The organism is Gottfriedia sp. NPDC057991 (assembly GCF_042886615.1).
Taxonomy (GTDB): Bacteria; Bacillota; Bacilli; order Bacillales; family Bacillaceae_G; genus Gottfriedia.
This window is the reverse complement of sequence record NZ_JBHVQN010000003.1, coordinates 489557-547227: the sequence shown is the minus strand read 5'-3', so window position 1 is coordinate 547227 and position 57671 is coordinate 489557. Positions and strand designations below refer to the sequence as shown.

The 57671-nt window shown below is 33.2% G+C and carries 52 protein-coding genes (2 of these 52 running past the window's edge); 34 read left to right on the top strand and 18 right to left on the bottom strand.

From position 1 onward, the window contains the following. The 4 genes from ACFVR2_RS14040 to treR all read left to right on the top strand — a co-directional run. Positions 1-1180: the 3' portion of an ROK family protein gene (locus ACFVR2_RS14040; protein ID WP_387362626.1), read on the top strand. The gene continues 35 nt to the left of window position 1, outside the view; 1180 of the gene's 1215 nt are visible here — the last part of the coding sequence; the start codon falls outside the window, past its left edge; its stop codon occupies positions 1178-1180. Positions 1181-1442: 262 nt separating this feature from the next. Next, on the top strand, positions 1443-2861 hold the full coding sequence (gene treP / locus ACFVR2_RS14035) for a PTS system trehalose-specific EIIBC component (protein WP_387362623.1): 1419 nt from the start codon (positions 1443-1445) through the stop codon (positions 2859-2861). Between the two features lie 69 nt (positions 2862-2930). Further along, complete coding sequence (treC, locus tag ACFVR2_RS14030) at positions 2931-4607, top strand: alpha,alpha-phosphotrehalase (RefSeq protein WP_387362621.1); 1677 nt, start codon at positions 2931-2933, stop codon at positions 4605-4607. A 23-nt stretch (positions 4608-4630) separates the two neighbouring features. Then, the gene (treR, locus tag ACFVR2_RS14025; protein WP_387362619.1) at positions 4631-5356 is read left to right on the top strand and encodes a trehalose operon repressor; all 726 of its coding nucleotides are present in this window, start codon (positions 4631-4633) and stop codon (positions 5354-5356) included. Positions 5357-5675: 319 nt separating this feature from the next. Here treR and ACFVR2_RS14020 read toward each other — a convergent pair whose 3' ends face one another. After that, a complete protein-coding gene (locus ACFVR2_RS14020) occupies positions 5676-6545 on the bottom strand; it encodes an acyltransferase (RefSeq protein ID WP_387362617.1) in 870 nt (289 codons plus the stop codon). A gap of 392 nt (positions 6546-6937) precedes the next feature. Between ACFVR2_RS14020 and ACFVR2_RS14015 the strand changes: the two genes are divergently transcribed. After that, the gene (locus ACFVR2_RS14015) at positions 6938-8134 is read left to right on the top strand and encodes a class I SAM-dependent rRNA methyltransferase (RefSeq protein WP_387362615.1); all 1197 of its coding nucleotides are present in this window, start codon (positions 6938-6940) and stop codon (positions 8132-8134) included. A gap of 35 nt (positions 8135-8169) precedes the next feature. On the opposite strand, the gene pepT is transcribed toward ACFVR2_RS14015, so the two are convergent. The 3 genes from pepT to ACFVR2_RS14000 all read right to left on the bottom strand — a co-directional run bounded on the left by pepT (position 8170) and on the right by ACFVR2_RS14000 (position 11848). After that, positions 8170-9408: a peptidase T gene (pepT, locus tag ACFVR2_RS14010; RefSeq protein ID WP_387362613.1), complete on the bottom strand. Its 1239-nt coding sequence runs from the start codon at positions 9406-9408 to the stop codon at positions 8170-8172. Positions 9409-9497: 89 nt separating this feature from the next. Then, entirely contained in the window at positions 9498-10133 is a 636-nt protein-coding gene (locus ACFVR2_RS14005) for a lysoplasmalogenase (protein WP_387362611.1), read from the bottom strand. Positions 10134-10264: 131 nt separating this feature from the next. After that, positions 10265-11848 (bottom strand): L,D-transpeptidase, encoded by a 1584-nt coding sequence (locus tag ACFVR2_RS14000; RefSeq protein WP_387362609.1) that lies wholly within the window; start codon positions 11846-11848, stop codon positions 10265-10267. 345 nt (positions 11849-12193) lie between these two features. Between ACFVR2_RS14000 and ACFVR2_RS13995 the strand changes: the two genes are divergently transcribed. Beyond that, positions 12194-14374 carry a DNA topoisomerase III gene (locus ACFVR2_RS13995; RefSeq protein ID WP_387362606.1) on the top strand — a complete coding sequence of 727 codons (2181 nt, stop codon included), beginning with the start codon at positions 12194-12196 and terminating at the stop codon, positions 14372-14374. A 37-nt stretch (positions 14375-14411) separates the two neighbouring features. Here the strand turns inward: ACFVR2_RS13995 and ACFVR2_RS13990 are convergent, their stop codons facing one another. After that, a complete protein-coding gene (locus tag ACFVR2_RS13990) occupies positions 14412-14909 on the bottom strand; it encodes a precorrin-2 dehydrogenase/sirohydrochlorin ferrochelatase family protein (protein ID WP_387362604.1) in 498 nt (165 codons plus the stop codon). A gap of 274 nt (positions 14910-15183) precedes the next feature. On the opposite strand from ACFVR2_RS13990, the gene ACFVR2_RS13985 reads away from it, so the two are divergent. Continuing rightward, positions 15184-15723: a PTS sugar transporter subunit IIA gene (locus tag ACFVR2_RS13985; protein ID WP_387362602.1), complete on the top strand. Its 540-nt coding sequence runs from the start codon at positions 15184-15186 to the stop codon at positions 15721-15723. 26 nt (positions 15724-15749) lie between these two features. Here the strand turns inward: ACFVR2_RS13985 and ACFVR2_RS13980 are convergent, their stop codons facing one another. Further along, positions 15750-16799 (bottom strand): acyltransferase family protein, encoded by a 1050-nt coding sequence (locus ACFVR2_RS13980; protein WP_387362600.1) that lies wholly within the window; start codon positions 16797-16799, stop codon positions 15750-15752. Positions 16800-17158: 359 nt separating this feature from the next. Between ACFVR2_RS13980 and ACFVR2_RS13975 the strand changes: the two genes are divergently transcribed. From ACFVR2_RS13975 to ACFVR2_RS13950, 6 genes are all read left to right on the top strand, one after another. After that, positions 17159-18079, top strand: a complete 921-nt coding sequence (locus tag ACFVR2_RS13975; RefSeq protein ID WP_056469135.1) for an ABC transporter ATP-binding protein — start codon at positions 17159-17161, stop codon at positions 18077-18079. Further along, a complete protein-coding gene (locus ACFVR2_RS13970; protein WP_387362597.1) occupies positions 18076-19173 on the top strand; it encodes an ABC transporter permease in 1098 nt (365 codons plus the stop codon). Before ACFVR2_RS13975 ends, ACFVR2_RS13970 begins: the two co-directional genes overlap by 4 nt. Before the next feature lie 198 nt (positions 19174-19371). Continuing rightward, positions 19372-21519, top strand: a complete 2148-nt coding sequence (locus tag ACFVR2_RS13965; RefSeq protein WP_387362595.1) for a YhgE/Pip family protein — start codon at positions 19372-19374, stop codon at positions 21517-21519. A gap of 110 nt (positions 21520-21629) precedes the next feature. Beyond that, positions 21630-22556, top strand: coding sequence for a glycosyltransferase family 2 protein (locus ACFVR2_RS13960; RefSeq protein ID WP_387362593.1), 927 nt, complete (start codon positions 21630-21632; stop codon positions 22554-22556). A 112-nt stretch (positions 22557-22668) separates the two neighbouring features. Next, the gene (locus ACFVR2_RS13955; protein ID WP_387362591.1) at positions 22669-23652 is read left to right on the top strand and encodes a YeiH family protein; all 984 of its coding nucleotides are present in this window, start codon (positions 22669-22671) and stop codon (positions 23650-23652) included. 76 nt (positions 23653-23728) lie between these two features. Beyond that, positions 23729-24397 (top strand): uracil-DNA glycosylase, encoded by a 669-nt coding sequence (locus ACFVR2_RS13950; protein WP_387362589.1) that lies wholly within the window; start codon positions 23729-23731, stop codon positions 24395-24397. A gap of 208 nt (positions 24398-24605) precedes the next feature. Here the strand turns inward: ACFVR2_RS13950 and ACFVR2_RS13945 are convergent, their stop codons facing one another. Continuing rightward, positions 24606-25418, bottom strand: a complete 813-nt coding sequence (locus tag ACFVR2_RS13945; RefSeq protein WP_387362587.1) for a Cof-type HAD-IIB family hydrolase — start codon at positions 25416-25418, stop codon at positions 24606-24608. A gap of 139 nt (positions 25419-25557) precedes the next feature. On the opposite strand from ACFVR2_RS13945, the gene ACFVR2_RS13940 reads away from it, so the two are divergent. Continuing rightward, entirely contained in the window at positions 25558-25845 is a 288-nt protein-coding gene (locus ACFVR2_RS13940; protein ID WP_387362585.1) for a YwdI family protein, read from the top strand. A gap of 18 nt (positions 25846-25863) precedes the next feature. Then, complete coding sequence (locus ACFVR2_RS13935; protein WP_387362583.1) at positions 25864-26229, top strand: DUF423 domain-containing protein; 366 nt, start codon at positions 25864-25866, stop codon at positions 26227-26229. A gap of 51 nt (positions 26230-26280) precedes the next feature. Here the strand turns inward: ACFVR2_RS13935 and gerQ are convergent, their stop codons facing one another. The 3 genes from gerQ to hemQ form a co-directional block, all read right to left on the bottom strand. Then, entirely contained in the window at positions 26281-26673 is a 393-nt protein-coding gene (gerQ, locus tag ACFVR2_RS13930; protein WP_387362581.1) for a spore coat protein GerQ, read from the bottom strand. A 28-nt stretch (positions 26674-26701) separates the two neighbouring features. Beyond that, a complete protein-coding gene (locus ACFVR2_RS13925; protein ID WP_387362579.1) occupies positions 26702-27130 on the bottom strand; it encodes a cell wall hydrolase in 429 nt (142 codons plus the stop codon). Positions 27131-27351: 221 nt separating this feature from the next. Then, positions 27352-28098, bottom strand: a complete 747-nt coding sequence (gene hemQ, locus ACFVR2_RS13920) for a hydrogen peroxide-dependent heme synthase (protein WP_387362577.1) — start codon at positions 28096-28098, stop codon at positions 27352-27354. Between the two features lie 235 nt (positions 28099-28333). Here hemQ and pta point away from each other — a divergent pair, with 235 nt between their 5' ends. Beyond that, positions 28334-29305, top strand: a complete 972-nt coding sequence (gene pta, locus ACFVR2_RS13915) for a phosphate acetyltransferase (RefSeq protein WP_387362575.1) — start codon at positions 28334-28336, stop codon at positions 29303-29305. A gap of 156 nt (positions 29306-29461) precedes the next feature. Here the strand turns inward: pta and lipL are convergent, their stop codons facing one another. Continuing rightward, a complete protein-coding gene (gene lipL / locus ACFVR2_RS13910; RefSeq protein WP_387362573.1) occupies positions 29462-30310 on the bottom strand; it encodes an octanoyl-[GcvH]:protein N-octanoyltransferase in 849 nt (282 codons plus the stop codon). Between the two features lie 197 nt (positions 30311-30507). Here lipL and ACFVR2_RS13905 point away from each other — a divergent pair, with 197 nt between their 5' ends. Then, positions 30508-31431 carry an iron-hydroxamate ABC transporter substrate-binding protein gene (locus ACFVR2_RS13905; protein ID WP_387362571.1) on the top strand — a complete coding sequence of 308 codons (924 nt, stop codon included), beginning with the start codon at positions 30508-30510 and terminating at the stop codon, positions 31429-31431. A 95-nt stretch (positions 31432-31526) separates the two neighbouring features. Here the strand turns inward: ACFVR2_RS13905 and ACFVR2_RS13900 are convergent, their stop codons facing one another. Next, positions 31527-32369 carry an RsfA family transcriptional regulator gene (locus ACFVR2_RS13900; protein WP_387362811.1) on the bottom strand — a complete coding sequence of 281 codons (843 nt, stop codon included), beginning with the start codon at positions 32367-32369 and terminating at the stop codon, positions 31527-31529. A gap of 221 nt (positions 32370-32590) precedes the next feature. Here ACFVR2_RS13900 and ACFVR2_RS13895 point away from each other — a divergent pair, with 221 nt between their 5' ends. Together ACFVR2_RS13895 and ACFVR2_RS13890 are read left to right on the top strand one after the other, a co-directional pair. Beyond that, positions 32591-32818 carry a YuzB family protein gene (locus ACFVR2_RS13895; RefSeq protein ID WP_025671004.1) on the top strand — a complete coding sequence of 76 codons (228 nt, stop codon included), beginning with the start codon at positions 32591-32593 and terminating at the stop codon, positions 32816-32818. Positions 32819-33200: 382 nt separating this feature from the next. Then, positions 33201-34514, top strand: a complete 1314-nt coding sequence (locus ACFVR2_RS13890; RefSeq protein ID WP_387362569.1) for an HD domain-containing protein — start codon at positions 33201-33203, stop codon at positions 34512-34514. 50 nt (positions 34515-34564) lie between these two features. On the opposite strand, the gene ACFVR2_RS13885 is transcribed toward ACFVR2_RS13890, so the two are convergent. Next, the gene (locus ACFVR2_RS13885; protein WP_056469182.1) at positions 34565-34750 is read right to left on the bottom strand and encodes a 2-hydroxymuconate tautomerase; all 186 of its coding nucleotides are present in this window, start codon (positions 34748-34750) and stop codon (positions 34565-34567) included. 162 nt (positions 34751-34912) lie between these two features. On the opposite strand from ACFVR2_RS13885, the gene ACFVR2_RS13880 reads away from it, so the two are divergent. Further along, on the top strand, positions 34913-35581 hold the full coding sequence (locus ACFVR2_RS13880; protein ID WP_387362566.1) for a site-2 protease family protein: 669 nt from the start codon (positions 34913-34915) through the stop codon (positions 35579-35581). Positions 35582-35591: 10 nt separating this feature from the next. After that, positions 35592-36104 carry a YwhD family protein gene (locus tag ACFVR2_RS13875; RefSeq protein ID WP_387362564.1) on the top strand — a complete coding sequence of 171 codons (513 nt, stop codon included), beginning with the start codon at positions 35592-35594 and terminating at the stop codon, positions 36102-36104. A 285-nt stretch (positions 36105-36389) separates the two neighbouring features. On the opposite strand, the gene ACFVR2_RS13870 is transcribed toward ACFVR2_RS13875, so the two are convergent. After that, positions 36390-38408 (bottom strand): transglycosylase domain-containing protein, encoded by a 2019-nt coding sequence (locus tag ACFVR2_RS13870; RefSeq protein ID WP_387362562.1) that lies wholly within the window; start codon positions 38406-38408, stop codon positions 36390-36392. 294 nt (positions 38409-38702) lie between these two features. Between ACFVR2_RS13870 and speE the strand changes: the two genes are divergently transcribed. The 5 genes from speE (at position 38703) to ACFVR2_RS13845 (ending at position 43672) form a co-directional block, all read left to right on the top strand. Next, entirely contained in the window at positions 38703-39530 is an 828-nt protein-coding gene (gene speE / locus ACFVR2_RS13865; protein WP_025671010.1) for a spermidine synthase, read from the top strand. A 12-nt stretch (positions 39531-39542) separates the two neighbouring features. Continuing rightward, the gene (gene speB / locus ACFVR2_RS13860) at positions 39543-40415 is read left to right on the top strand and encodes an agmatinase (protein ID WP_069033703.1); all 873 of its coding nucleotides are present in this window, start codon (positions 39543-39545) and stop codon (positions 40413-40415) included. Positions 40416-40605: 190 nt separating this feature from the next. Further along, positions 40606-41721, top strand: coding sequence for a PepSY-associated TM helix domain-containing protein (locus ACFVR2_RS13855; RefSeq protein ID WP_387362560.1), 1116 nt, complete (start codon positions 40606-40608; stop codon positions 41719-41721). A 278-nt stretch (positions 41722-41999) separates the two neighbouring features. Further along, positions 42000-42422: a MerR family transcriptional regulator gene (locus ACFVR2_RS13850; RefSeq protein WP_387362558.1), complete on the top strand. Its 423-nt coding sequence runs from the start codon at positions 42000-42002 to the stop codon at positions 42420-42422. A 23-nt stretch (positions 42423-42445) separates the two neighbouring features. Continuing rightward, positions 42446-43672 carry an MFS transporter gene (locus ACFVR2_RS13845; protein ID WP_387362556.1) on the top strand — a complete coding sequence of 409 codons (1227 nt, stop codon included), beginning with the start codon at positions 42446-42448 and terminating at the stop codon, positions 43670-43672. A gap of 110 nt (positions 43673-43782) precedes the next feature. Here the strand turns inward: ACFVR2_RS13845 and ACFVR2_RS13840 are convergent, their stop codons facing one another. Continuing rightward, on the bottom strand, positions 43783-44037 hold the full coding sequence (locus ACFVR2_RS13840; protein ID WP_387362554.1) for a hypothetical protein: 255 nt from the start codon (positions 44035-44037) through the stop codon (positions 43783-43785). 485 nt (positions 44038-44522) lie between these two features. Here ACFVR2_RS13840 and ACFVR2_RS13835 point away from each other — a divergent pair, with 485 nt between their 5' ends. From ACFVR2_RS13835 to ACFVR2_RS13815, 5 genes are all read left to right on the top strand, one after another. Beyond that, complete coding sequence (locus ACFVR2_RS13835; protein WP_335484384.1) at positions 44523-44960, top strand: YwiB family protein; 438 nt, start codon at positions 44523-44525, stop codon at positions 44958-44960. Further along, entirely contained in the window at positions 44957-46627 is a 1671-nt protein-coding gene (gene argS, locus ACFVR2_RS13830) for an arginine--tRNA ligase (RefSeq protein WP_387362551.1), read from the top strand. Before ACFVR2_RS13835 ends, argS begins: the two co-directional genes overlap by 4 nt. A gap of 278 nt (positions 46628-46905) precedes the next feature. Continuing rightward, positions 46906-48216: a DUF5667 domain-containing protein gene (locus tag ACFVR2_RS13825; RefSeq protein ID WP_387362549.1), complete on the top strand. Its 1311-nt coding sequence runs from the start codon at positions 46906-46908 to the stop codon at positions 48214-48216. 183 nt (positions 48217-48399) lie between these two features. Then, positions 48400-49128 carry an RNA polymerase sigma-I factor gene (sigI, locus tag ACFVR2_RS13820; protein WP_387362547.1) on the top strand — a complete coding sequence of 243 codons (729 nt, stop codon included), beginning with the start codon at positions 48400-48402 and terminating at the stop codon, positions 49126-49128. Positions 49129-49130: 2 nt separating this feature from the next. Beyond that, positions 49131-50201, top strand: coding sequence for an anti-sigma factor domain-containing protein (locus ACFVR2_RS13815; RefSeq protein WP_387362545.1), 1071 nt, complete (start codon positions 49131-49133; stop codon positions 50199-50201). 57 nt (positions 50202-50258) lie between these two features. On the opposite strand, the gene ACFVR2_RS13810 is transcribed toward ACFVR2_RS13815, so the two are convergent. From ACFVR2_RS13810 to cls, 3 genes are all read right to left on the bottom strand, one after another. After that, a complete protein-coding gene (locus ACFVR2_RS13810; RefSeq protein WP_387362543.1) occupies positions 50259-50465 on the bottom strand; it encodes a Cif family virulence factor in 207 nt (68 codons plus the stop codon). Positions 50466-50792: 327 nt separating this feature from the next. Beyond that, positions 50793-51749: a UV DNA damage repair endonuclease UvsE gene (gene uvsE, locus ACFVR2_RS13805; protein WP_387362541.1), complete on the bottom strand. Its 957-nt coding sequence runs from the start codon at positions 51747-51749 to the stop codon at positions 50793-50795. A 42-nt stretch (positions 51750-51791) separates the two neighbouring features. Next, entirely contained in the window at positions 51792-52985 is a 1194-nt protein-coding gene (cls, locus tag ACFVR2_RS13800; RefSeq protein ID WP_387362539.1) for a cardiolipin synthase, read from the bottom strand. A gap of 213 nt (positions 52986-53198) precedes the next feature. Here cls and ACFVR2_RS13795 point away from each other — a divergent pair, with 213 nt between their 5' ends. The 3 genes from ACFVR2_RS13795 to ACFVR2_RS13785 form a co-directional block, all read left to right on the top strand. Continuing rightward, positions 53199-55307: a heterodisulfide reductase-related iron-sulfur binding cluster gene (locus ACFVR2_RS13795; RefSeq protein ID WP_387362537.1), complete on the top strand. Its 2109-nt coding sequence runs from the start codon at positions 53199-53201 to the stop codon at positions 55305-55307. A gap of 168 nt (positions 55308-55475) precedes the next feature. Further along, positions 55476-56657: an acetyl-CoA C-acetyltransferase gene (locus ACFVR2_RS13790; protein ID WP_387362535.1), complete on the top strand. Its 1182-nt coding sequence runs from the start codon at positions 55476-55478 to the stop codon at positions 56655-56657. A 403-nt stretch (positions 56658-57060) separates the two neighbouring features. Continuing rightward, positions 57061-57671, top strand: the 5' portion of a protein-coding gene (locus ACFVR2_RS13785) for an acyl-CoA dehydrogenase (RefSeq protein WP_387362533.1). The gene runs 520 nt beyond the window's last position; only the first 611 of its 1131 coding nucleotides appear in the window; it begins with the start codon at positions 57061-57063; its stop codon lies off the right edge, out of view.

Sequence of the window (57671 nt, the reverse complement as noted above, 5' to 3'; positions counted from 1 at the left end):
AATCAAAAGTTTAAAGCTTTTATATAGCTTAATACGAAAATTAGGGCCAATTAAAGTTAGTTCATTAACTGAAATGACAGGGTATAAACATACTACATGTGTCCGGTTATTAGATGAATTAGTACAGGAAGGACTTATATATGACAGTGGTTTAGGGGTTTCTAGCGGTGGAAGGAGACCAGCAATGTATGTGATTAACCCAACTGCATTCTACTTAATCGGTGTCGAAATCACGAATTTATTTACAACGGTACTACTGCTTGACTTAAATCTAACAATTGTCGATTCAAAAAAATTAAAAATGAGCAATGTGAGTACTGGAGAATATACTTTAAATTTTGTAACGAAAAGTGTAAGTGAATTATTAGATCAAAATAATATTAATAGAGAACAATTATTAGGTATTGGTATTGGGGTGTTAGACCCAATTGATCAAGAAAAAGGTGTAATGATTAAATCGGGATCATTTTTAGCAGATGGATGGGAGGAATTAAATATTGTTAAGCACTTAGAAGAAGCTAATCAGTGTCCGGTGCTACTAAATAACGGTACAAATTTAGCTGCCTTAGCAGAGTACAGGCTAAATTTCAGTAAAGAAAACGAAAATATTGTTTTTGTTTCGAGCGATATGGGAATACGTTGTGGAATTATTCAACAAGGTAAATTAATAAGCAATAAGAACGAGATGGACGATGCTTTTGGACATATGATTGTTGATGTTCATGGAAAACTTTGTTCATGTGGTTCATATGGGTGTCTACAAGCGTACAGTAGTTTACCTGCGATTCGAGAAGAGGTTATCAAACGTGTTAAGCGCGGTGAGATGACTTCTTTGATGGGTGAATTAAACGATGTCGAAAATATTAGCTATCATCAAATTCTTGAAGCTTTAGAGAAGGAAGACCCACTTTGTTTAGAAGTCATAAAAGAGGCTGCTAATTACTTTGGAATTGGACTGACTAATCTTATTTATATCGTACGCCCTGATATTGTAATTTGTGGAGGTACACTAGTTCCAAAGCCATTATTCTTTGATATAGCATGCGAAACAGCACAAGGAAGATTGAAAAATTACCCAAACAGTCCCGTTCAAATCATTAAATCATCAACAGCGTATAATATCGTTGCACAAGGTGCAGGCTGTATCGTATTTGATCACTTTACAGAGGAAACTATGTAATTAAAGCTAAAAACCGTTAATTCTCTACCTGGGAACAGATAGAGGTTAACGGTTTTTTTTATGACTTTTTTTGTTTCAATAAATGGTGATAAAAGAATTTATTAGTAAACTGATTTGCAATTTCCATGGAAATTAACAAGAAGTGAGAACGTTTACAAAAAACGCTTGCAATCCTGTACGTACAAGAATATACTAATCTTGTACGTACAGGGTGAATTTGAAATTATAAGATAAATAATAGATTGCTCAAGGAGGGGATATCATGAGCCGATTTAGTGATGAAGCAAAACAATTACTTAAGTATATTGGTGGTAAAGAAAACATCGCTACCGTAACTCATTGTGCAACACGAATGCGTTTTGTGCTGATAGATGTTAAAAAAGCTGATGAAAAAATGATACAAGAAATTAAAATAGTTAAAGGTACTTTTACGCAAGCTGGACAATTTCAAGTAATTATCGGTAATGAAGTATCTATTTTTTATAATGATTTTGTAAAATTAGCTGGGGTAGAGGAAACCTCAAAAGAAGAAGTTAAAATAGCTGCAAGGCAAAATATGACATGGATTCAAAGGATACTTGCTCACTTAGCGGAAATCTTTTCACCATTAATTCCAGCCATTGTTGTAGGGGGTCTGATCTTAGGATTCCGTAACATAATTGGGGATATTAAACTACTAGACCATGGTACAAAAACGCTTGTCGAAACCTCTCAATTTTGGGCAGGTACGCATTCTTTTTTATGGTTGATCGGTGAAGCTATTTTTCATTTCTTACCAGTCGGTATTACATGGTCAATTACAAAGAAAATGGGTACAACTCAAATTCTAGGGATTGTTTTAGGTATTACACTTGTTTCACCACAGCTACTAAATGCATACGCAGTAGCGGGTGGGGCTGTACCACCAGTTTGGGACTTTGGTTTTGCTAAAATCGATATGATTGGTTATCAAGCGCAAGTTATTCCAGCTATTTTAGCCGGTTTCACTTTAGCGTTTTTAGAGACAAATATTCGAAAAATCGTTCCAAGTGCAATTTCAATGATTGTAGTACCGTTCTTTGCACTAGTACCAACAGTTTTAATTGCACATGTAGTATTAGGTCCGATCGGTTGGAAAATCGGTTCAGCTATCTCACATTTAGTATATTCAGGATTAACGTCTTCATTTGGATGGCTATTTGCCTTAGTTTTTGGATTCTTTTATGCACCACTAGTTATAACTGGATTGCATCATATGACTAATGCAATCGATCTTCAACTAATGAGTCAGCTTAATGGAACAAATCTGTGGCCGATGATCGCTTTATCAAATATCGCACAAGGCTCAGCTGTTTTAGCAATCATTTATTTGAATAGAAAGAATGAAGAAGAAAAGCAAGTATCAATTCCTGCTGCGATCTCTTGTTTCTTAGGAGTAACAGAGCCAGCAATGTTTGGTATTAACTTAAAGTATGCTTATCCATTCTTAGCTGCTATGATCGGCTCTGGTATAGCTGCTATTGTTTCAGTTGGTTCAGGTGTAATGGCGAATTCAATTGGTGTTGGAGGCCTTCCAGCAATTTTATCTATTCAACCTAAACATATCGGAATGTTTTCAATCGCTATGCTAGTTGCTGTCGTTGTCCCATTCATTTTAACGATTATCTTTAACAAGAAAAAACTGCTAGTGAAAAACTCATAATTATTTAAGGGGAAGGAAAACTATTTTCCTTCCTTTCGAATTTATTTATAAATCAAGGAGATTATCAAAATGAAGGATTTTAAGAACAGTGTCGTATACCAAATTTATCCTAAGTCTTTTTATGATTCGAATGGAGATGGTTTTGGAGACTTAAGAGGAGTTACAAAAAAGCTTGATTATTTAAAAGAATTAGGTGTTGACTACATTTGGCTTACTCCATTTTATGTATCTCCTCAAAATGATAATGGTTATGATGTAGCAGATTATCGAAAAATTGACCCAGCATACGGAACAATGGAAGATTTTGATGAATTGGTGAAGGCTGCGAAACGTTGTGATATAGAAATAATGCTGGATATGGTTTTTAATCATACTTCATCAGAACATGAGTGGTTTAAGAAAGCTCTTGATGGAGATGAAAAATATAAAAATTACTATGTTTTTAGGAAAGAAAAGGACGGAAAAGAGCCAACGAATTGGATTTCCAAATTTGGTGGTTCAACTTGGGAAAAAATTGAGAATTCGAATGAATATTATTTACATCTCTTCGATAAAACCCAACCGGATTTAAACTGGGAAAATTATGAGGTACAAAACGAAATTTTTGATATCGTAAATTTCTGGATTGATAAAGGAGTAAAAGGATTTCGTTTGGATGTAATTAATCTGATTTCTAAGCCAGATGTTATGGTTGACGACGAAATAGGTGACGGCAGAAAATACTATACTGACGGACCTAGAATTCATGAGTATTTAAAGAGGTTAAACAATGAGACATTTGGTAAGAGTGAAGAAATCATTACTGTTGGTGAAATGTCTTCAACTTCAATCGACCATTGTATTCGATACTCAAATCCGTCTGAGAATGAGTTATCGATGGTTTTTAGCTTCCATCATTTAAAAATTGACTATAAGGATGGACAAAAGTGGTCATTAATGGATTTTGATTTTATGTCACTTAAGTCAATTCTGGATCAGTGGCAAAAAGGTATGCAAACTGGAAATGGATGGAACGCCTTATTTTGGTGTAACCATGACCAACCGCGTATTGTTTCACGAATTGGAAACGATCAAAAATATCATAAAGAATCAGCCAAAATGCTTGCTACTACCATGCATTTATTAAGGGGAACTCCATATATTTACCAAGGTGAAGAAATTGGAATGCCTAATCCTAAATTTGATGCAATTGAAGACTATCGAGATGTAGAAAGCTTAAATTATTATAAAATATTAAAGGGAAATGGGGTACCAAAAAGAGAAATATTAGCCATTTTAAAGAGCAAATCAAGGGACAATTCTCGTACGCCTATGCAATGGAATGATTCAATTCATGCAGGATTCACAACCGGAACACCTTGGATTTCAACAGGAAAAGATTACGAGCAAATAAATGTTGAAAAGTCTCTAGTTGATGAAGATTCAGTGTTTCATCATTATAAAAAACTAATTAATTTAAGAAAAGAATTCGACATTATTTCGACAGGTACGTATGATTCTTTATTACTAAATCATGAACAAATTTTTGCATACACTCGTAAGCTGGGTAATCAAATGTTGTTAGTCGTTAATAATTTTTATGGCGAGGATGCTCTTTTTAAATTACCAGAAGATATTGCTATTGGGGAGTATAACAAGCAGATATTAATTTCAAATTATAGTGATTCTAGTCAGGATTTAACCGAATTTACGTTGCGTCCATATGAGTCTATTTGTTACCTTCTTGAGAAAAATGTGAGAATATAATAAAATTTTTCTAGGTGATGAAAATGAACGCAAAGTATATTTCGATCTATCATAAGTTAATTGAACAGATTGAAAAAGGGGCTTTTACTGTTGGTAGTAAAATACCTTCTGAAAAGTCATTAATGGAGCAATTTGATGTTTCTAGAGATACAATTAGAAAATCATTACAAATGCTTGAGCAAAACGGTTATATAAATAAAGTCAAAGGTAAAGGTTCGTTTATTTTAGACACTGCAAAATTAAATTTCCCAGTAACAGGTTTAATTAGTTTTAAAGAATTATCAAATCAAATCGGTAGAGAAGCAGAAACGATTGTAGAAATTCTTGAAAAGAAGTGGCCTAGTAAGTTTATAAGAGAACAACTAGAAATAGATGACCAAACAGCGATTTGGAAAGTAGTTAGAGCTAGAAAAATCGACGGGAAAAAAATAATTTTAGACAAAGAGTACTATAATTGTGCATATGTCGAAAAACTTTCTAAGTCAATCTGCGAAGGGTCAATTTTCGACTATGTAGAAAATACTCTACATTTAAATATTGGCTTTGCGAAAAAAGAAATTGTCGTACAAGCTTGTACAGAAGATGACCAAAAATATTTAGATTTAGATGGCTATGATATGGTAGTAGTTGTAAATACTTTCGTCTATTTAGACGATGGTTCTCTATTACAATACGGTCAATCTAGACATAGACCTGATAAGTTCAAATTCGTTGATTTTGCTAGAAGAATAAAACAGGTTAATGAATGAATTTAAAACCTTATTCAATTTAGATATAGACTGCACCCCTTAAAGTAGATGTTGAAAAAACCATTTGTAGGTCAACATTTACTTTAAAGGGTGTTTTTTATGGCTAAAAAGTTCAAGTTCTTACGTGGTTGTCTATATAACTGTGTAAAAAAAAATACTTAAAAAACTGGTTAATGGCTCAACATGAATAAAAAAAGAGCTATTTCCAAGAAAATAACTCAGTTTTTTTACATTTCTATTTTGGGGGATCCTGACCAGTGTGATCTTTACTTTTCCTCTATTAAACTAAAGCATGCGGCATGTATTTACTTCTTTAACATTAAATACCCATAAATATTTTTTTAATTCTTTCTATAAAACTCTGCTTAACAATAGGCTTTCCAATGAAAAAGCGGTTTTTGTTTCGGTTCATCTGCAAATTCTCTTTTATAAAATCAAGTTTTTCTGAAACCAACTTTAATTCTGTTAATGATTGTTCAATTGAAGAAAATGGGAACACCTCAGTCTGATTATATGAATAAATATATTCGTCACTCTCAAAAAGTTCATGACTTCGTGTTTCTGATTCTGTAAACGCATGTACGCTGTCACTAGCATAAAAAATCGATTCACCAATTTTTCTTGCTGGATTTCCCGCATATGAAGAATTAGATTCAATTTTTTTCCCACTAACTAACGACATGCCTCCTATAATACTGCCTGAACCAATTTGTGTTCCTTTTAAAATAAAAGCATGTTGACCAATCCAAACATGATCGCCAATATAAATGCTTTTGCTTGGGTTAATCCTTTTTTTCGTAAAAGAATCATAAATTAGATGAGGGTCAGCTGTTCTAAACCAACAGTCAAATGAAAATAAACAACCTTCTCCTACAACTATATTTTTTTGTTCTGAAATAATTAGATTTAATTTATTGTTAAAATAATTATCTCTTCCAAAAAATAATACAGAATTATTGTAAACAATTGCATTGAGTATATAATTAAACCTGTTTTTACATAGAAAAATAATTGTATCATTTCCATTAAACTCAATAGTACTATCTACTAAATGAACATGATCATTATCACAATAAAGAATATTTCCTTTTCCTCTAAATATTATTTTTGAATTTGTTAATTTAGGGTTCCCTATTATGTTATTCTCTTTTAAGTCTTCTATTTGTTTTGTTTCATTAATAATCTCCATATTTTATTCCCTTTCACTTAGAACAAAAATGTGTTCTAGCCCAAATGTTTTGGCGTTTACTTTAGTATTACCACTTTTGCAATTACACTTAAAGGTATTTGTGATATTAATATTAAATGGACTAGCAATGAAAGAGATTATGTTATTCTTCCTATTTAAAAACTACGATCATTCTTGCTTAGAAAAAGATAGATTGTAATTAAGAGATTAAGTAACTTGCTTGTCATGTTATAATTAAGGACTTGACAGCGCTTTGTGTATGAAATGGCTTCAGCGGTTAGTCCAAATAAAAGATTAAATATTACCAAAATCAGCAGTTTTGTCTAACGGGTCACACTATAATAATAGATTATGGAAATAATGAGTAAAAAAGAGAATGAATGGATGGGCTTATGGATAAAGAAATGAATCTAAAAATTAAACAAAAATTTGTAAGAGATTATAAAAACGGGTTTCCACTAATTTCAAAAGATTCGATCGTGAATAGTAAAGATTTAAAAAATGAAGGTACGATAATTAATCTAGTAGATGAGCGTAATGGTTTTATCGGAAAGGGTTACTATGGAAAGCAAAATAAGGGTTTAGGTTGGATTCTTAGCCTAAAAGAGCATGAAAAGATTAGTCCTAGGTTCTTTGAAGATAAAATTAAACAAGCAATCGAAGACCGCCAACAATTTTATAATAGCTCTGATACGACAGCATTTAGAGTATTTAATGGAGAAGGCGATGGGATTGGTGGATTAACGATTGATTTTTTTGACGGATTTTATTTAATTAGTTGGTATAGCGAAGGAATTTATCAATTCAAAGATTGGGTTATTCAAGCATTAAAGAATATTGTCGAATTCAAAGGGATTTATCAGAAAAAGCGCTTCGATACAAAAGGTCATTATATTGAAGAAGATGACTTTGTGATGGGGGAAAGAGGTCAATTTCCTATTATCGTAAAGGAAAATGGAGTTAATTTTGCTATCTATTTAAATGATGGAGCAATGGTAGGCGTATTTTTGGATCAACGCGAAGTTAGAAAACTAATTCGAGATAAATATGCTTATGAGAAAACAGTTTTAAATACTTTCTCTTATACAGGCGCATTCTCTGTCTTTGCAGCAGTTGGAGGGGCAAGTAAGACTACTAGTGTTGACTTAGCTAATCGGAGCTTAGATAAAACAAAAGAACAATTTAAAATTAATGGAATCGATCCTGCTACCGAAAGCATTGTCGTTGAGGATGTATTTCATTACTTTAAATATGCAGTTAAAAAGAACCTTTTATTTGATATGGTTATTTTAGATCCACCAAGCTTTGCAAGATCTAAGAAACATACCTTTAGTGCCGAAAAGGACTATAAGAACCTGTTGAAAGAAGCGATTACGATTACAGAAAATGATGGTGTAATTGTTGCTTCAACGAATTGTAGTACTTTTGGAATGAATAAATTTAAAGGGTTTATTGACACAGCCTTTAAAGAATTAGGCGGGCAATATAAATTAATGGAAGAATTCAGCCTACCTAATGATTTTAAAACGAATAAACAGTTTAAAGAAGGTAACTATTTAAAAGTCGTATTTATTCGTAAAATTAAGTAAAAAAATGGACTGACAGATCTGTCAGTCCTACTTTTTTACTTTGAAGTTGCTTTTTGTTCATATAATTTGATCACTTCAATCATAACATTCGTTGCTTTAACCATATTGTCGATTGAAATGTATTCAAATTTACCGTGGTAGTTTTCTCCTCCTGTAAAGATATTTGGAGTAGGTAGTCCCATATATGAAAGCTGTGAACCATCTGTACCACCACGAATTGGTTCTACAATTGGTGTAATTTCTAAGTTTGTCATTGCTTCGTGAGCAATATCAACAACCTCTTTAACAGGTAAGATTTTCTCACCCATATTATAGTACTGGTCTTTTAACTCTAAAATTATGTTGTCACCATGTGTTTCTTTTAATTGATTTACAATATTCGACAATGTCTCTTTTCGATTAGCAAATTTTGTTTTATCATGATCTCTAATAATGTAGTGCATTTTTGTTAGCTCTACATCACCTTCAATTGATACTAGATGATAAAAGCCTTCGTAACCCTCAGTTGATTCTGGCGCTTCTTCAACAGGTAATAAATTATTTATTTCCATGGCAATTTTCATAGAATTTATCATTTTACCTTTAGCAGTACCTGGGTGCACATTTTTACCTTTTACCGTAATCATTGCACCTGCAGCATTAAAGCTCTCGTATTGAAGCTCCCCTAGTGGACCACCGTCCATTGTGTAAGCATATTTAGCATCAAATGCTTTTACATCAAATTTATGTGGGCCTCTACCGATCTCTTCATCTGGTGTGAAAGCGACTCTTATTTTGCCGTGTTTAATTTCAGGATGTTGAACTAAATACTCCATCGCAGTCATAATTTCAGCGATTCCAGCCTTATTATCTGCACCAAGTAATGTTGTCCCATCAGTTGTCATTAATGTATGACCTATATATTTAGTTAACTCTGGTGAATGACTTGGAGATAATACAACATTTAAACTCTCATTTAAAACGATGTCATTTCCATCATAGTTTTCAACTAGCTGAGGGTTAACATTTTTTCCTGTAAAGTCTGTCGCTGTGTCTAAATGTGCTAAAAAACCAATTGTCGGAATATCTTTGTCGGAATTTGCCGGAAGTGTAGCCATTACATAACCATTGTCATCCATTGTTATGTCGACTATTCCAATTTTGTTTAACTCTTCCACTAACATGCGCCCCAAAGTTAATTGGCCAGGTGTAGAAGGGCATGTTTCACTACTTGCATTTGATTGTGTATCAACTTTTGCATAACTAATTAAACGATTAATTAACTCATTTTTCATATGAAAATCTCCTTTTTTACATTTCATAATCCATGGGTAATACGCTTTCATTTTTTATTGTAGTTCTTTCTTTATTTGAAAGTAAAATATTACGCAACTCTCTTTCTATTTATAATGCTTTTAGCGATTAAAAACTGTGCTGAGTAGTAGGTGATCATGATTAATTCGTGACCATATTTAACGCTTTCTACAAATAAATCCCACGATAATATAGAATCTGAAATGATGAATAATAGACTCCCAAAAATAGCCCATTTGTTTCCAGTCATACTGGCTGTAAATACCATTAAAGAAATTGCTACTGAATATGCTATTACCGGAATAACTAAGCTTTCCTGTCCACTTTCGTTTAAAGACTTTACTAAATTAGAGCATAGAAAAAACGCATAAATTGCAATTGGAATGATCGCTAGTGCGCGATAAATTGAAAATTTCCATCCTGATATAAAACCGGCAGCGTAAAGCAAATGCCCAATTAGAAAAGCACTTAAACCGACAACAAACCAGATTAACGTTCCGTCACCAATCATACAAAAAATAAGACCTAAAAGTATAAGAACACGATATTTAGTTGATTGATAAGGAATTTGTGAATAGGCATAACTGATAATCAACACCATTGGAATTATCTTAAATAGTATTTTTATGCTTACAGGCTCTGAAGGAATAAAAAAGATATAGAGAATACTAAAAAATAAAATAAGTATAGGTAAATACCTCTTCAAAATAAAATTACCCCTTTCTAACTATTTCCTTTTTACTAAATATTATCAGTGAAAAGTGAAAAGAATGCTATTAGAAATAAGATAGCAGTCTATTAAACTATAAAAAAAAGCAAACCGGAAAGGTTTGCTTTTTACGCGATAGCTATTCCATATGAGTGAGCAATCTGCCCGTTTGTACTGGACGATTTTGCAATAATAACTGTCGTTCCAACATTTATTTGATCGAATAACCATTCAACCTCACTGTTATGCATTCGAATACAGCCGTGACTAACTGATTTACCAATTGAGCTTTCATTAGCATTTCCGTGTATTGCATATGAGTTTCCAGGAGAACTTCCCATACTTAAGCCCATCCATCTTTTACCAAGTGGATTATTTGGAGCTCCGCCAGGAATATTTTCCTTATACCAAGGTCTATTTTTAATCTTGTTTAAGATTTTAAACTTTCCAGTAGGTGTAGGAGAGGAGGCTTTTCCTGTTGCTACACTAAATGTTTTTATTAGTTTTCCCTTGTTGTAATATGAAAGTTTATTTGTTTTTGTATTAACAATAATTAGCTGCCCATTGGAAAGGGGTTGGGAGCTCTTTGCTTCGGTAAATGAAGGCTTACTTTGATTTCCAACAGCGTCAATTGATTGTACTTTTATAGTCGTAAATACTTTTAATTTACTGACCTTAAAAGTATAACTACCATTCATTGATGCAGGCGTTTTTGCGGTATATTTACCATTTAGATACAGTTTAACGGAAGCATTTGGTTCTGTTTTTCCACTAATGACAGTAGCATTTTCTTTAACTGTTTGGATTGTAGGTGCTACAGGTGCAGTACGATCTAATACACGAATTGAAATAGGTTTACTTTGATTTTTACTCTTATCAACTGCGACAACTTGAAGAACAGTGTTTGCCTTTTGCTTCGTCATTTTAATAGTAAACTTACCTGCCGTGTTAACTTTACCTTTTGCTAATACTTTCTTGTTTAAGTAAATGAGAACATCAGCATTCGGCTCCGACTTACCTGATATACTTTGAGATTGATCTGAAATTGAAGGTATTGAAGTGATAGAAGGTGCGATTACATCTGAAACATATGATGTAGCAATTTTACTTTTTAATCCAATTGAAACACCAACTGCATTTATTTTAGTGAATTCTTTTAGAGGTTTAGTATTAAATTGAAAATTGCCTTTTGCATCAGTTTGTACAGTACTTACCAGCTTATTATTGATGAGAATTTGGACATTGCTTTTTTCTAAAAATGCTCCTGTCACGGAGGTAGATTTATTAGTAATTAGATTGATTTTTGGGGTTGGTAAATCTTTAATCATAAATTTAATATTCTGGTCTGAAACTGTTAGAGTTTGATCACCTAGCGTAATTGAACTTAGTTGATAAGTACCTTTTGTAAAAGAAGCTGTAACGCCTATTTTTCCAGAATAGTAAAGATCTGATGACGATGGATTTTTTAGTAAAACTTCTGTCAAATTAGTTCCATTTTTAAACGTTAAAGATACATTGTCGAAATGTTCTTTAGTCGTTAAGCCAACTTCAATCGATTGTCCAAAAGTGGCTTCAGTAGTGTTTAAATTTAGATTATCTATATAGTTCGATAACTCACCATCACTAAAACCTTGAGAAAAAGAAGTTGCATTAGCTGTGGGTAAAAGGAATAAAAATACCCCTAAAAGTACAGATACAATCTTATTTATCATTGTCTCTCTCCTTATATATGGAATTAATTACTAAATTTGCTATATAGGGAGTGAATTCCTTTGTTTTCTTAGTAAAATAAAACGTCAATTTTCAGCAAAAAAAGAACATTTGTTGAAAAAACAGGAAGAGTCGGAAATATAGTAAAATTAGGTAGAATAAAAGAGAAGACGGATATTTTTGTAGAATTAATGTATTTTTTAAATCTTATATTGTCATAACTTACCCTCTTTCTTTAATCCTGTAATTTAGGTTTTCCCTATTATATTCCGTTCACTTCCCTTTCCCCTGTCCTTAGTGTTAAAGTTAGTTAATAAGAAAATTGTAAGTAAATTAAGGAGTATGATATGAGTAAAACTGTAGTATTAGCGGAAAAGCCTTCAGTTGCTAGAGATATAGCTAAAGTGCTGGGGTGCAATCAAAAGGGTAATGGTTTTTTAGAAGGTAAAAAGTATATTGTGACCTGGGCATTAGGGCATCTTGTGACTTTGGCTGATCCAGAGGGTTATGATAATAAGTATAAGTCATGGAATTTAGAAGATTTACCAATGATTCCAGATAAATTAAAGCTTGTTGTTATTAAAAAGACAGGCAAGCAATTTCAAGCTGTAAAAACTCAATTATTAAGAAAAGATGTTTCAGATATCGTGATCGCAACGGATGCAGGGCGAGAAGGTGAGCTTGTTGCAAGGTGGATTCTTCAATTGGCAAAGGTTAATAAACCAATTAAAAGGCTGTGGATTTCTTCTGCAACAGATCAGGCAGTAAAAAAAGGCTTTGAAAGTTTACGGAGTGGTAAGGAATATGAAAATCTATATCTTTCTGCTGTAGCAAGAGCTGAGGCAGATTGGATCGTGGGGATTAATGCAACAAGAGCACTTACTTGTAAGCATAATGCTCAACTTTCATGTGGTAGGGTTCAAACTCCGACACTTTCGATGATTTTAGAGCGTGAAAAGGAAATAAAAGAATTTAAGCAACAAACTTATTACGGGTTACAAGTATTAGCAAATAATGTAACTTTTACGTGGCAAAATCGTAAGTCGAATGACCAGAAAATTAAAACCTCCGATGAATTACAAAAAATTATTGGAGCGATAAAAGGAAAACAGCTAAAGGTTAAGGAAGTTTCGACTGCGGAAAAAAAATCTTTTGCTCCACAGCTTTACGATTTAACTGAGCTGCAAAGAGAAGCGAATAAAAGATTTAATTTTTCACCTAAAGAAACCTTATCCATCATGCAAAAGTTATATGAGCACCATAAAGTTGTCACGTATCCACGAACTGATTCAAGATACTTATCATCGGATTTAGTTGATACATTAAAGGAACGTTTATCAGCATGTAACATAAAACCTTATGGAAAAATCATTATGAAGTTAACGAATCAACCGATTAAAGTTAATAAGTCATTTGTAGATGATAATAAAGTTTCAGATCACCATGCGATTATTCCAACAGAGCAGGCACCTATATTGAGTGAACTTTCTTCAAAGGAATTTAAAATATATGAACTAATCGTAAGAAGATTTTTAGCAGTCCTATTACCTCCGTACGTATATGAACAGGAAAAGGTTATCGCAGAAGTTGATAATGAGGTATTTGTTGCAAAAGGTAAAAGGGTTATATCACTGGGCTGGAAAGAAGTCTTTAAAGACGAAGACGATCTTGACAGTACAGAAGATCAACGATTACCAGTTATTAATGAGAATGAGCGTCTTGAAGTCGCTAAAGTTATAGAAACAAAAGGGTATACGAAACCACCAGCATACTTTAATGAAGCTACACTTTTAAGTGCAATGGAAAATCCAGTACATTTTATGTCTGGTAATAGTAATGATTTAAAGAAGACGATTGGCGAAACAGGCGGATTGGGAACAGTTGCAACAAGAGCGGATATTATTGAAAAACTTTACAGTAGCTTTTTAATTGAAAAAAAGGGAAAAGATATTTTCATCACAAATAAAGGCAAACAATTATTAAACCTTGTTCCAGAAGCTTTGAAGTCACCAGCTCTAACGGCTGAGTGGGAGCAGAAGCTTCAAGCCATTTCCAAAGGTAAATTAGCTAAATCTAAATTTATGAGTGAAATGATTAGTTTCTCTTCAGATGCTGTGAACGAAATAAAACAAACTGAACAAAAATTTAAGCATGATAACATGACTAGTACTAAATGTCCTGACTGCGGAAAGCTTATGTTAGAAGTAAACGGTAAACGTGGAAAAATGTTAGTTTGCCAGGACAGGGAATGTGGTCATCGTAAAACCATTTCACAGTCAACTAACGCGAGATGTCCTAATTGCTTCAAACGTTTAGAGCTAAGAGGAGAAGGAGAAGGTCAAATTTTTGTATGTGCATGTGGGCATAGAGAAAAACTTTCTACTTTTAAAGATCGCCGTTCGAAAGAAAAAAATAGTAAAGTTTCAAAACGAGATGTTCAAAAATATTTAAAACAACAGATCAAACAAGATGATGAACCATTTAACAACCCATTTGCAGAAGCCTTAGCAAAGCTAAAAAAACAATAAAGGCAGAGACTCTGCCCCTCTAACCAGTCATATGAGTTTACTCTATGACTGGTTTTTTTCGTTCAATTGCATATTCATTTACGACTTCACTATAATGATCGTCAAAATAAGTGTCTAGTTCCTTTTTTATCTTTTTTGATAGGACTGGACTTTTACCTGAAGTTGAGACTGATACAATAAGGTCTCCTCTACGAACCACAGCCGGTGTATGGAAATCACTATTATTTTGATCACTTACATCATTAAACCATTGGAAATCTGATGTGCAATCTTTGACGAATTTATTTAAATTTTTATCATCTGTAGCTGCAATAACAATATGAGATCCAGTTAGATCAGCTTTCTCAAAATACTTATTTATCCATTTTATTGTAGGTAACTGTTTAAATTCATCACATAGTTGAGGGCTAATAATCGTAATTGTAGCACCACTTTTTATAAATGCTTTTGCTTTTCGAAAAGCGATTTTTCCTCCTCCGATGATCGCTATCTTTTTGTTTTGAAGTGAGAAAACTAATGGAACCATTTCAGTCATCTAATCGCTCCTATCTATTAATTATATGGACAAATAGTAATGCATCATTATTTTATCATATGTATTGCCAATTTTTAGAACTAGCTAATAAATGATTCATGAGAGGATTTTTCATGTCTTTTATTGTAGAAATGATACAGTTTAGTTAATAATTCAATAAAAGTTCATCTTTTCTTTAGCATTAAAGTATTTTTTCTGTTAGGATAATTAGTATTATTTATTATGAAAAGATAATGATAAGACTGGAATCTAATTTAAAGAAAAGGTGAGTATTATGTTTAACAAATTAAAAAAAATGTTCGGTTTAGAAGAAGAACAACAACAAGGATCTGCTCCTGTAACTAAAGAAACAGCTAAGGAAGTTGTCATTAAAGCGCCATTAACTGGAGAAATCCATCCACTATCTGAAGTGCCAGACCCTGTATTTGCAGAAAAAATGATGGGTGATGGTTTTGCTATTACACCTTCAGAAGGTGTTGTCGTAGCTCCTTTTGACGGAGAAATCGTACAAGTATTCCATACGAAACACGCTATTGGAATTCGTTCAAATGAGGGTGTTGAAATCTTAATTCATGTTGGACTAGAAACAGTTAAACTAAATGGTGAAGGTTTCGATGCTCATATAACAGAAGGACAAAAAGTTAATGCTGGAGATCATTTATTAACATTCAATATTGACTATATAAAAGAAAATGCAAAAAGCACAATTACTCCAGTTATTTTCACAAATGGAGATGCACTAGAAAACATTAAAGTTACAGCAACTGGCTCAATTCAAAGAGGTTCAGATGCAGCTGTTGCTACATTAAAATAAAAAAAATAGCCCTAGGGCTATTTTTTTTATGCAGTTCTTACTTTTAAATGTTGTTTTCGTTTTACATTTAAACCAATGAACAACGGTTTTATAGTAGGTTGTGTTTCAATAATAAATTTCTTCGCAACCATAGGTACGGCTAAACCAATCATTGTGTACAATAACGGCCCATAATCGAAAAACTGTGAAAAAACAGCATTTGCAAAAATGTGGATGTACATAATCGTTAATGATTCTTTACCAAATATTGTGCAAGGCTGAATAAATCGAAGCTTTGCAAGCTTTTGACATAAATAAAGTACGGCAATCGTCATTGTAATTGGAATTAATGCATCTAAAAAAAGATGGTTATATCTTAAATATTTAAGACTTAAATGGTAGTCTAATTTATTCAATTCATACAGGGTCATATAACCGATGCTTAGCGTAATACATGATAATCCCAGGAAGTTAGAAATGGACGCTAACAGTTTTTTTGTAAAGAATCCTAATCCTAAAAAGAAAATAGCTAGTAAAGCAACATCCATATTCCAAGGAATCGAAATTTGATTAAAGGTATTTTTACCAATTTGTGGAATTAATTTAATTGTTTCAAAATGTGCAAACAAATAGCATGCAATAACGATGAATAGACGGGTACTATTCTTTTTAAAGTATAAGCAGATTAACGCAAATAATATTTGAGTAATAAATAAACATGTCACATACCAAAATACGCCATGGACTCCAGTAATAAATCTACCACCAATTAACAAAGAAAGGACTTCTTTTGATAAATTTGATTGGTTAATAGTTCCGTTTAGTACCTCTATGGCGATGTTATATAAACTAAATAAAACTAAATACGTACAGTAAGGTACAAGCAATCTACATGTTAGTTTTTTTATAAAAAATTTAAGTTCATTAATCGAATTGACCGGTTTAAATAAATAGCCACTAATAATAAAAAACAGGGGCATATGGAACCAGTAAATAAATGTAATAGAATCCGGACCTTCTGTAGAATGACCATAAACAACCAAAAAGATGCCGATCATTTTGGCAACATCCAACCATTTTTCACGTTCTATTTTCATTTTATCACCTTGTTTTTATGGCTCGCTTAAAGCAAAAAACTTCAAATCATAGCCAATTTTTTTAAATAATGTCCAACATATTGTAACGGATGAGTATTACAAAGCGACAACATGGACGTTACAATCAAGTTATAAAATGTAAATAAATATTTCATAAATGCTCTAAATAAATTTTGGGATTAAGCGTAGCACCGAACAATGCCTGTTGGTAAAAAATGTAAATTTTTATTAAAAATTATTAATAATCAGTTCTTTCGACAAATAAATTATGTTTTGCAATATATACTTAGCAGGCTGAATTAAAAAAGATAGTGCACTTTTTAAATAATCATTTAATTAGTCGAGGTGAAGGAAAAACTATGGGCTCAATTATAAAAGTTGAAAATCTTAAAAAGAGATATGGAGATTTTTACGCTGTAAATGGAATTAGTTTTGAAGTTGAAAAGGGTGAAGTTTTTGGACTACTCGGTCCAAATGGAGCCGGTAAATCAACGACAATGGAAATGCTTGTAGGATTAAGAAAACCAGATGAAGGTACGGCTACTATTGCAGGGCATGTGATCGGTAAAGACTCATATAAAATCAAACAAGAGATCGGAATACAACTCCAATCAACATCATTATTTGAACTGTTAAAAGTAAAGGAAATCATTGAAATGTATGCAAGCTTTTATCCAAGTCATATCCCGATTCAACCGTTGATTGATGAAATGCTTTTATCTGAAAAGCAAAATAGTCTAGTAAAAGGATTATCAGGTGGACAAAAGCAGCGATTAGCAATTGCATTAGCATTAATTCATGATCCTCAAATCATATTTTTAGATGAGCCAACTACAGGACTTGATCCACAAGCTCGTAGAACGTTGTGGGATATCATTTTAAAATTAAAAGAACGCGGTAAAACAGTCGTTTTATCAACCCACTATATGGATGAGGCTCATGTACTTGCTGACCGCATTGGTATCATGGATAAAGGCAAATTAATTGCGCTGGATACACCAAACAATCTAGTTAGTTCAATTTCTGCAGAGAGTGCGGTTGAATTTAAGACAAAACTACCAGAGCAAGAAGAAAAGTTTGCACATTTAGACAGTGTAATGAATGTCGTGATCAATCATGATTTCGTCACATTGTATACTCGGAACTTACAAGCTTCATTAATGGCCTTACTTGAGTATACAAAAGATCAAGATATGACGATTTCGGATTTATCGACTAGAACTGCGACTCTTGAGGACGTATTTTTACATATGACTGGAAGGGGGTTACGTGAAGAATGAAAGCTTATTATCAATTGACTTTAGCGCAACTCCGGATTTATGTACGTAATCGTCAAGCACTAATTTGGACACTATTATTTCCGTTTTTCTTTATGATTATTTTTGGATTAATGTTTAAGGATGGGAATACAACTAGTTATTCCGTAAACTTAATTGATTATGATAACACTCAAGCAAGTAAACAAATTACAACTGTTTTAGATAAACAAAAATCGCTTAAAATTCATAAAAAAACAAATGAATTAAAGTCTAGGAAATTATTATCTGATGGTAAAACCGATTTTGTAATCGTCATTAATAAAGGATTTCAAAATCAAGTGACATCTAAACAACAATCCGCTCCTGCACAAATAAAAGTACTTTATAATGAAAGTAATGCGGCCCAGCTTCAAGGTGGAATAGCAACAATTACAGCATATGTTGATGCCGCTAGTAAACAAATGGCAGGGTATACACCTAAAGTCGTAACAGACTTTAAAGGGGTAGCTGGAATTACGCTTTCATATTTAGACTTTTTAGTACCTGGAATTATTGCAATGCAAATCATGAATAATAATATGAATGGTGTCGCAGGCCAAATTGCGTCTTGGAGAGAACGAGGAGTTTTAAGACGAATGCAAGGCACCACGTTAAGAGCCTCAACGTTTATTGCCGCCCAAATTACAGCAAGGCTAATATTGAATAGCTTACAAGCCATCTTAACAATTCTAATTGGCTATTTTGGATTCGATGTAAGTATTCGAGGATCATTTCTATTAGTAGTGTTATTTGTAGTATTAGGTACATTAACATTTATGAGCATTGGATTTATTATAGCTAGTTTAGCGAAAAGTCCAGAAAGTGCTGGACCAATTGCAGGTTTCATTTCGTTCCCACTAATGTTTTTAGGTGGAGTATTTTTCCCTGTAAATAATATGCCAGAATATTTACAACCGATTATAAAGACAATTCCAATTACGCACTTATCAACTGCGATGCGCGATATCATGAATGTCGGAGCATCATTTGGAGATTTACTTCCAGATTTCGGATGGTTATGTGTCTGGATGGTCGTAAGCTTCTTAATCGCTGCACGTACTTTTAGATGGGAGTAAGGGCAGAAATTAGATATTGATTAATGTAGATAAAACAAAGGAGTTTAAAGAATTTGGTTAGAAAAGACTTTCGCTAATTTTAGTGAAAGTCTTTTTGTTTTACCTTTTCTTTATCAAGTCTCTTTCATACTACATTAAGAATAGTTATGCATTATTTATTGCATACTACTTAAAAAATTAAGATTAGGTGAGTTATAGGTGAGTTCAATATTTGAAATCTATTTTCGTGATGTAAAGCGGGTTGTAACAAATTGGGCTGCATTGATGATTATTATTGGTTTAATTATCATGCCCTCAATGTATGCGTGGTTTAATATAAAGTCCTCTTGGGATCCATATGGAAATACAAAGGGCTTAAAGATCGCAATTGTAAATGAGGATCGTGGTGCTACTGTCTTAAACAATAAAATTAATATCGGAAACGAAGTGATACATTCTTTAAAACAAAATCCTTCTTTAGGCTGGAGATTTACAAGTAAGAAAGTCGCAAATGAAGGGGTTAAACAAGGAAAATATTACGCTAGTATTTTAATACCGAATAATTTTTCAAATAAAATTAGCACAGTTTTAACAGATTATCCTCAAAAACCTGAACTAATTTATCAAGTGAATGAAAAGCTAAATATAGTTGCGCCGAAATATACTGAAAAAGGTGCAACCGGTATTGCCAGTGAGATTACAAAGAAATTTGAAAAGACCGTAAGTAAGGAAGTATTGCAGGAATTTAATAAAATAGGAATCGATTTACAAGCAAATTTACCTGAAATAAAAAAATTTGAGCAAATGGTTTTTAAGCTTGAAAAAGATTTACCCGAAATAAAGACAACTGTGAATACAGCCTTAAATGACTATAAAAAAGTACAAAACGTTATTCAAACTACAAAAAAAGACATGGAATTGATTAATAACATCGTAGCAAACGGTGAAAAATTAACAGCTAGTTTAAGTGGTTTTTTTAATCAAATTAACCAATCAATTCAAGATTCAACTCCATTTATTAAAGAGACGCTAAACCTACTCCAGAACCAGTCTGTTGTTATACAAAGTACATTATCACAATTACAGGATCAAACGATTAGTCAAGACGAATCGATGAGGCTATCGAATGATATCGAAAAAGTACTACCGAATTCAAAAAATATGGTTACTTCTTTAAATCAAGTTCTTCAATCGTTTAATAGCTTAGGCACTACAGCAGATTTTAGTAAAGATGTTAGTGCATTAAAGGATCTAGAAGCAGATTTAATGGTGATTCAAAATGAGAATGCTCAATTAAAAAGTGCAATACAAAGCGGAAACGACCTACCGAATGATTTACTTCAAAAAATGAATGAGAGCGCGGCAAGTATAAATAACAAGATAAACAGTTTAAATGGAAATTTTGATCAAGATTTAGCTCCAAAAATAAGTGAAGCTTCAAGATTAGTGAATGAATCAATAAAAAATACCCAGACTGTTTTGGCTGATGCAAAAACGAGTATACCTACAATAAAAGGTGTACTCCAGGATACATCAAATTTATTAGCAACGAAAAAAGGTGATATACAACAATTAGTAAATGAGTTACCTATGATTGAAACGAAAATAAAAAAAATAGCTAATGAGATTAGAAAGGCTAAAGAAAAAGGAAACATCGAGGATTTAATTAATTTTCTTCGAACAGATATAGAAAAGGTAAGTGACTTTTATTCTAACCCAATCCTAATTAAAAAGGAGCGAATGTTTCCAATACCGAATTATGGTACAGGTTTGACTCCATTTTATACAACATTGTCGTTATGGGTAGGAGCTTTATTAATGGTATCGTTATTAACTACTGAAGTTCATGAAGAAAAGCCATATAAAAGTAGAGAAGTTTATTTTGGAAGATTATTGACCTTTATTACTATTGGGGTATTACAGACATTAGTGGTGACTACTGGTAACTTCCTGATACTAGGTACATATGCAGCAAGTAGAGGTTATTTTATCTTATTTGCACTATTAATTAGCATTGTATTTACGTTTATTGTTTATACGCTTGTTTCGGTTTTCGGAAATATTGGGAAAGGCATCGGTATTATCTTTTTGGTTCTCCAAATATCTGGAGCGGGAGGAGTTTATCCGATCCAAGTAACTCCGCCATTTTTCCAAAAAATAAATCCGTTTCTACCTTTTACCTATGCATTAAGCTTGTTAAGGGAGGCGACTGGTGGAATCGTATGGGATACCATTTATAAGGACCTTCCAATATTAATTCTTTTTGTCATCATTGCAATCATAGTGGGGGTTGTTCTTAAAGCACCTATTAATAAAAGAGCAAGTAAAATTGTAGATCTTTCTAAGAAAAGTAGACTCATCCATTAGTCGTTCGAAAAAAATAAATTCATATAAAAATCATTGAACTGTTTTGCCAAGTGCTATAACATAGATAAAAGTTATATCTTCATAGCTTTTAGGAGAAGTAGGTGTTTTGTATGAAATTATCAGTTGTTGTATATTGTTATAACAATGGAGAAAATTTTGAGAGATTTCACGTTAATTTATCAAATACAGTAAAGTTACTTAAAGAAGATTATGAAATTATCTATATAAACGACGGAAGTGAAGATGATACACTACTAGCACTTCAAGTTGTTGCAAATCATAGCAGTCATTTGAAATATATCTCGTTTACTCGCCGTTTCGGAAGAGAGGGAGCAATTTGTGCTGGACTTGAACATGCAAAAGGCGATGTAGTTATCCTAATGGATGGAAACTTTGTACATCCACCGAATGTTATTTTAGAGATGATGGATGAATACAAAAAAGGTCATAACCATGTGGTGGCTTCAAAAAAATTAGAGAATTCAGTTCTAAAAAAAGCAAAAAAAGGCATTTTTGAAAAGGTCATTAAAAAAATTGTAGACCCTGATATTTTGCAAAACGAATCAGGCTTTCGTTTGTTAAGTAGAAAAGTAGTGAATGCTATTTTAAGTATGCCAGAATCAAACCGCTATTCAAAAGGTATTTTTAACTGGATTGGTTACAAGATAAAAACGATTGAGTATGAAATCACATCAAGAATTATTAACAAAGAGTCAGAGGTAAGAAGACTAGATTCTGTAAAAAAATCCATTGAGTATATATTGTGTTTTAATACAAGACCATTGAGGTTGCTAACGAAAGTCGGATTATTATTAATTGGTATAAGTCTTGTAATCTTTATTATGATGAGCTTTAAAGTAATTTTTGTTGGGATTAGAATTCCTGGTTTATATACGATTTCCAATTTCATTATGTTATTTGGCGGAGTTCAAATCTTGATGATTGGAGTATTAGGAGAATATTTAGGTAAGATCTATTACGAAACAAAAAGAAGACCCCAATACATTGTTGAGGCTTCAAGCTACGATGAAGATTAAATTTTACGATATGATAAATTTGGAAATTCGACAAGAATCTTGTCGAATTTCTTTTTTCATTACATAATATTTAAAGATAGAATAATATTTTAATGAAAGCTTGGAGAATAATATGGGGAATATTTATAAAGCTCTTCCAGGGGTCGCTCTATGCCTTTTTATTGCACTTATTAGTGAATCACTTTCTTATATATTACCGGTTGGAGCAGCTACATTTTCAATATTAATCGGGTTGATTGTCGGTAATACAATACACTTAAAGCCTTATTTTGAAGGCGGTAGAAAGTTTGCAGAAAGTAAATTATTAGAGATCTCAATATTTCTATTAGGTGCAACGATCAGCATTCAAATGATTAGCTTATTAGGATTAAAAGGAATTTTGTTAATCGTGACACAAATGTGTTTAGTCATCATTTTTACAATTTGGTTAGGCGAAAAATTAGGTTTTGGTTTGAATTTTAGCTATTTAATGGCAAGTGGAAATGCGGTTTGTGGTTCATCAGCAATTGGCGCAACAGCCCCAGCTATACAAGCCACTCAAGAAGAAAAGGGACTGGCTGTGACACTTGTGAATATGATGGGAACAGTCTTAATGTTTATTCTGCCTTTAATAGCATCTGTATTATATCACTCAGAAACATTGCCAACCTCTGCACTAATCGGAAGTACATTACAATCAGTGGGACAAGTAGTTGCTAGTGGTAGTTTAGTGAATGATGAAGTAAAGAATTATGCGACTTTATTTAAACTGATTCGAGTAGTTTTTTTAGTTTTTGTAGTATTTAGCTTATCTACTATAAAAAGAAGACACTTAGCGGAGGATTCGATTGAAAAAGTAAAAATCCAATTTCCTTGGTATGTAATTGGATTTGTCATCCTTTGTGTTTTTTATAGTTTAGGAGTGATACCAAGTTGGGCTGCGAATATTTCAAATAAGACTAGTCACTTATTTGAAATTATTGCACTCGCTGCAATTGGTTTAAATGTAAATCTAAAAATGATCATTAAACAAGGGAAGTCACTTTCACTTTATGCATTAAGCATCGTAGGTTTTCAAATCATCATCGCAATTTTATTAATTCAAGTAATCTATTAATAAACGCGAACAACGACAAGAAACAACAAATCATATCTATTTCTCGGGAAATTTCGTCAGGAAAGGTGGTATTTCATTGCTTAAACTATCATCAAATTGGAGAGAAAAATTAAAACCAGAGTTTGAAAAACCGTATTTTAAAGATTTATTGCAATTTCTTGAAAAAGAATACAAAGAACAAACAATATACCCTGCCAAAGAACATTTATTTCAGGCTTTAAACGAGTGTTCATATGAAGATTGTAAGGTAGTAATTATTGGACAAGATCCTTATCATCAGCCAGGTCAAGCGCATGGGTTAAGTTTTTCTGTATTACCGGGGGTAAAAATACCGCCTTCTTTAAGAAATATTTATAAAGAATTAAAAAGTGATTTAGGGATAGAAATACCCACGAGCGGATATTTAAATAATTGGGCAAAACAGGGGATTTTATTATTAAATACTGTTTTAACTGTTCGTGAAGGGGAACCAAATTCCCATAAAAATAAAGGGTGGGAACTATTTACGAATACGATTTTATCCGAGTTAAATAAGCAAGAACGTCCGATTATTTTTGTTCTATGGGGTAAACATGCCCAAGCTAAAGAAGAATTGATTACGAGTAACCACCATATAATATTAAAATCACATCATCCAAGTCCATTGTCAGCTAGTAGAGGATTCTTTGGAAGTAAACCATTTTCACAAATTAACCAAAAACTAGTAGATCTTCAACTGGAACCGATTGACTGGACAGTTGAGTAGTCTATAAACGGGATTTAAAAAAGTTTCTCTTTTTGGACATCCCTCATCTTGTAGATAAAGTACTGATAACATGATTATCAGACTGATTGCAAGCGCTTGTCTTTCGAGGCGCGCAAGTTACCCTTACGCGGTAATGAGCACCACAGACAGCGAGCGTTTGGCGGGCAGTCTGAGGGTTGTCTTTTTAGACAACCCTTTCTTGTCTTTATTATTTATTACTCAATATAAACTTTTCAACAACTTCAGCGACGCCATCTTCATTATTTGTAGCAGTGACATAATCTGCTTGTTGCTTAATTTCTTCAGGAGCATTTCCCATCGCAACGCCTAGTCCCGCAAATTTAATCATCGGTAGGTCATTATATCCATCTCCTACAGCGATTACTTCGTCCTGTCTTATTCCTAAAATTTGAATTAAGTGATTTAGACTTTTACCTTTATCTACTTCACTGTTTGTTAATTCTAAAAAGAACGGCTTCGAGCGCATGACACTAATTTTACCTTCAAGCTCTTTTTGAAGTATTTTTTCAACTTGAGCTAGTTTTTCTGGGTCCTCTAACATTAACAATTTCACAACATCATTTTGCACATGCTCGGTAAAGCTGCTTACTTCTTTAATTTGCATGCCTGTGAGTTGGCCTTCAATATCAGTATATTGATTCCCTTGTTCTGTAATAATATCATTTTCAACATATGTATGAACGAAGACATTATGTTTCTTACTAATCTCATAAAGTTCATGTGCTTGCTCTTTTGTTAGCGTACATTCATAAACATTATTTTTTGTTTGATAATCAGTAATGATCCCCCCGTTAAATGATAGAACATAGCTACCATAATCATGTAGTAATAGTTCCTCAGCTATCTTATGCATTGCAAAGGTTGGTCTACCGGAAGCTAACACTACTTTTACACCCATATCTTGAGCTTTGAGTAAAGCTTCCTTCGTTCTTTGCGAAATAACATGTTGATCTGTTAAAAGTGTGTCATCGATATCCAAAACGATCATTTTATAGTTCAAATTACATTACCTCCTAAAAATTAACTTTTTTAGTATACCACCGTTCGATTAAAATAGTGCTTAGTTTGGTTGGTATTCGCTTTCAGAAAAAAGCCATAGTATAATAGGGTTTATTGGATTGTGTTAAAAAAGTTTGGTGGTGATTTATCTGAATATCAGTGTAGAAAAAGTAATCCAGCAAATTGAAAATGAGTTACATATGGCAAAAGTAAGTACGCAAAAACCTGGACAGCTTCGAGAAAGAATTGCCAGTATTCGTTCTTTATGTGAGTTACTTCTTGAAGACGAGAGCAGTGTAGAGATTCCACAGAATATAGTAACGAGTAGTATCGTTCAATCAATACCAAGTCAGCCTATTATGTCCGGATCTTCTGTTATGCCTAAATTAGATGACTCGGAACAAAGTGGATCATTATTAGATTTTTAAGATAAAGGGGGAGAACAAGTGAAACTATTTTTCTTATTTGGTAGTATTTTTGCATTTTTATCGATTGCATTAGGTGCATTTGGAGCACATGGACTTGAGGGGAAAATTTCCGAAAGATCACTTCAAATTTGGCAAAAGGCTGTTCAATATCAAATGTTCCAAACAGGTGGACTATTTATTATTGCATTTTTAATTGATAAATTTGGTTCAACAACTCAATTAATGTGGGCGGGATGGTTATCTATTATAGGGATCATCTTATTCTCAGGAAGCTTGTACATATTAAGTGTATCTGGAATTAAAATATTAGGTGCAATTACTCCATTAGGTGGTTTAGCATTTTTAGTAGCTTGGATTTTAGTAGGGATTTCAGTAATGAAATAAAAAAAGTGTTCAATAAAAGTGCAATTATTGCACTATATTGAACACCTTTTTTTATAGTTGATAAGGCAAAGCTACTTCTTCGTCAAATGTGACGTAATCCAAGTAAATTGTCAACAGTATGAAAGTTTTGGTTGTATTTACATCTCTGAGTACAATATGGTCACGTCCAGCTCCCATAATATACCCTACAAATACTTGTTGTTGGTGACCAGTAAACGTCATATAAACCGTAGCAATTTTCCCACGATTGGCTCTAAGGATATTTTCTACATAGGATTGTTCAAACATTCCAGCCGAGGCGGTAACTTGACCTTGTTGGGTAATCATACCGCCTGATGGGGCTGCATATCCTTGCCCCTGTCCGGTTTGTTGTCCTTGCCCTTGCCCTTGGGCAGGTTGCGCCGCACGATAAAGATTTGGATAATATTCGTAAGGATTACTCAAAGAAAAAACCTCCCTTAGTTAAATCAAACTAAACACTGTAAACTTTAGGACAATCTTGAGAAGTTGGTTGATAAAAGCAATGCGATTTAAATCTTCCTGCTAGTTTTTGGTTAAACCAAGTTCCTGGGCATGAACCTGCAGGTCGGAAGAACCATAGGCCATAAGTAGCTGGCCAGAAACGCTGCCCTGCTATTACTTTTCTAGATAGTTCAATATCTTGGTCCCTGGCACGCTGATAAAAGTAAGATTTTTGAACAGCTTCGAATCCACCTGGATTCTGATAAACCATATCTGTTAAACTTCGAATGTCTCTAAAATCTAAGCAATCACATAAGACCCTATTAACACATACATTCCCAACCATTAACATACCTTCTTTACCTTCGCCTTCAGCTTCAGCACGCATTAACCTAGCAAGCAAAGCAACTTCAGCGTCAGTATAACGTATTACAGCCATAAAAAAGCCTCCTCATCCGAATTAAATATTCTGCATGAATCCCATTGGTGATCGGAAAGCGAGGACTAATTAGTTCGTTCACTACTGTAACTATATTAAAATTGAAAGAAACATATGACATCTTTTCCAACGGGAAAATAAAAAAACTCCTCAAAAAAGAGAAGTCTTTTAATTTATATACTATGACTAACCGTATTCAGTGGATACTCTTAAGTATTCAATTATACGTAAAGATATTTCGAGAATGCATCTTCTTTTAGAATTGTTCCAACAAAGAATGAACCGAATACTCCATAACGAGCACTTACTTCATCAAAGCGCATTTCATAGATTAATTTTTTGAATTGTAGTACGTCTTCAGAGAATAAAGTAACGCCCCATTCATAATCATCAAATCCAACAGAACCAGTAATAATTTGTTTAACTTTACCAGCGTAAGTGCGACCAATTTTTCCGTGGCTGTACATCATTTCTTTACGAGCTGCTGAAGGAAGCATGTACCAGTTATCTTCACCTTCACGCTTTTTATCCATTGGATAGAAGCATACGTATTGAGATTTTGGTAAAGCAGGGTAAAGCCTAGCGCGAACATGTGGATTTTGATATGGATCGCCATCTTCTTCGCTTAAGTAATTACTTAATTCAACAACAGAAACGTATGAATAAGTTGGAATCAAATATTGAGATAATGTAGTTTTGTTAATTTCTGTTTCAATATGTAATAACTCATCCATTGTAGGTCGTAAAACCATAAACATAATGTCTGCTTTTTGACCTAAAATATTGTAGATAGCATGGCTACCTTCACCAGAATCAGCAACTTGATTCCATTTTGAGAAAACTTGTTGGAACTCTGTGATTGCTAGTTGACGCTCATCACTACTTAATTGTTTAAAAGCATGCCAATCCATACTTCTAAAATCATGTAAACAATACCAGCCATCTAAAGTTTTTGCAGCTTCACTCATTTTAAATCCCCCAAACGTTATCGTATTGATTTTCATTTATATAGCATACTACAAATAAAAGTATTTTGTAAAAACATACAAAATTATACAATATCCAAATTTAGTTAGAAAATTAGGAATTAATTTACTTTAAATGATAGCGCTTTATTAAATATATTATATTTTTCATTATACTAAAAAGGTTTTATTCTAATTATGTACAAATAAAATTATTTTAAAAATTTCGGAGGCTATTATGAGCAATCTATTTGAAAGTATTAAACAAAAAGTATCAGGTAAAGGTATTTCGATTGTTTTACCAGAAGGTACAGATGAGAGAATCTTAACAGCAGCTGACAGACTAGCGAAAGAAGATGTATTAAAACCGATTTTAATAGGTAACGTAGAAAGCGTAAAAGAAAAAGCAAGTAGCTTAGGTTTAGAACTTCAAGGAGTAGAAATTTTAGACCCATCTACTTATGAAGAAATGGAGCAATTAGTTGCATCATTTGTTGAACGTCGTAAAGGAAAAGCAACAGAAGAGCAAGCTCGTAAAGCATTATTAGATCCAAACTACTTTGGAACAATGTTAGTATATGCTAACAAAGCTCAAGGATTAGTTAGTGGTGCAACACATTCAACTGCAGATACAGTACGACCAGCGCTTCAAATCATTAAAACAAAACCAGGCGTTACAAAAACATCTGGTGTATTTATCATGGTTCGTGAAGATGAGAAATATGTATTCGCAGATTGCGCGATTAATATTGCCCCAAATAGCCAAGACTTAGCTGAAATTGCAATTGAAAGTGCAAAAACAGCTAAACTATTTGACATTGACCCTAAAATTGCAATGTTAAGCTTTTCAACTAAAGGATCTGCAAAATCGCCTGAAACTGAAAAGGTTGCAGAAGCAGTTAAAATTGCAAAAGAGCTTGCTCCTGAATTAACTTTAGATGGCGAGTTCCAATTCGATGCAGCATTTGTACCATCTGTTGCAAAAAGCAAAGCTCCTGATTCAGTTATTCAAGGTGATGCTAATACATTTGTATTCCCAAGCTTAGAAGCAGGTAACATTGGTTACAAAATTGCTCAACGTTTAGGTAACTTTGAAGCAATCGGACCAATCCTACAAGGCTTAAATATGCCTGTTAATGACCTATCTCGTGGTTGTAACAGTGAAGACGTTTATAAATTATCAATCATCACAGCTGCTCAAGCACTATAATTAGGGCAGATTAAGTAAAAAGAGTGCTCTTAAGTCAATGAACTTTTGAGCACTCTTTTTTTATTAGAACAATTTGTGTTAGTTTAATTTTAAAAAAACCAAAAGGTATTTATCAGCCTTTTGGTTTTTTCAATTTAAAGAATCCTTTTTCTGTTCTTATGATTCTTGCATAGAACTTATTTCCGAATTACGATCGATCATTCGTTGCAAATGGTAATTATATAATTCTATTTCATCATCAAGTAAAGAGTTAGGAGTTAATTTTGGAGTTAATTTAAGTAATGATTGAAGTAGTCTTGTCATTACATCCGTCACTGTGAGATTTAATGATAGTAGTTCGGAAAGAGATGCCATTGTATTAGGATTAATTGTAGGATATTTAAATGAAGTTTCTTTGTTGTCAATCGCAATTTCATAAAAATCTTTAATAATTGAAGCACGTTCTGAACCACTTTCGTTAATACATAAATAAATTTGAACAGCAACCCCTTTACGGATCCGACGCTGAGAGATACCCGCAAACTTCTTGTCATCAATGCTTAAATCAAAATCACCTGGACAATATGATCCGACTATTTCTTTAGCAACTATTTTATCTGTTAAGTCCTTAAACATATCTTGAATTAGTGCATACATCGTTTCATAGCCATCATTAATTTGCAGCTTATGTTCAGCCTCTGGAAAGAGGATCGATATATTTAGAACACCTTCATCTAAAACAACAGCAAGCCCACCAGAATTTCGTACGATTGCTTTGTATCCATGGTCATTAAGAAATTTAACCCCATTTGTTAGATTCGGTAGTCTAGTATCTTGTATTCCTAGAACGATTGTATTGTGGTGTACCCATGTTCGAATTGTTGTTGGAGACTCCATTTTCCCAATTTTTGTACATAATGTGTCATCTAATGCAAAAGATTGGATCGCCTCAAAGGATGGCCCTAAAGTTGAGCCGTCTATAAAACGTATTTCATCTGTTTGTAACCGATTCAAATGTTGATTCATTAAATAAGCCCCTTGCGTTTTGCGTTTGTTTTCCTATTTTAGCATGATTTTAAACTAAATAAAAAAACTTCATATTCTGAATAGTAAATATAGGTTGACAATAATTTGAATCAAACATATAGTAAACAAAATAATGAAAATGATAATCGTTATCAATTGAATGTAAGGTTGATAATAATAAAAAAAAGGAGATTTAAATGAAAAAGTTATTATTACCGTTTATTCTTATTTTTGTATTAATCACGAGTGCATGTAGTCATAATTCGTCAGATAAGAAGGCTAGCACTTCAAATATGGACGATCAACCTAAAACATTTACATATCAATCGGAAACTGGACCAGTTGAAGTACCAACACATCCAAAACGCGTTATCTTACTTTCAGGTTTTACGGGTAATGTCATTTCTTTAGGAGTAAATGTTGTTGGGGTAGATGTTTGGTCAAAGAATAATCCAACTTTTAAGAAAGAATTAAAGGATGTAGCGGAAGTATCAGATGAGAATCTTGAAAAAATAATTGAATTAAAACCTGATTTAATTATTGGATTATCAAATAGTAAAAATATAGATAAATTGAAAGAGATTGCTCCAACGGTTACATACACATGGGGTAAGTTAGATTATTTAGCACAGCATATCGAAATTGGTAAACTGTTAAACAAAGGGAAGGAAGCCAGGGAATGGGTAGCTGACTTTAAACAACGCGCAGAAAAAGCCGGAGATGAAATTCGCGCTAAAATCGGTGAAGATGCAACTGTATCAGTATTTGAATCATATGATAAACAGCTATATGTATTCGGTAATAATTGGGCTCGCGGAACTGAAATACTATACCAAGCAATGAAATTAAGAATGCCTGAGAAAGTAAAAGAAGTGGCTTTAAAAGATGGTTATTATACACTTTCTACAGAAGTGCTACCACAATACGCAGGAAATTATATTATTTTAAGTAAATACGCAGATGCAGATATATCATTCCAGAAAACAGATCCATATAAATCTATTCCAGTTGTAAAAAATAATCGTGTATATGAAATGCTAGGCAATGGCACTTCGTTCAGTGACCCAGTTACACTTGAAAAACAGCTAGCGTTCTTTAAAAAATCATTTTTAGGAAATTAATAGATTGTAGAGGGAATTTCAAAATTTAGTGAACATAAAAATAGAGGACTAAATCAAAACTAAGATTTAGTTCCTCTATATTATAACCGTCAATGTTATTCTGCAATTTTTTCTAAATTTCCGTTCTTATCCATTCTAAAGGATGTTGCTGCTGGTTTTTCTTCCTCTTCAAATAGTACTAATTTTCTAGCACGGTTCATTATTTTCATCATTGTTTCATAGTCTTCTTGAACAGTAGTAGCGTCTTTTTCAAGCTTTTCTACTTGTCTCTGTAACTGTGAATTTCGTTCCTGTAATTGCATAAGCTCTCTTTTTAGTTGATCATTTTCACGGACTAAACGATCGCTACCGATCTGGCTACTTGAAAGACCTTGTAAGAACTGGATGACATCAAACATTGTAATTGAACTTTTTCTTGTATTCACTGGTGAAGCTGGTGAAGTCTGTGATTGATACTGACTTTGAACTGAAGGAATACTTGAAAATATCTCAGTTGTTGGTTCATCATTATGCGTTACTTCAACACTTGTGTCATTTTCATTATCAGTTTCCACAAAAGATCCAAATTCTTGATCGAGTTCAACACCATATTCTAAATCTTGTTCATCATTTAAATAACGATCAAAATTACTAGATACATCTGTTTGTATATAACTAGATTCAGAAGGTGTATATAATAATTTTTTCTTAGCATCTTCACCTTTAGCGTGACGAAGCTTTTCTTTACGGAATTTCTTTGCTAATTGAAGTGCTTTTTCATAATTATAGCGAACCACAGCATTCCAACGAAAACCACATGCCGCCGAGGTACGTTCTAAAACATCGCCTACTTCTTCAAAGGCATTTAATTGGGTACTACCTTCTCTTACATGACGTAAAACGGTTTCCGCTAAAAGTAAATCATTTTCTTCAGTCCAAGCATCTTGTCTTAATTTCATCATAGAAAATTCTCCTCAACTTTCTTTTATTCAATTAAATTGATTTATTTTCGTAGCTGATTAATAGAAGTTTGGACAAAAAAATAGAAAACTATACAAAAAATAGAAAATAGTAGAATAGTATTTGGAGTGATTTAATTGGAAAACTTGCATGTCCTTTTTGGAACGAGTAAAATTACTGCTGAGTATGTTCAATTTAGAACAGAAAGGATTGTAAAAAAATGTCAAATGAATTTAGAATATGTGATGACTGCCAGGCGACAAATATTAAAACATTAGTCCCTCGCTTAAAAAGAATAGATGATGAAGCAGAGATTAAAATTGGTTGTCAATCTTACTGCGGACCAGGACGAAAAAAATCATTTTGTTTCGTAAACAATCGCCCTTTATCTGCACCAAACGAAGATGATCTGCTTGTAAAGATAAAGTCAAAACTAGGTAAGAATTAAACGTTCCTTCATCTTTAGGAGCGTTTTTTTGATATAATAGATTGAAATGTGGAGAAAGCTTGCCCAGCTCTGAAGGGGATATCTCCATTCAGCTGAAGAAGTGGCGATCTTTCCACTTCGAAGATGGATGGAATATTACCGAAGAGCTAGCTTTCGGAACTAGACATCATGAAATACCTATTTTAACTTTGGTTTCTAAGGATTAAGGGCAAAAATTGAATAATAAAATTAGAAGGTTGGTTTTTACCTTCATTGGGCTTTGGCTTATGACCTCGAGGGGCTAACGCCTGGAGCTACAAAGGAAAGATACAAGAGTCTTGTTCAGAAAGTAAATCAATTAGCATATAAAGAATTAGTGTACATATTGAAAGGGGGCCAACATATGTCATATCGTTTCCAAAAGCTATATGAGGAAAAAGTATTTAAAGATCCCGTACATCGTTATATTCACGTAAGAGATCAAGTTATTTGGGATTTAATAGGAACAAAAGAATTTCAGAGACTACGCAGAATTAAACAGCTTGGTACTACATATCTGACGTTTCATGGAGCTGAGCATAGTCGATTTACTCATTCGCTTGGTGTTTATGAAATTATAAGACGTATGGTAGATGATGTTTTTTCTGGTCGTCCTGATTGGAATAATGATGATCGATTATTAGCTCTTTGTGCCGGATTGTTACATGATGTTGGTCATGGTCCTTTTTCGCATACATTTGAGAAGATATTTAAATTAGATCATGAAGAATTAACGAGAGAAATTATTGAGGGTTCAACAGAAATTAATGAAATTCTAAAAAAAGTAGGGGATGACTTTCCTAAGAAAGTATCGGAAGTCATTGAGAAAACATCGGAGAATAAGTTAGTCACGAGCATGATTTCAAGCCAAATTGATGCAGATCGAATGGATTATCTTCTTAGAGATGCATACTACACTGGCGTAAGTTACGGTAACTTTGATATGGAACGTATTTTGAGAATTATGCGTCCAAGGCCCGATGGTGTCGTTATTAAACAATCAGGTATGCATGCTGTTGAGCACTACTTAATTAGCCGATTCCAGATGTACTGGCAAGTTTACTTTCATCCTGTGTCTAGAAGTGCTGAAGCTATTTTACAAAAGATATTACAAAGGGCTAAATATTTGCATGAAACAGGTTACCATTTTAATTATGTACCAGTTCATTTTGATCATTTGTTTGAGGGGACAGTTGACTTAGATGAATATATCAAATTAGATGAATCAGTCCTTTTGTATTATTTCCAAGTATGGCAGGAGGAATCTGACCAAATCTTGAGTGATCTGTGTCAGCGGTTCTTAAGTAGAAAATTATTTCAATATGTAGACTTTGATACACAAAAACATACTGAAAAGTTTGCTGAATTAAAAGAGTTATTTTTAGAAATAGATATAGACCCGGAATACTATTTAGTTATCGATACAATTTCAGACGAGGCTTATGATTACTTTAGGTATGGTGAAGAAGGTGGAAAGAAGCCGATTCTACTATTGCAAACGAACGGTGATTTGAAAGAAATCTCGCGTAAATCAGAGCTAGTAGATGGAATAACTGGTAAAAAGTTATTCGATTCTAAGTTATATTTTCCTCATGATTTAATTTATAACAATCCTGATGAAAAGAAAAAGAAAGTAATTGAAATGATTGAAGAAATAGCAGGAGCTAAAAGAAGATAAAAACAGTAAACGGAAGTTACCCCGTTTACTGTTAATGTATGTAAGGAATTCTATTCGTCACTTAGGCGTTTACCTGCAACGGCATAATGGTTTTTTGTCATTTCTTCAATGAAAACAACAATCTTTTCAGTTGGAGCACCTGTTGTTTCACTAACAGCTGAAGTAACTTTTTCTACTAAAGCTTTTTTTTGTTCTTCAGTGCGACCTTCTAGCATTTTTACTGTAACGTATGGCATATTATGACCTCCTTCGTTTTGTCATTTTTATTATAACTCAGGAAGTCAGAATAATAACGATTAAATCGATTAACATTGAAGAAATCATAAAGAATAAATTAAACTATTAATAAATTAACCGTTCAGTGACGTAAAACAGTAATTTCTTGAGAGGAGCAAAGAATGGGATCATTTTTTCAATATCCATTAAAAGATATACCATTAATATTACTAGTTGTTGCAATTTCGTTATCAGTTCACGAATTTGCGCACGCTTATGTAGCTTATAAGTTTGGAGATGACACTGCAAAAAGACAAGGCAGATTAACGCTTTCTCCATTTAGACATTTAGACATTTTCGGAACAATTGCGATTATTATTTTAGGTTTTGGTTGGGCAAGACCAGTTCCTGTAAATCGCCATAACTTTAAACATCCTAGATTAGCGGGTATCTTAACGACAGCAGCTGGACCTATTAGTAATTTAATACTAGCGACGCTTGGTTTAATCGCTTATTCACTATTATATAAGTACGGATTTTTTCATTCTTTCCCACAATCGCTATCAATGACTTTAGATTCTTTCTTTAATATTTTCGTTCAAATGAATATAGTATTATTTGTGTTTAACTTAATTCCTCTTCCGCCATTAGATGGATATCGAATTTTAGAGGATTTAGCACCTAATGATCTACGTGCAAAAATGTCACAATATGAGCAATATGGAGCATTTGTATTTTTAGTTTTAGTATTAACTCCATTAGATAACTATACAATACAACCAATTTTCCAAGTTGCTATACCTTCAGTTTTCCACTGGATTAATTCAATCGTTACAACATTAATTTTTTAGGAGGGGCACAATGTCTGATCAACCAAAAAAGAAATCACTAGGTTTTAATATATTAAAAAATGATTCAACGAGTGGGCATGGCGGATTCGGTGTTGGAGCAATTAGTTTAGAAAATATTTCTCCAGTCTTTATTGATATACAAGAGAATGATGTTTTTGTAGATATTGGTGCAATGCATGCAAGAAGTTCAGTTGAAAAAGGAATCAAGTTTTTAACAAATGAGGATGAAGTTCCTAATGGAAAACCATATTGGTTAGTGTGGGTCGCAACTGAGCGAACTGAAAGTGGGCCTTATTATGCTGGAGTAACTGGCTGTTACATGACAGTTGATCGTGAAGCTAGAAGAGGATATAAACTTCTTCCTGACCACGTAAATAAAATGGATAAAGCGATGAAACGCAAAATAATGATTGAACAGATGGATGAAAAGTCTCGTAAATTATTAGCTGATTTCTTAAAATCGCACAATGAAGAGATGTGGAATAATTCATCTGACCAATTAAAAACTGAGCTTTTAGGATAGTATACTTTTTTGCACATTAAGTAGGTATAAATTGGCAGCGGAGAAGGCCAATCGACGTAGCTTCCAATTTTAGGTATTAAGTATAAGTGCAACTACGTCTCTGTCTTCGCCCTAGGGCTCGCCAATTGACGATTTTTCTTTAGGTAAAATATATAAAAAATTTGAAGAAATCGTCGAATAATCTTTTTACATTTAAGACTAAATAAAGTAAACTAATAATAGCTTGGACAAAGCTAGGACTAGGACAAACAAAAGACCTTACCAATTTGGTGAGGTCTTTTGTTTTTATAGTAAATATTTAGAATACCAAGGCTTACTGTCTTTATTTTCCTTTTTGTGTTTTTGGTTCATTTTTTTATTCATACAAGGTTTTGTAGGCTGTGTCCCTCTACGAAAATAGAGTGAAACCTTATCGCCACAGCCTTCTTTATACAAAAGGCCAGTCTTTTCATCTACAGCAACTTTAACTAGATCATTAGGCAGTTTAGAGTCTATATTTTTATCCGATAAATTTGTCATAACTGATGCCCATACCTTCTTGGACAGGGTACCTTCCTCTGCGGTTAAATTTTTTGAATGATCATACCCAACCCATACTCCAACAATAATATTCGAATGGAATCCAATCATCCAACTGTCCGTTTTCGTAGTGCCGGTTTTACCATAATAATCTTTTGATAGTTCAGGGATAATGCTAGTACCTGTTACTGGCAAGTAGCTTGAATAATTTGTATTGAACATTCCGTTCATTAGTTGTTTAAGAATAATGGTTTGATCTTTATCTAATATTTGTTTTTTATCTAACTTTTCTTTATAGATCGTCTTTCCAGTTTGAGTTTTAATCTCTTTTACGAAATGAGGAATAACGTCTTTACCATTGTTCGCAATTAATGCGTATGCTCTTGTCATATCGAGCAATGAAGCATCTTGAGTGCCGAGTGCCATTGAAGGTAGTTTATTATTCGGTGTGGTTAAATGGAATAACTTCTGTGCTTTAATAAATTCGTCAGTACCGACTGCCTGTTGTGTTTTTACAGCGTATATATTGTCTGAAACAGCAATAGCTTTAGCTAGAGTAATTGAATCATGTGCGTATAGATTGCCACTGTTTTTGGGACTATATGAATCTCCATTTTCAAAGTGAAATATAGTAGGCTTACTTTGAAGTCTTGTTGATGGGGTATAACCATTTTCAAGTGCACTGTAATATAGAATTGGTTTTATTGTACTTCCTACCTGTCGTTTCGACGCTATTGCTCGATTAAATAAAAACTGTCCTTTCTCACGGCCTCCAGTCATACCTAATACTTCACCAGTTTGACTATTTAATACGACTACACTAGCCTGTAAATCAGGTTTTGGTCTAATATATTTATCAAATGCTTGATCAATATGTTTTTGAATAGCAGGATTAAATGTTGTATAAATTTGGCTACCATTATTATTGATTGATTGTCCAATCGATGCCGTAATCTCTTTTTGGACGCTTTGTTGAAAATAGGATGTAAATGAAGAATTTGAAGTATGTTTAATCGGTTTTAACTTAATCGTTTCATCAATTGCATTTTTAACAGTTTTTGAGTTGATTAATTTATTCTGTTCCAGTGCTGATAAAATTCGTTGCTGCCTTTTCTTTACAGATGAAAAATGAACGTAAGGATCATATGTTGAAGGATTAGCCGGAATACTTAATAAAAATGTAGATTCACCAATCGTAAGCTCGTTTGTCTCTTTTCCTAAGAAGGTATTCGCCGCAGTTTCTAGACCATAAATACCATGTCCAAAATATATGGTGTTTAAATATGCTTCTAATATTTTCTTTTTACTGTAGGCTGACTCAAGTCTCATAGTAAAAAAAGCCTCTTTTAATTTACGATTAAGCGTTTTTTCTTGTGAAAGATATAAATTTTTTGCAAGTTGCTGAGTTATTGTACTTCCGCCTTGAGCGTATTGTCCCTTCGTTATATTAGTTAAAATAGCAGAACCCAACCTTTTTAAGTCAAAGCCATGATGATGAAAAAAATTACGATCCTCAGAAACTAACATACTATTGATCGCAATCGGAGGAACATCTGCAATTTTTAGTGTTTTACGATTTTGAAGTAGCTTAGTTTTACTAATTAGTTTTTGATTGTGATCATAATAACTTGAATTTGACTCAATAAATAATGAAGGTTTTGTAGATGTAATTGCAAACAGATAAACACAAGATAAAAATAGTGTTCCTGAAATTGAAATAATAGTAAGCAAAATGCCGACCTTTTGAAGTGTACGCCAATGAAAAGAGTAGTTGATATTATACAAAAATGTATCCTCCTCTCGATTCGTTTCTCTAATTTAATACTAGTATGGTAGATTAAGAGAAATTTTATTCAAATTACCGTAGTAAAAAATATCAAAAAATTTAGCTTTAAAAATCTTGCATTTCACAAAAATTACTCTATACTTTTCTTTTGTACGGCAAAAAATTGTTGTAACAACACAAATCCGATAGGAATTAGGAAGAGTGGGGATAATACGGAACATAATCAAATAAGGTAAAAGCTACTTTGTTTATGTTTCAAACTAAATCTTGATAAAGAAGGGTAGATGCATTAAATGGAATTATGGTTTACTGAAAAACAAACAAAAAACTTTGGAATTACTGCTAAAATTAATAAAACTTTACATACAGAGCAAACTGAGTTTCAAAAGCTTGACATGGTAGAGACAGAAGAGTTCGGAAACATGCTTATTTTAGACGGGATGGTTATGACAACTCAAAAAGATGAGTTCGTTTACCACGAAATGGTTGCGCATGTACCTTTATTCACACACCCAAATCCTGAAAACGTATTAGTTGTAGGTGGCGGTGACGGTGGTGTTATTCGTGAAGTATTAAAACACCCAAGTGTAAAGAAAGCAACTCTAGTTGAAATCGATGGAAAAGTAATTGAGTACTCTAAAATATACTTACCTGAAATCGCAGGAAAATTAGAAGATCCACGTGTAGAAGTAAAAGTAGACGATGGATTTATGCATATTGCAAATAGCGAAAATGTTTACGATGTAATTATGGTAGACTCAACTGAACCAGTTGGTCCTGCAGTTAACTTATTTACAAAAGGATTCTATGCTGGTATCTCTAAAGCGTTAAAAGAAGATGGTATTTTTGTAGCTCAAACGGACAACCCATGGTTTACGCCAGAGTTAATCACACAAGTTCAACGTGATGTAAGAGAAATCTTCCCAATCACTCGTTTATACATTGCAAATATTCCAACATACCCAAGTGGAATGTGGACATTTACAATCGGTTCGAAAAAACATGATCCTCTTGAAGTAGAAGAGAATCGCTTCTTTGATATTGAGACAAAATATTATACAAAAGAGCTACACAAAGCAGCGTTCGTATTACCAAAATTTGTAGCTGATCTTACTAAATAAGGGGGCTTTATTATGCGTTTTGATGAAGCTTATTCTGGAAATGTATTCATAAAGAGTCATCCAAGCTTTGAAGAAAGTAAAGCAGTTATTTATGGTATGCCAATGGATTGGACTGTAAGTTTTAGACCAGGCTCTCGTTTTGGTCCTGCGCGTATTCGTGAAGTTTCAATTGGATTAGAGGAATATAGTCCATATCAAGATAAAGAACTTGAAGAAGTTAAGTATTTCGACGCAGGGGATATTCCATTACCATTTGGGAATGCTCAAAGAAGCCTTGATATGATTGAAGATTATATTGACGGTTTATTAGCTGAAGGTAAATTTCCTCTAGGAATGGGTGGGGAGCATCTTGTATCATGGCCAGTAATGAAAGCTATGTACAAGAAATACCCAGATTTAGCAATTATTCATTTTGATGCTCATACTGATTTACGTGATTCATATGAAGGTGAGCCATTATCTCACTCAACACCAATTAAAAAAGTTTGTGATTTAATTGGACCAAAAAATGTTTATTCATTTGGAATCCGTTCTGGTATGAAGGAAGAATTTGAATGGGCTAAAGAAGTTGGAATGAATTTATTCAAATTCGAAGTGCTTGAGCCGTTAAAGAAAGTACTTCCAACGCTTGCTGGACGTCCAGTATATGTAACGATTGATATCGATGTATTAGATCCTGCACACGCTCCTGGAACAGGAACTCTTGAAGCAGGTGGTATTACATCAAAAGAAATGCTTGATAGCATCTTAGCAATCGCAAACAGTGATATAAACGTTGTTGGGGCAGACTTAGTAGAAGTAGCTCCAGTTTACGATCATGCAGAGCAAACTCAAGTTGCGGCAAGTAAATTTATTCGTGAAATTTTATTAGGTTGGGTAAAATAATAAGAATTTTTAAAAGGCGACTTTTCGTTCAATAGAGCGAGAAGTCGTCTTTTTTTATACTTTTAACATTAAAAACTTGTAATCGTTTCAATTAATTTACTAATAATGGAAAAATAGTATTGATAATGATAATCATTACCTATATAATTGAGAACGATTATTATTATCAAATTATTAGGAGAAGATGAAGATGAAAAAAGGGGCAAGGAAATTTATTTTAACTCTACACTTGGTATGCAGCTTAGTTTTTGGACTTTTTATTATTGCTGTTTGTGCAACGGGTAGTGTATTGGTGTTTGGGAATCAGATTGAGCATGTATTAAATCCGCAGTATTTTAAGCCTGCAAGTAGTGAAAGTAATGTTGGAATTAAAGAAGCAGAAAAGATTTTCCTTGAACAGTACAAAGGTTTTCAAATTTCGAGGATGGATGTGCCTTCAAAGTTATCAGATGTATATCATGCAAGTATGTCAAAAGGACATAATGAAATTGATGCATATGTAGATCCTAGCAATGGCAAATTATTAGGTAATTTTGATAGAGAGAAATCAATCGTTTCTTTTGTTAAAGAGTTACATACACATTTATTATTAGATGATATTGGTGAAACAATTATTGGTATCGTTGCAATTGCATTTATTTTAATTCTTATTACAGGTATTTATTTATGGTATCCAGGCATTAAACGAATGGTTAAAAGCCTAAAAATTAAATGGAATAAAAGTCAAATGGCAAAAAATCTATCATTACATAATTTCATAGGGGTTATTACTTTACCATTTTTACTTGTTGTAGCAATAACAGGAATGCTATTTCCATTCCAAGAAAAGATTGAAGAATCTTTGAAATTGAAATTTACATCGAATTATCCTGAAGAACTTAAATCAGTTGATAATGGTAAACATCAAATAGGACTGGATTCTATAGTTACCCAAATTAATAAATTGCACCCGGAAGGTGAGTTATATAAGTTGAGACTTCCGACGGATAAAGATGGTGTTATAGAAGCTCAATTAAGCGATGGTAGTTATGATCCTGAAGGTAAAGGAAATACAAGTGAGTTTTTCGATCAATTTTCTGGAAAGCATTTAGGAACTTTTTCGAAAAATACTGAAACCGCCTATGATAAGTTTTTTATTTGGCGAGAAAGTTTGCATAGAGGAACTTTTGGTGGTGTGTTCGTAAAAACAATTTATGCATTAGTTGGAATAGCTCCACTTGGTTTGGGGATAACTGGGATTACAATGTGGGCGCTAAAACGAAAAAACAAAGTTAAAAAAATGAGAAAATTACAGCAAACAGCATAAGACAAACAAAATTTTATAAGGAAGTATGATAACAATATTCGGTTGAATCATTTGTTAAACCCGAAAGAAAATGCGCTAAAAGTCGTATTTATCTTTCGGGTTTTTTGAATAGGTAACAAATATGATTATTTGTACTGTTTTTATAGTAAAACGACAATTTTGTAGAAAGATAAAAATAGAAAAATGCACAAAGTTAACGTTGACGTTAACGATATATTAGGAGTAAGATAGATAAGTGATATAAAAAACTTAAATTCATTTTGAAAGGAGGAAATGATTTGCTTTACAAAATAGATGAAGTAGCGAAGGAATGCGGATTAACAAAGCGTTCGATTCGTTATTATGAAGAAATCGGTTTAATCTCTCCACCTGAAAGAAGTGAAGGAGGATTTCGACTTTATTCAGACTTGCATATCGAACGACTGAAGAAAATAATGAATGTTCGTGATGTTCTTGGTTTTTCTTTACAAGAGGTACAGGAATATATGGCAATTAGTGAGGCGTATGAAGAATTCCGATTACATTATAGAGAAAACAAGGAAAAGATGAATGAAGATGAAAGAAAAGAAAATCTCATAGGAGCAGAAGCAATACTAGCTCAACAATTAAAAATGATTGATGAGAAGCTTAAAAAAATGAACGATATTCGAGATGAAATGAATGAGATGTATCAGAGGGTACAAAAAGCATTAGAACAATAAATAATATGGGAGATGGATGAACTATGTCAAACTTGGCAGATAGTAAAAAGCAAAAGACAAATGTAAATCAAAAATCTGGTCTTTTGAATCAGCCAAAAGCTATTTGGGCTGTTGGTTTTGCTTGTATTATCGCATTCATGGGAATTGGATTAGTTGACCCAATTTTACCAGCAATCGCTGAAAAAATGCATGCTTCAAAAAGTGATGTAACGCTTCTTTTTACAAGTTACAATTTAGTAATGGCATTCGCGATGTTAATAACAGGATTTATCTCTTCACGTATCGGAATTAAATGGACACTTCTTTTAGGTATACTGATTATTGCAGTCTTCGCGGGGCTTGGAGGAAATTCAAGCGGTATATGGCAATTAGTATGGTTACGCGGTGGTTGGGGTCTAGGTAACGCGCTATTCGTTGCGACTGCATTATCTGCTATTGTTTCATTATCTAGGTCAGGTGTTGCACAATCGATTATATTATACGAAACTGCGATTGGTCTTGGGATATCAGTTGGTCCATTATTAGGTGGAGAATTAGGTTCAATCTCTTGGAGAGGTCCATTTTTTGGCGTTGCTTGTTTAATGGTTATTGCATTTTTATCTTTATCCTTTATGATGCCAAAAACACCTATTACACAAAGTACGAAAAAAACATCGTTTCTTGATCCATTCCGTGCTCTTAAACATAGATCATTATTAACATTAGGGATTACAGCATTTTTATATAACTTTGGATTCTTTACTTTATTAGCATTCTCACCATTCTATATGGGATTAAAGGAACACGGTTTAGGGTTTGTATTCTTAGGTTGGGGACTTTTACTAGCAATCACATCTGTATTTATGGCACCAAGACTTCAAAAAAAATTCGGTACGCTTAAATCGATGTATGCAATGTTAACTCTTTTCGCAATTACGCTTCTTATTATGGGAGTAGGAACAAATACGAATAGTGTTGTTATCGTTTGTGTAATTATTGCTGGTGCGTTTTTAGGTAATAATAACACATTAATTACAACAGCAGTAATGCAAGCAGCACCAGTTGAACGTTCAACAGCATCAGCTGCATATAGCTTTTTACGTTTCCTTGGTGGAGCAATTGCACCATATTTAGCAGGTAAACTTGCTGAATGGTATAATCCACATGTACCTTTCTATGTAGGTGGATGTTTTGTATTACTATCGGTACTTTTCTTGTTTATTAATAAAAAGCATTTAATTCATATTGATAAAGCAGAATCTGCACATTAATATTATCGTGTATTTCTCGATAATTAAGCCTGCTAGGAATTACGCATTCCTAGCGGGTTTTTGTGTTTTTTTTGAATAAACAAAAAACAGCCCCTTTACGAGCTGTTTTATTATGGTCCAAAATGACCGAACAAAGACAAATAAACGATGAAGCCGATCAGTGCAAGTAACCCGATTAGTGCAGCTGTAAAACTTCCGAACATGATCGCTTTTCGTTTTAAAATGAACCACAAGATGAGTCCCACAACGAATGGAACGAAAAAGACGTACAAATAAATTAGAAAAATGCTCGATAATGAAATGATTCCAATGCCTAGTCCAATGAAAAATAATTTGCTAGAAGATAGTTGTGCGATCGTTTTCATAAAGTCCCCTTTAATTCATCATATGTTCTTTATTGTCTCACAAACGGTTTTCAATTGAAAACAAAAATCCTCCTTCCTGGCAAGGTTGTTTTGTTAGTAGATGGACAATTGAAACTGGTGGACGTTCAATGAGTAACAGTGCATGCATTTTTAAATTTGGCTGATTTTTGCCTTCGTTATTGAAAATGCTAATTACAGCTTAATGAACGCTCATTAGATCGCTCCCACAAATTTTATGAATGAAAGACATCATTATAGAGAACAAAGCTTTGGACGTTATACAAAAAAATCTCTATTAAATTTTTTAGAGACAAGAAAGTACTTCAACTTTTGAGATAGAACGATTATTTCGTTCACTTTAATGAATATTTTTCACAATTTTTTTCTTACCTATTTTATTTTTTTTATTAGATTATGCTAAAATGGGAAAAGATGATTTTTGGATGTGATTCGTTACGTTCATTGGGAGAAAAGGACGTGTAAAAGTGAAAGGACAACAAGGTATACCTGTTTCAATTGATTTTGAGACATTGATAAAAGATCCGCACGGGCGTGATAAAATCAGTTTTCAAGCAAAGGGACTATACTATAAAAAAGATGATGTTTCATATTTATTATTTGATGAAAATCATGAGGACCGAAAAGTAAAGGCTACTATGAAAATAGGTAAAGGGGAAGTAACAATTATTCGTAATGGTGGAGTAATGATGCGTCATCAATACCGAGTAAATGAAACAACTGAAGGTACTTTCTCAAATGAATTAGGAGTATTTCAAACGAAGGCATATACAAAAAAACTACAATTTCTAGTATCTGAAGGACCTTTAAAAGGCGTACTACAATTAGGATATAAGTTATTCGTAGGAGATGAAAATGCTGGGTCGTATAACATTACAGTATCAATTAAGGAGGCAACGATATGAATACATTAGAACTAGTAAAAAGTCGTTTGAAAAATGAAATCGAAGCTGCGGTATTAAAAGCAGGATTAGCAACGGAGGAACAATTACCACAAGTCGTATTAGAAACTCCAAAAGATAAAGCACACGGAGATTTTTCAACAAATATGGCGATGCAATTAGCACGTGTTGCTAAAAAGGCTCCTAGAATGATTGCAGAAGAGTTAATTAATTCTTTTGACCAAAGTAAGGCAAGCATTCAAAAAGTAGAAATTGCTGGACCGGGATTCATCAATTTTTATATGGATAATAGTTACCTAACTGATTTAATCCCAGCAATTATTAAATCTGGAAACGAATATGGCCAAACTAACTTTGGTAACGGTGAAAAGATTTTAGTTGAGTTTGTTTCAGCGAATCCGACTGGAGACTTACATTTAGGTCATGCCCGTGGAGCAGCATTTGGAGATTCACTATGTAATGTTTTAGACAAAGCAGGTTATGAAGTAACTCGTGAATATTATATTAACGATGCTGGGAACCAAATTAATAATTTAACGTTATCAGTAGAAGCTCGTTATATGCAAGCACTTGGAATGGACAAAGAAATGCCTGCAGATGGTTATCATGGTGCGGACATTATTGAGATTGGTAAAACTTTAGCTTCTGAATTCGGTGACCGCTATGTGAATGAACCAGAAGAGGCTCGTTACAAGTTCTTCCGTGAGTACGGTTTAAAATTAGAAATGGAAAAACTACAACGAGATCTACGTAATTTCAGAGTAGAATTTGATGTATGGTATTCAGAAACTTCATTATATAAAAATGGCAAAGTGTTAGAGGCTCTTGATGATTTAAATCAACGTGGTGAAACATATGAAGAAGAAGGAGCGACTTGGTTCCGTTCTACAACATATGGTGATGACAAAAACCGTGTACTAATTAAAAGCGATGGCTCTTATACTTATTTAACTCCGGATATCGCTTATCACCGAGACAAACTTAGTCGTGGAGCAGATAAATTAATTGATATTCTTGGAGCTGACCATCACGGATACATTCCTCGTATGAAAGCAGCAATTCAAGCATTAGGATATAATGCTGATACGCTTGAGGTAGAAATTATCCAAATGGTTCAGTTATATCAAGATGGTGAAAAAGTTAAAATGAGTAAACGTACAGGTAAAGCTGTAACGTTACGTGATTTAATGGAAGAAGTAGGTACTGATGCTACACGTTACTTCTTTGCAATGCGCGGCTGTGACTCACATTTAGACTTTGATATGGACTTAGCTGTTTCTAAATCAAATGAAAACCCTGTGTATTATTCACAATACGCTCACGCTCGTGTTTGTAGTATCCTTCGTCAAGGAGAAGAAATGGGTATTGTTTACAGTGGGGAAGCTGATTACAGCCTTGTTTCGTCTGAAAAAGAATATGAGTTATTAAAGAAATTAGGGGAATTCCCAGCAGCGGTTTCACTAGCTGCTTCAAAACGTACTCCTCATCATATTACAAACTATGTGTTTGAATTAGCGGGTACATTCCACAGCTTCTATAATGCAGAAAAAGTGTTAGATGCTGAAAATGTTGAAAAATCAAAAGCTAGACTGGCTTTAATGAAAGCAGTTCAAGTTACATTACAAAATGCATTAGCTTTAGTTGGAGTTTCTGCACCAGAAAAAATGTAAGTAATAAATTAATGAAAGTACCATGCCCTAATTTAGGGTATGGTACTTTTTTGTTAGATAAACTACAAACAATTAAATCTTTCAAAAGTATGATTTTGTAATATTTTAGTTTGTTAATTTATAAAAATTTGTCGGTAAATAGGGAAAGAAAACAAGTTTCACCATTTTTTTATTAATTTTTTACATTTTTTTTAAAACGACCCCCTAAAAAATGAAATTCTCTACGAATAGTTATAGTGAGAATAAATAAAGAAATTTTTACAAAGGGGAAAAAATTCATGAAAAAGTTATTAGTACATACAACTGCAACAGCATTATTATTATCTCAATTAGGATTTTCTAGTTCAGTACTGGCTGCTGAAAATGATACAGTTTCACCAACTGACCAAAAGGAAGAAGCACCTGCATTAGTTAAAGGCGATTTCTTCTATTTTGTAAAAACAACTGTAGAAAAGATTCAACTTTTACTAACAGCAGACAAAGTTAAAGAAGCAGAACTTTTAGCAGAATTTGCACAAGAGCGTATTCATGAAGCAAGAGAATTAATTAAAGAAGGCAAAGAAGATTTAGCAAAAGAAACAATAAAAGAAGCTTTAGGTCAGATGGAAAATGCTCAAGGCCAACTTGACGGTAAGTTACCAACTGTTACTGTACCAACAACTTCAGAAAAAACAACTACAGAAGTAGAAAAAGACGATCAAGAAAAAGTTGAGACAGATAAACAAGATACAGACAAACAAGAAGTAGAAAAAGACGATCAAGAAAAAGTTGAGACAGATAAACAAGATACAGACAAACAAGAAGTAGAAAAAGACGATCAAGAGAAAGCTGAGACAGACAAACAAGATTCAGACAAACAAGAAACTGAAAAAGAAGATCAAGAAAAAGAACATGTTGAAAAACATGAAAAACAAAAAATAACAAAAGAGCAAAAAGAAATTGCAAAAATTCAACACCATTTAAATAACAATTTACTAGTTTTAGCGAACGTTTTAGATCAAGTTAAAAATCCAAAAGCAAAAGCTGCGATTGCTAAAAATATTGAAAAGAGCTTTAACAAAATTTCTGAAAGATTAGAAAAAGTCTTAAAGAATACAGAACAGGATTCAACTACTTTAAAACCTGTTATTACAGTTCAATACCCTGATGCAACTACAGAACAATCAGCTACACCAGAAGTTGTTACAACAATAACGAAAATTGAAGACGTAAATGACACAGACGTGAAAAATGTTAATGAAGATAATCAAGGTGAGAATGAAGACAAAGATGATGCTACTGAAGTTGCTACAAAACCTGTAACAGTAGAGCATAAGGAAGAACATCAACATAAGTCAAAAGAAGTAAAACCAGTTAAAGTAAAAAAAGTAAAAGTTGAAAAAGAAGAAAAACATGTAGTAAAGCATGAAGAAAAACATGAAGAAAAACACGTAGTAAAGCACGAAAATGGTACAAACCATCGAAATCAAGGTGAACATGAAAATCGTGGAAACCATAAGGGAAATGAAAAGCAAGAGTGGAAGAAAAATGAGAATTCAAATAACCAAGGTGAAGACCATGGAAATGGACATGGACATGGTAAAAATTAATAAGTAATTATTTCCATTCACCTTTCAATAAAATCATATGAAACATTTCATAAGATGCGATATGCTTAAGTTTAACTGATTAAATTAAAATGGTGCCTCATACATTCATTTGATTATATAATGAGTGGAGGCGCCTTTAAGTTTTAATGGCTAAGCAATCCTCTTTTGAAAGGAGATCGGGTCTTGTTACTTACAATTTTTCAGACGCTTTATAAAAGAAAAGAAAAAATTGAAGATATTGTATTAACAATACAACAATCTTCATCAAAAGAACTAGATGATTTTATAGTTCAATATACTCCTTTTATAAACAAAACTGTTTCTACTATTTGTGGAAGATTTATTACAAATCAAGAAGATGAATTTAGTATCGGTTTAAATGCATTTCATGAAGCTATTAAACTATATTCATATAAAAAAGGTGCTTCATTTCTATCTTTTGCAAAGTTGATCATAAAGCGAGAATTAATCGATCATTTTCGTAAGGAATCTAAGTATCAATTATTAACTTCAGAACAAACTGGGTCGGAGGATCTACATAAACAATACGACGACCATGTATATAGCACTTATATAAAAAATTTTGATGAAATAAATCGTAAAGAGGAAATTATTCATTTCAGTGAGATGCTTAAACAATTTGGAATTTCATTAGAAACTTTAGTAGAGGTTTCACCTAAACATGAAGACACAAGGGAGCATGTTTTTTCAGTTGTAGATACTATTACAACTGATGAAGCGATGTTAACTTTCTTATATAAAAAGAAAAAATTACCGATGAATAAACTAGAATCTAAAGTGAATATAAGCCGAAAATCACTTGAAAAACATAGAAAATATATTATTGCCATGTGTATTATTTGCGTCAATGATTATATTTATTTACAAAACTATTTAAGAAGGGGGAACTGAAGATGAACAATGGTATTGTATTAAAAGTAAATCGCTCTTCCGTAGTTGTACTAACTGCTAACGGAGAGTATTTGAAATGTAAAAAACTATTGTCATCCTATTCGATTGGTGAAGAAATTCAGTTCCCCAGCAATGCAATTATTTTAAATAATAATAAAATGAAAATAAGTATTCCTAAAATGATACCTGTCGTAATTGCTTGCGGATTAATACTTTTCTCTTTTACATTTATAAATTTGAACAAAGAAGAAGCATTAGCAGCAGGAAGGGTTACAATTGACTCTGAGGCCAAGTTATCATTAATTTTGGACAAACAGTTAAATGTTATTGATTTAAAAGCTCACAATGAACAAGGTAAAAAAGTGATCAATAACATGGAAAACTGGAAACAGGAGCCTCTAAATTTAGTGATGGATGATTTAGTTGGTGAAATGAAGAAATCTAAAGTAATTGAACCAGATGAAAAAATCAAATTAACTGGTGAGATGAGAAAAAAATTTGAAAATAAACAAAGTGAGCTAAATCATGAATTGAAGGATATTCAAGATAGTAATAATCATATTAATATCCCAAATTCTGAGGAACTAGATCAGCCAAAGGTTAAAACTCAAAATCATAGCCAAAATCAAAATAAACCAGAAAAAAGTTTTAATTCTAATTCAACGAAAGTGACAAAAGGCGAAACCAATAACAATAAATCTAGTTCAAAGTCACCTACAATCGAAAAAGAAAAAAATAATGATAATGGTCATTCAAAAGAAGTTCAGAACAATAGACATCAAGATGAGCACTGGGGAAATAAGCAGCGTCAATGGAATCATAGAAATCAAAATGAACACCATGAATCGTCGAATCAAAATCAAAAGAAACAATACAACAACTATGAAAAGCATCAAGACAAAAAAAAAAATGACTATAATGATGACCGCGAATTAAGAAGAAGTAATAATGATCAAGGAAGAAATGAAAATAAAGAAGGCTGCCATGGATGCAATAATCGTTATAAAAACGATCAAAACGAGAACAAGAACAATAATGGTTGGCAAAATGGTAATGAAAAACACTCAGATTAATAATCTGAGTGTTTTTTATACAAATGACATTACTTAACCCCATGAAAGAATAAAGGCTTAGGAAATACTGCTCAAATGCTCATGAATAACCATCCATACACCGTGGTCATTCTTTATAAATACATTGGTAGCTCTACCATGACCGACTACAAAGTTACCTTTCAAATAGCCTTCATATTGAAATTGATAAGTACATGTTGCAGAATTATAATCGGTAGTTAACCATTTTACATTTGTAGCTGTGTACACTTCATTTTGAATCACATTCCAGGCATTCTCAAAATACTGCTGAATTTCTAGTAAAGAAGTACAGGTCTTGTCAATGCTTTTATGTATTGTTGTAGCGCATTTTGATAGTTCATTTACACAAACCGCCTTTATAGTAGAGTTGAAGTAAGACTTGTAGGTGAATATCTATAAACCATCATATCATTGCGATCCATAATTAATCAGTTATTTTAAAGATATTGCTAAATGAAAGAAACCCTCAAGGTAAGTTAAACTTCCTTAAGGGCTACGTAAGTATAAATGAACTTTTTTAATGCTTTCTTGACCCCTATATTCCCTGCTGTTATGATTTTGGTACTCAACTTAAGTAACTTCGATCATTCCACCACTTATTCGCTTATAACCTCTCCATTTCGACATATCTTCCATTAATTGCAATAGAGCTATATCCTTTTTTTTCGATTCAATCATTATATCGATATCACTTCCAATAAATCTAACAATGTCAAAAAAGGGCTTAATAAAATCAAGATCAATTAAATCTGAATGCGCTCTAAACTCTTTTTCGGATTTCGGAGATGAAATATGAATTTTAGGCTTCAAATAAGTATGCTCCCAAGTAGAGAATATAAGGGGTAATAATTTCTCTAACGGCTCTTCACATAAGTTTGCCATATGATGATGATAGTCAAATACGAGCGGAATACCTTCATTTTTGCAAACCATTAGTGTTTCAGTGGTATTATACGTTTTATCGTCATTTTCTAGAGTCATTTGTTTTTTAATGTGAGTAGGGAGCTTTTTTATATTTTCATAAAAACGTTGGATAGCGAGCTCTTTATTTCCATACGCTCCTCCGATATGTATATTAATGACGCTTTCGTCTGAGATACCCATTGCTTCAAGAACTTTATAATGATATTCCATATCAATCACAGCATTATCAGTTATATGAGGTTTATCACTTGTAAAAAGCGTGAATTGGTTAGGATGAAAACTAACTCTTAATTCATGCTTCTTGATAAAATCACCAATTTCTTTAAATTGTTTGTGAAAAATATTAATATAATCAAATTCTACATCTGGATGAGTCGCCAAAGGGACCATTGAAGAGGACATTCTATATAAGGGGATTTGTTGTCCCACATTATAATGAAGTGCTCTATACGTATTTTCGATATTTTGCGAGGTAACATAAATTAATTTCTCCAAACGTTCGTCTCGATCAAGGGCCTTATAACGTGTAAATGTAAGAGTTTTTGCAGGTGAACAATTATATAAAGATAATGCATGTGATACATATCCGAATCGAATGATCATATTTTGTTTACCTCTACCTTTGTTTTTGTATATTTCAAAACACTACATTAATGGTGAAAGAAGCTTGGATAAAAGCTTGCGACATTTCCATAAGAATGTTGTATTTTTATAATGCTCAATAGGATATGATTTTGAGCATTCTAAGTCCTTTGTAAATATTTCCTTAATCTTCAATATGAAAGACTCACTTGAAAAAATACAACTCCATTCATCATTAATGCAAAGACTTCTACGATCAAAGTTAACGGATCCTACATCACAGCAACAATCATCGATGAGTAGTACTTTGGCATGGAAGAACCCCTTCTGATAATGAAAAACTTCTCCACCACCTTCTAAAATTAAAAGGAGATGTGGAAAACTCGCCTCTTTAACTAGTCTGTGGTCTTCTTTTTCTGGGACCATTACGCATATGTGGACGCCTCGATTAAGAGCAGCAAGAAGTGCGTTCATCAGTTTTTTTGTTGGAATAAAATAAGGTGTACCAATATAAATATGTTTATTTGCCTGATCAATTAAATCTTTATATAGGTTCTCAATCCGCACAAAGTCCGACGAATAGAAGTGATGTTCGATTTTCCCTTTTGCTAATTTACCGTCATTAATTAGTGTAACGGATTCTCCGCCACTTCTAACCCAGTCTATTAAAAATTGAACGTGCAAATCTTTTACACCCTCACCAGTCATTCGAATATGATAATCTCTCCAATAACCTAAGTCTTCATCAAAACCAATATATTCTTTGCCGATATTAAAACCGCCAAAATAACCGATTTTTTGATCTATTACTGTAATCTTACGATGGTTACGGTGTTGAAACCGATAGAGAGTATATGGAAATCCGGTTCGCCGATTAAAAAGTACTTCCACGCCATTTTCTTTTAGTTTTTTTATTCTTTTACGCTTAAGTCTAAAACTTCCGATCCAATCAACGAGCAAGCGTACTTGTAATCCTTCCCGAGCTTTTCTTTCGAGTAATGATAAAAATTTTTCGGATGTTTCATCGTTTCGAACAATATAAAAAAGCATAGAAATGCTACTACTTGCTCCTGTTATATCGTCTAGAAGATGCTTGTACAGGTCATTACCATCTGTTATTAACATTGTATCACTATATCTTTTTTTAAATGGACAAGTTTTATCATATTTATGAAAGGCTTTATAACCAAAATAAAGATCTAAGCTAGCAAGGAGTATAAGAAAGAGTAGAGCAATTAAGCAAATGCAAAGAATCATATAATTAAACTCCTTTACCTTTTACGTGTTGATAGTATGACCATATACATTGAAGAATATGAAAAAGAGCCAATTTAATATGAAAAAGTATTTGACTGAATAGTCATTCATTATATAATTAAAGTATATATTTTCTGAATATTATTATGGTTATAAATTTTTAAACAGTAAGCGTTTTCTTTATAACCGGGAAAATTGGGGGAGGAATACATCATGGATCATGCACTTTTGTATTTGAACGCACTGGGGTTTGTGGCAATTACAGTTTATGCAATTTATTTATTCATTTACCTAATTAAAACACGAATTGCCTACATCAAACTTGGTAAAAAAGAAGAATTTGAAAGAAATTTGAAAGATCGCTTTCAAAAAATTTGGGTGAATGTTTTTGGGCAAAAAAAGCTATTAAAGGATAAGAAAAGTGGATTTATTCATTTGTTATTCTTTTATGGATTCATTTTAGTTCAAGCAGGAGCTTTAGACTTTATTTTAAGAGGTCTTGTTCCTGGAGTACATTTACCACTTGGACCTTTATATGGTGCATTTACATTTTTTGAAGAAATCGTTGCGTTGCTAATATTGGTGGCAGTTGTTTGGGCCTTCCATAGACGATATATTGAAAAGTTAGTTCGATTAAAAAGAGGTTGGAAAAGCGGGTTAGTCTTAATTTTCATTGGTTTATTAATGTTATCAACTTTGTTTGGTAATGGAATGGGAATGATTTGGAGTGGAGAAGGAACGAGCTTCCACGAACCAATTGCATCTTTAGTTGCAACAATTTTTAATGGTATTAGTGAACCTTTAGCAATTTCGTTCTTTTACGTTGCTTGGTGGATTCACTTAATTTCACTTTTAACTTTCTTAGTATATGTACCTCAATCAAAGCACGCACATTTACTTGCAGGTCCAGCGAACGTGTATTTTAATCGCTTATCGAAGGCAGGAAAATTAGAAAAAATAGATTTTGAAGATGAAACGCAAGAGACATTTGGTGTTGGAAAAATAAGTGACTTCCGTCAGTCACAATTAATTGACCTATATGCATGTGTAGAATGTGGTCGTTGTACAAATGTCTGTCCGGCTACTGCAACTGGAAAAATGCTGTCACCGATGGATTTAATTTTAAAACTTCGTGATCATTTAACTGAAACAGGGGCAGTTGTTACATCTCGCGCACCTTGGGTTCCAACTGTTGCGTTTTCTAAAACAAAAGGAAATCAATTAGCATTTGCTTCACAAGGAAAACAAGAATCAGCAGCTACATTGGAATATAGTCCAAGCTTAATTGGCGATGTAATTACTGAGGAAGAGATTTGGGCATGTACAACTTGTCGTAACTGTGAAGATCAATGTCCAGTAATGAATGAACATGTTGAAAAGATTATAGATTTACGTCGTTATTTAGTTTTAACAGAAGGTAAGATGCAACCAGATGCTCAACGCGCAATGACAAATATCGAACGTCAAGGAAACCCATGGGGATTAAATCGTAAAGACCGTGAAAACTGGAGAGAACTTGATGAAAGTATCCATATCCCAACAGTAAAAGAAGCTCAGAAAGCTGGAGAAGAAATTGAGTACTTATTCTGGGTTGGTGCAATGGGTTCATATGATAACCGTAGCCAAAAAATCGCATTAGCATTTGCAAAACTAATGAATGAAGCTGGAATTAAGTTTGCTATTTTAGGTAATAAGGAGAAAAACTCTGGTGATACACCTAGACGTTTAGGTCAAGAATTCTTATTCCAAGAGTTAGCAAGTAATAATATCGCAGAAATTGAAAAAGCGGGAGTAAGCAAATTAGTAACAATTGACCCGCATGCTTATAACACATTTAAAAATGAATATCCTGATTTTGGTTTATCAATAGAAGTTTATCATCATACAGAATTATTATCTCAATTGGTTAAAGAAGGTAAGTTAAAGCCGGTTCATCAAGTAAACGAAGTGATTACTTACCATGATTCATGCTATTTAGGTCGATACAATGAAGTTTATGAAGCTCCTAGGGATATTCTTCGTGCAATTCCTGGCGTCAAACTAGTCGAAATGGAGCGTAAACGTGAAACAGGTATGTGCTGTGGAGCGGGTGGAGGATTAATGTGGATGGAAGAGCATGTTGGTAATCGCATTAATGTAACGCGTACTGAACAAGCACTTGCAGTTAGTCCGAATGTAATTGGAACAGGTTGTCCTTACTGCTTAACAATGCTATCAGATGGAACAAAAGCAAAAGAAGTAGAAGAAGCTGTTAAAACACTAGATATAGCAGAGCTTTTAGAGTTATCGATTTTTGGTGATAAACAAAACCAAGCTTCATAAAAGTTCTATAACTTTTCAATCTTCATAAAATAACAATGAAAGGTGTGCAGCTTGTACACCTTTCAGACTGCCTGCAGCGTTTTAAACCGCCTTTTATTTGGTGAATTGATTGATTATAGAATTTTATTATAGAGGAGAAATAGATAAAATTTTAAGGGGGAAAATGGGATGAGTAAAACAGTTATAGTAAGTGCAGTTCGTACACCAATCGGACGTTTTGGAGGCGCCTTAAAGGGCTTTAGTGCTGCTCAGTTAGGTGGTATCGCAATTAAAGAGACATTGAACCGTGTTAACCATCCATTAGAAATGATTGATGATGTCATAATGGGAACAGTTTTACAAGGTGGACAAGGACAACTACCTTCAAGACAAGCACTTCGTAATGCAGGATTACCTTGGGAAACAAGATCAGAAACAATAAATAAAGTATGTGCATCAGGTATGCGTAGTGTTATGCTTTCTGATTTATTGATTCGTTCTGGCGAAAGTAAACGTATTGTTGCAGGTGGAATGGAATCAATGAGCAATACACCTTATTATCAAACCTCTATAAGATGGGGAAATAAAATGGGGAACACAGAATTAAAGGATGGCCTTCTAGTAGATGGCCTAACTTGTTCATTTACTGGAGTTCATATGGGTACATATGGAAGTGAAGTTGCTAAAATCGAAGACATTTCTCGTGAGCAACAAGATGAGTGGGCACTTCGTAGTCAACAACTTGCAGTTGAATCGATTAAAACAGGTAAATTTGAAGAAGAGATTGTAACGATTGAGTCAGTTGGCAAAAAAGGAGTCGTAACCAAAATAGAAGTAGACGAGTGTCCAAGGGAAGATACTACTATTGAAAAACTAGCTAAGCTATCTCCAGCATTCGATCGCGACGGAACAATCACAGCTGGAAATGCACCTGGATTAAACGACGCAGGTGCAGCACTTTTATTAATGAGTGAGGAAGAAGCAAAACTAAATGGCTACTTACCTTTAGCTACAATCGTTGCAACAGAATCAATGGCTGTAGAAGCAAAGGACTTCCCTAGAACTCCAGGATATGTAATTCAAAAATTATTACAAAAAACAAATAGAAAGATATCAGATATTGACTTATTTGAAATTAACGAAGCATTCGCAGCTGTAGTTTTAGCAAGTGCGAAAATTGCGGATATACCTTTAGAAAAAATAAATGTAAATGGTGGTGCAATTGCTCTAGGACATCCAATTGGAGCAAGTGGTGCAAGAATCATCGTAACTTTAATTAATGCTCTAAAAGCAAGAGGCGGAGGCCTTGGAATTGCTGCAATCTGTAGCGGTGGTGGTCAAGGAGACGCGGTCTTAATAGAGGTACGATAAGAGGGAAAAGCAAGAAAAGCAGGGTATGGGAAGAGCAGGAAAGGTATGGAGGGAAATATTTCTTTCTACCTAAGTACTGCCTCCCTTAAGCTGTTATTTTTTTTGCTTTTCTATTTTTGCCTACTAACTTGATCCTGTTTTTCCTTCCTTCCAAACTTAAAAATTTTTCTACAAAAAATAACAGGGATTTTCAGATTTTTGTCTAATATTATACGAAGTAGACTATCTTTTTAGTCAAAGTAGAAAATATTTTGTTAACGCTTACAAAAATCGACAAAAACAACATGGCAGTGATAAGGGAGCAATTAAGTTAAAGGGAATAGGATATAAAATAATTATCTTTAATTAAAACCTTTCATTTGATTGTGATCCTTGTCCTAGCAAAAATCGGGGGAAATGATCTATGCAATTTCGTTTAAGTGAAGAACATGAAATGATTCGTAAAATGGTAAGAGATTTTGCTAGAAATGAGGTTGCTCCGTCAGCTGCTGAGCGTGATGAACATGAAAAATTTGATCGTTCAATTTTTGATCAAATGGCTGAATTGGGATTAACAGGTATTCCATTCCCAGAAGAATATGGTGGAATCGGTAGTGATTATTTAGCTTATGTTATCGCGGTTGAAGAGCTTTCTAGAGTTTGCGCTTCAACAGGCGTAACTTTATCAGCACATACTTCATTAGCTAGTTGGCCGATATATAAATTTGGTACTGAAGAACAAAAACAAAAATTCTTAAAACCGTTAGCACAAGGAACAAAAATCGGTGCTTATGGATTAACTGAACCAGGATCTGGATCAGATGCTGGTGGTATGAGAACGACTGCTAGAAAAGAAGGAAACGAATATATTTTAAATGGTTCAAAAATATTTATTACTAATGGTGGAGAAGCGGAAATTTACGTAGTATTTGCGGTGACTGATCCGACAAATAAACACGGGGTTACTGCATTTATCGTTGAAAGTGATACACCTGGTTTTTCAGTTGGTAAGAAAGAAAGCAAATTAGGTATTCG

Coding starts and splice junctions, on each gene's coding strand:
- treP (WP_387362623.1), top strand. CDS start 1,443: ATGAGCCGATTTAGTGATGAAGCAAAACAATTACTTAAGTATATTGGT.
- treC (WP_387362621.1), top strand. CDS start 2,931: ATGAAGGATTTTAAGAACAGTGTCGTATACCAAATTTATCCTAAGTCT.
- treR (WP_387362619.1), top strand. CDS start 4,631: ATGAACGCAAAGTATATTTCGATCTATCATAAGTTAATTGAACAGATT.
- ACFVR2_RS14020 (WP_387362617.1), bottom strand. CDS start 6,545: ATGGAGATTATTAATGAAACAAAACAAATAGAAGACTTAAAAGAGAAT.
- ACFVR2_RS14015 (WP_387362615.1), top strand. CDS start 6,938: ATGGATAAAGAAATGAATCTAAAAATTAAACAAAAATTTGTAAGAGAT.
- pepT (WP_387362613.1), bottom strand. CDS start 9,408: ATGAAAAATGAGTTAATTAATCGTTTAATTAGTTATGCAAAAGTTGAT.
- ACFVR2_RS14000 (WP_387362609.1), bottom strand. CDS start 11,848: ATGATAAATAAGATTGTATCTGTACTTTTAGGGGTATTTTTATTCCTT.
- ACFVR2_RS13995 (WP_387362606.1), top strand. CDS start 12,194: ATGAGTAAAACTGTAGTATTAGCGGAAAAGCCTTCAGTTGCTAGAGAT.
- ACFVR2_RS13990 (WP_387362604.1), bottom strand. CDS start 14,909: ATGACTGAAATGGTTCCATTAGTTTTCTCACTTCAAAACAAAAAGATA.
- ACFVR2_RS13985 (WP_387362602.1), top strand. CDS start 15,184: ATGTTTAACAAATTAAAAAAAATGTTCGGTTTAGAAGAAGAACAACAA.
- ACFVR2_RS13980 (WP_387362600.1), bottom strand. CDS start 16,799: ATGAAAATAGAACGTGAAAAATGGTTGGATGTTGCCAAAATGATCGGC.
- ACFVR2_RS13975 (WP_056469135.1), top strand. CDS start 17,159: ATGGGCTCAATTATAAAAGTTGAAAATCTTAAAAAGAGATATGGAGAT.
- ACFVR2_RS13970 (WP_387362597.1), top strand. CDS start 18,076: ATGAAAGCTTATTATCAATTGACTTTAGCGCAACTCCGGATTTATGTA.
- ACFVR2_RS13960 (WP_387362593.1), top strand. CDS start 21,630: ATGAAATTATCAGTTGTTGTATATTGTTATAACAATGGAGAAAATTTT.
- ACFVR2_RS13955 (WP_387362591.1), top strand. CDS start 22,669: ATGGGGAATATTTATAAAGCTCTTCCAGGGGTCGCTCTATGCCTTTTT.
- ACFVR2_RS13925 (WP_387362579.1), bottom strand. CDS start 27,130: ATGGCTGTAATACGTTATACTGACGCTGAAGTTGCTTTGCTTGCTAGG.
- hemQ (WP_387362577.1), bottom strand. CDS start 28,098: ATGAGTGAAGCTGCAAAAACTTTAGATGGCTGGTATTGTTTACATGAT.
- pta (WP_387362575.1), top strand. CDS start 28,334: ATGAGCAATCTATTTGAAAGTATTAAACAAAAAGTATCAGGTAAAGGT.
- lipL (WP_387362573.1), bottom strand. CDS start 30,310: ATGAATCAACATTTGAATCGGTTACAAACAGATGAAATACGTTTTATA.
- ACFVR2_RS13905 (WP_387362571.1), top strand. CDS start 30,508: ATGAAAAAGTTATTATTACCGTTTATTCTTATTTTTGTATTAATCACG.
- ACFVR2_RS13900 (WP_387362811.1), bottom strand. CDS start 32,369: ATGAAATTAAGACAAGATGCTTGGACTGAAGAAAATGATTTACTTTTA.
- ACFVR2_RS13895 (WP_025671004.1), top strand. CDS start 32,591: ATGTCAAATGAATTTAGAATATGTGATGACTGCCAGGCGACAAATATT.
- ACFVR2_RS13890 (WP_387362569.1), top strand. CDS start 33,201: ATGTCATATCGTTTCCAAAAGCTATATGAGGAAAAAGTATTTAAAGAT.
- ACFVR2_RS13885 (WP_056469182.1), bottom strand. CDS start 34,750: ATGCCATACGTTACAGTAAAAATGCTAGAAGGTCGCACTGAAGAACAA.
- ACFVR2_RS13880 (WP_387362566.1), top strand. CDS start 34,913: ATGGGATCATTTTTTCAATATCCATTAAAAGATATACCATTAATATTA.
- ACFVR2_RS13875 (WP_387362564.1), top strand. CDS start 35,592: ATGTCTGATCAACCAAAAAAGAAATCACTAGGTTTTAATATATTAAAA.
- speE (WP_025671010.1), top strand. CDS start 38,703: ATGGAATTATGGTTTACTGAAAAACAAACAAAAAACTTTGGAATTACT.
- speB (WP_069033703.1), top strand. CDS start 39,543: ATGCGTTTTGATGAAGCTTATTCTGGAAATGTATTCATAAAGAGTCAT.
- ACFVR2_RS13855 (WP_387362560.1), top strand. CDS start 40,606: ATGAAAAAAGGGGCAAGGAAATTTATTTTAACTCTACACTTGGTATGC.
- ACFVR2_RS13845 (WP_387362556.1), top strand. CDS start 42,446: ATGTCAAACTTGGCAGATAGTAAAAAGCAAAAGACAAATGTAAATCAA.
- ACFVR2_RS13840 (WP_387362554.1), bottom strand. CDS start 44,037: ATGAAAACGATCGCACAACTATCTTCTAGCAAATTATTTTTCATTGGA.
- argS (WP_387362551.1), top strand. CDS start 44,957: ATGAATACATTAGAACTAGTAAAAAGTCGTTTGAAAAATGAAATCGAA.
- ACFVR2_RS13825 (WP_387362549.1), top strand. CDS start 46,906: ATGAAAAAGTTATTAGTACATACAACTGCAACAGCATTATTATTATCT.
- ACFVR2_RS13815 (WP_387362545.1), top strand. CDS start 49,131: ATGAACAATGGTATTGTATTAAAAGTAAATCGCTCTTCCGTAGTTGTA.
- uvsE (WP_387362541.1), bottom strand. CDS start 51,749: ATGATCATTCGATTCGGATATGTATCACATGCATTATCTTTATATAAT.
- cls (WP_387362539.1), bottom strand. CDS start 52,985: ATGATTCTTTGCATTTGCTTAATTGCTCTACTCTTTCTTATACTCCTT.
- ACFVR2_RS13795 (WP_387362537.1), top strand. CDS start 53,199: ATGGATCATGCACTTTTGTATTTGAACGCACTGGGGTTTGTGGCAATT.
- ACFVR2_RS13790 (WP_387362535.1), top strand. CDS start 55,476: ATGAGTAAAACAGTTATAGTAAGTGCAGTTCGTACACCAATCGGACGT.